This window comes from Micromonospora sp. CNZ280, assembly GCF_011759515.1.
Window position 1 is genome coordinate 1,021,792 of the sequence record NZ_JAAOYP010000003.1, and the last position, 57,671, is coordinate 1,079,462.

At 69.4% G+C, this 57,671-nt stretch carries 48 protein-coding genes and 2 pseudogenes (2 of these 50 only partly in view); 18 read left to right on the plus strand and 32 right to left on the minus strand.

From position 1 onward, the window contains the following. Positions 1-637, plus strand: partial view of an ABC transporter permease gene (locus FHX32_RS26545; protein ID WP_167188781.1) — the 3' portion only. Its footprint begins 221 nt before the window's first position; 637 of the gene's 858 nt are visible here — the last part of the coding sequence; its start codon lies beyond the left edge, outside the window; it ends in the stop codon at positions 635-637. Positions 638-695: 58 nt separating this feature from the next. Here the strand turns inward: FHX32_RS26545 and FHX32_RS26550 are convergent, their stop codons facing one another. From FHX32_RS26550 to FHX32_RS26565, 4 genes are all read right to left on the minus strand, one after another. Beyond that, positions 696-2,009 carry a hypothetical protein gene (locus FHX32_RS26550; protein WP_167188785.1) on the minus strand — a complete coding sequence of 438 codons (1,314 nt, stop codon included), beginning with the start codon at positions 2,007-2,009 and terminating at the stop codon, positions 696-698. Next, positions 2,006-2,530: a SigE family RNA polymerase sigma factor gene (locus FHX32_RS26555; RefSeq protein WP_167188789.1), complete on the minus strand. Its 525-nt coding sequence runs from the start codon at positions 2,528-2,530 to the stop codon at positions 2,006-2,008. The genes FHX32_RS26550 and FHX32_RS26555 overlap by 4 nt, the downstream gene beginning before the upstream one ends. An 86-nt stretch (positions 2,531-2,616) precedes the next feature. Further along, a complete protein-coding gene (locus FHX32_RS26560; RefSeq protein WP_167188792.1) occupies positions 2,617-5,898 on the minus strand; it encodes an AAA family ATPase in 3,282 nt (1,093 codons plus the stop codon). Between the two features lie 103 nt (positions 5,899-6,001). Then, positions 6,002-6,697, minus strand: coding sequence for a hypothetical protein (locus tag FHX32_RS26565; protein ID WP_167188795.1), 696 nt, complete (start codon positions 6,695-6,697; stop codon positions 6,002-6,004). A gap of 169 nt (positions 6,698-6,866) precedes the next feature. Between FHX32_RS26565 and FHX32_RS26570 the strand changes: the two genes are divergently transcribed. Beyond that, entirely contained in the window at positions 6,867-7,088 is a 222-nt protein-coding gene (locus tag FHX32_RS26570; RefSeq protein WP_146228144.1) for a hypothetical protein, read from the plus strand. Positions 7,089-7,131: 43 nt separating this feature from the next. Further along, the gene (locus FHX32_RS26575; protein WP_167189284.1) at positions 7,132-7,446 is read left to right on the plus strand and encodes a GYD domain-containing protein; all 315 of its coding nucleotides are present in this window, start codon (positions 7,132-7,134) and stop codon (positions 7,444-7,446) included. Between the two features lie 63 nt (positions 7,447-7,509). Here FHX32_RS26575 and FHX32_RS26580 read toward each other — a convergent pair whose 3' ends face one another. The 10 genes from FHX32_RS26580 to FHX32_RS26625 all read right to left on the minus strand — a co-directional run bounded on the left by FHX32_RS26580 (position 7,510) and on the right by FHX32_RS26625 (position 21,388). Further along, positions 7,510-7,797 (minus strand): acyl-CoA-like ligand-binding transcription factor, encoded by a 288-nt coding sequence (locus FHX32_RS26580; protein ID WP_167189286.1) that lies wholly within the window; start codon positions 7,795-7,797, stop codon positions 7,510-7,512. 126 nt (positions 7,798-7,923) lie between these two features. Then, positions 7,924-8,442 (minus strand): hypothetical protein, encoded by a 519-nt coding sequence (locus tag FHX32_RS26585; RefSeq protein ID WP_167188798.1) that lies wholly within the window; start codon positions 8,440-8,442, stop codon positions 7,924-7,926. A 209-nt stretch (positions 8,443-8,651) separates the two neighbouring features. Next, positions 8,652-17,060, minus strand: a complete 8,409-nt coding sequence (locus FHX32_RS26590; protein ID WP_167188801.1) for a DNRLRE domain-containing protein — start codon at positions 17,058-17,060, stop codon at positions 8,652-8,654. Between the two features lie 403 nt (positions 17,061-17,463). Continuing rightward, complete coding sequence (locus FHX32_RS26595; protein ID WP_167188804.1) at positions 17,464-18,105, minus strand: hypothetical protein; 642 nt, start codon at positions 18,103-18,105, stop codon at positions 17,464-17,466. 192 nt (positions 18,106-18,297) lie between these two features. After that, positions 18,298-19,062, minus strand: a complete 765-nt coding sequence (locus FHX32_RS26600) for a DUF427 domain-containing protein (RefSeq protein WP_167188807.1) — start codon at positions 19,060-19,062, stop codon at positions 18,298-18,300. A gap of 57 nt (positions 19,063-19,119) precedes the next feature. Beyond that, the gene (locus FHX32_RS26605; RefSeq protein ID WP_167188810.1) at positions 19,120-19,383 is read right to left on the minus strand and encodes a hypothetical protein; all 264 of its coding nucleotides are present in this window, start codon (positions 19,381-19,383) and stop codon (positions 19,120-19,122) included. Then, positions 19,380-19,625 carry a DivIVA domain-containing protein gene (locus tag FHX32_RS26610; protein ID WP_167188812.1) on the minus strand — a complete coding sequence of 82 codons (246 nt, stop codon included), beginning with the start codon at positions 19,623-19,625 and terminating at the stop codon, positions 19,380-19,382. Before FHX32_RS26610 ends, FHX32_RS26605 begins: the two co-directional genes overlap by 4 nt. Continuing rightward, positions 19,622-19,876, minus strand: a complete 255-nt coding sequence (locus tag FHX32_RS26615; RefSeq protein ID WP_167188815.1) for a hypothetical protein — start codon at positions 19,874-19,876, stop codon at positions 19,622-19,624. The genes FHX32_RS26610 and FHX32_RS26615 overlap by 4 nt, the downstream gene beginning before the upstream one ends. A gap of 177 nt (positions 19,877-20,053) precedes the next feature. Further along, positions 20,054-20,851, minus strand: coding sequence for a hypothetical protein (locus FHX32_RS26620; RefSeq protein ID WP_167188818.1), 798 nt, complete (start codon positions 20,849-20,851; stop codon positions 20,054-20,056). 63 nt (positions 20,852-20,914) lie between these two features. Then, complete coding sequence (locus FHX32_RS26625; protein WP_167188821.1) at positions 20,915-21,388, minus strand: hypothetical protein; 474 nt, start codon at positions 21,386-21,388, stop codon at positions 20,915-20,917. Between the two features lie 198 nt (positions 21,389-21,586). On the opposite strand from FHX32_RS26625, the gene FHX32_RS35440 reads away from it, so the two are divergent. Next, positions 21,587-23,029, plus strand: a complete 1,443-nt coding sequence (locus tag FHX32_RS35440) for a helix-turn-helix domain-containing protein (RefSeq protein WP_486481329.1) — start codon at positions 21,587-21,589, stop codon at positions 23,027-23,029. Then, positions 23,026-23,598: a GNAT family N-acetyltransferase gene (locus FHX32_RS26635; RefSeq protein WP_167188824.1), complete on the plus strand. Its 573-nt coding sequence runs from the start codon at positions 23,026-23,028 to the stop codon at positions 23,596-23,598. The genes FHX32_RS35440 and FHX32_RS26635 overlap by 4 nt, the downstream gene beginning before the upstream one ends. Here FHX32_RS26635 and FHX32_RS26640 read toward each other — a convergent pair. The 4 genes from FHX32_RS26640 to FHX32_RS26655 form a co-directional block, all read right to left on the minus strand. After that, a complete protein-coding gene (locus FHX32_RS26640) occupies positions 23,595-24,002 on the minus strand; it encodes a GIY-YIG nuclease family protein (RefSeq protein ID WP_167188828.1) in 408 nt (135 codons plus the stop codon). The two genes, FHX32_RS26635 and FHX32_RS26640, sit on opposite strands and share 4 nt — an antisense overlap. Positions 24,003-24,011: 9 nt before the next feature. Further along, the gene (locus FHX32_RS26645) at positions 24,012-24,263 is read right to left on the minus strand and encodes a hypothetical protein (protein ID WP_167188831.1); all 252 of its coding nucleotides are present in this window, start codon (positions 24,261-24,263) and stop codon (positions 24,012-24,014) included. After that, positions 24,260-24,523, minus strand: a complete 264-nt coding sequence (locus tag FHX32_RS26650; RefSeq protein WP_167189289.1) for a DivIVA domain-containing protein — start codon at positions 24,521-24,523, stop codon at positions 24,260-24,262. The genes FHX32_RS26645 and FHX32_RS26650 overlap by 4 nt, the downstream gene beginning before the upstream one ends. 158 nt (positions 24,524-24,681) lie before the next feature. Then, positions 24,682-25,475, minus strand: a protein-coding gene (locus FHX32_RS26655) for an IS5 family transposase (RefSeq protein WP_167189292.1) whose coding sequence is annotated in 2 segments (ribosomal slippage) — positions 24,682-25,139 and positions 25,139-25,475 — 795 coding nt in all. Because the reading frame shifts where the segments join, the coding sequence is not laid out codon by codon here. A 326-nt stretch (positions 25,476-25,801) separates the two neighbouring features. Between FHX32_RS26655 and FHX32_RS26660 the strand changes: the two genes are divergently transcribed. The 4 genes from FHX32_RS26660 to FHX32_RS26675 all read left to right on the plus strand — a co-directional run bounded on the left by FHX32_RS26660 (position 25,802) and on the right by FHX32_RS26675 (position 28,806). Next, the gene (locus FHX32_RS26660) at positions 25,802-26,041 is read left to right on the plus strand and encodes a GntR family transcriptional regulator (protein ID WP_167188834.1); all 240 of its coding nucleotides are present in this window, start codon (positions 25,802-25,804) and stop codon (positions 26,039-26,041) included. Between the two features lie 228 nt (positions 26,042-26,269). After that, a complete protein-coding gene (locus FHX32_RS26665) occupies positions 26,270-26,500 on the plus strand; it encodes a hypothetical protein (protein ID WP_167188837.1) in 231 nt (76 codons plus the stop codon). A gap of 67 nt (positions 26,501-26,567) precedes the next feature. Next, complete coding sequence (locus tag FHX32_RS26670) at positions 26,568-27,101, plus strand: very short patch repair endonuclease (protein ID WP_167189295.1); 534 nt, start codon at positions 26,568-26,570, stop codon at positions 27,099-27,101. Between the two features lie 388 nt (positions 27,102-27,489). Then, on the plus strand, positions 27,490-28,806 hold the full coding sequence (locus tag FHX32_RS26675; protein ID WP_486481330.1) for an ATP-binding protein: 1,317 nt from the start codon (positions 27,490-27,492) through the stop codon (positions 28,804-28,806). Here the strand turns inward: FHX32_RS26675 and dcm are convergent. The 11 genes from dcm to FHX32_RS26730 form a co-directional block, all read right to left on the minus strand. Next, positions 28,796-30,754: a DNA cytosine methyltransferase gene (gene dcm, locus FHX32_RS26680; protein ID WP_167188840.1), complete on the minus strand. Its 1,959-nt coding sequence runs from the start codon at positions 30,752-30,754 to the stop codon at positions 28,796-28,798. The genes FHX32_RS26675 and dcm overlap by 11 nt on opposite strands. Positions 30,755-31,151: 397 nt before the next feature. Further along, positions 31,152-33,224 carry an AIPR family protein gene (locus FHX32_RS26685; RefSeq protein WP_167188842.1) on the minus strand — a complete coding sequence of 691 codons (2,073 nt, stop codon included), beginning with the start codon at positions 33,222-33,224 and terminating at the stop codon, positions 31,152-31,154. 10 nt (positions 33,225-33,234) lie between these two features. Further along, positions 33,235-34,194 (minus strand): PD-(D/E)XK motif protein, encoded by a 960-nt coding sequence (locus FHX32_RS26690; protein ID WP_167188846.1) that lies wholly within the window; start codon positions 34,192-34,194, stop codon positions 33,235-33,237. Further along, positions 34,187-36,895 (minus strand): Z1 domain-containing protein, encoded by a 2,709-nt coding sequence (locus FHX32_RS26695; protein WP_167188849.1) that lies wholly within the window; start codon positions 36,893-36,895, stop codon positions 34,187-34,189. Before FHX32_RS26695 ends, FHX32_RS26690 begins: the two co-directional genes overlap by 8 nt. Further along, a complete protein-coding gene (locus FHX32_RS26700; RefSeq protein ID WP_167188852.1) occupies positions 36,892-38,355 on the minus strand; it encodes an ATP-binding protein in 1,464 nt (487 codons plus the stop codon). The genes FHX32_RS26695 and FHX32_RS26700 overlap by 4 nt, the downstream gene beginning before the upstream one ends. After that, positions 38,352-38,567 carry a hypothetical protein gene (locus FHX32_RS26705; RefSeq protein WP_167188855.1) on the minus strand — a complete coding sequence of 72 codons (216 nt, stop codon included), beginning with the start codon at positions 38,565-38,567 and terminating at the stop codon, positions 38,352-38,354. The genes FHX32_RS26700 and FHX32_RS26705 overlap by 4 nt, the downstream gene beginning before the upstream one ends. Before the next feature lie 68 nt (positions 38,568-38,635). After that, positions 38,636-40,009 carry an AAA domain-containing protein gene (locus FHX32_RS26710; protein ID WP_167188858.1) on the minus strand — a complete coding sequence of 458 codons (1,374 nt, stop codon included), beginning with the start codon at positions 40,007-40,009 and terminating at the stop codon, positions 38,636-38,638. Then, positions 40,002-40,694 carry a hypothetical protein gene (locus FHX32_RS26715; protein WP_167188862.1) on the minus strand — a complete coding sequence of 231 codons (693 nt, stop codon included), beginning with the start codon at positions 40,692-40,694 and terminating at the stop codon, positions 40,002-40,004. The genes FHX32_RS26710 and FHX32_RS26715 overlap by 8 nt, the downstream gene beginning before the upstream one ends. Further along, on the minus strand, positions 40,691-42,205 hold the full coding sequence (locus FHX32_RS26720; protein ID WP_167188865.1) for a hypothetical protein: 1,515 nt from the start codon (positions 42,203-42,205) through the stop codon (positions 40,691-40,693). The genes FHX32_RS26715 and FHX32_RS26720 overlap by 4 nt, the downstream gene beginning before the upstream one ends. Then, complete coding sequence (locus tag FHX32_RS26725; RefSeq protein WP_167188868.1) at positions 42,202-43,332, minus strand: hypothetical protein; 1,131 nt, start codon at positions 43,330-43,332, stop codon at positions 42,202-42,204. Before FHX32_RS26725 ends, FHX32_RS26720 begins: the two co-directional genes overlap by 4 nt. After that, complete coding sequence (locus FHX32_RS26730; protein WP_167188871.1) at positions 43,329-44,129, minus strand: hypothetical protein; 801 nt, start codon at positions 44,127-44,129, stop codon at positions 43,329-43,331. The genes FHX32_RS26725 and FHX32_RS26730 overlap by 4 nt, the downstream gene beginning before the upstream one ends. Positions 44,130-44,232: 103 nt before the next feature. On the opposite strand from FHX32_RS26730, the gene FHX32_RS26735 reads away from it, so the two are divergent. From FHX32_RS26735 to FHX32_RS26760, 6 genes are all read left to right on the plus strand, one after another. Next, positions 44,233-46,695, plus strand: coding sequence for an AAA family ATPase (locus FHX32_RS26735; protein ID WP_167188874.1), 2,463 nt, complete (start codon positions 44,233-44,235; stop codon positions 46,693-46,695). Beyond that, positions 46,692-47,084 (plus strand): hypothetical protein, encoded by a 393-nt coding sequence (locus FHX32_RS26740; protein ID WP_167188877.1) that lies wholly within the window; start codon positions 46,692-46,694, stop codon positions 47,082-47,084. The genes FHX32_RS26735 and FHX32_RS26740 overlap by 4 nt, the downstream gene beginning before the upstream one ends. 322 nt (positions 47,085-47,406) lie before the next feature. After that, positions 47,407-48,804 carry an nSTAND1 domain-containing NTPase gene (locus FHX32_RS26745; RefSeq protein ID WP_167188880.1) on the plus strand — a complete coding sequence of 466 codons (1,398 nt, stop codon included), beginning with the start codon at positions 47,407-47,409 and terminating at the stop codon, positions 48,802-48,804. Position 48,805: 1 nt separating this feature from the next. Beyond that, positions 48,806-50,044, plus strand: coding sequence for an AAA family ATPase (locus tag FHX32_RS26750; RefSeq protein WP_167188883.1), 1,239 nt, complete (start codon positions 48,806-48,808; stop codon positions 50,042-50,044). A 476-nt stretch (positions 50,045-50,520) separates the two neighbouring features. Then, a complete protein-coding gene (locus FHX32_RS26755) occupies positions 50,521-51,366 on the plus strand; it encodes an IS5 family transposase (protein WP_109901909.1) in 846 nt (281 codons plus the stop codon). Between the two features lie 36 nt (positions 51,367-51,402). Further along, positions 51,403-52,851 (plus strand): NF041680 family putative transposase, encoded by a 1,449-nt coding sequence (locus FHX32_RS26760; protein WP_167188886.1) that lies wholly within the window; start codon positions 51,403-51,405, stop codon positions 52,849-52,851. Positions 52,852-53,027: 176 nt separating this feature from the next. Here FHX32_RS26760 and FHX32_RS26765 read toward each other — a convergent pair whose 3' ends face one another. Beyond that, positions 53,028-54,218: an IS110 family RNA-guided transposase gene (locus tag FHX32_RS26765; RefSeq protein ID WP_167188889.1), complete on the minus strand. Its 1,191-nt coding sequence runs from the start codon at positions 54,216-54,218 to the stop codon at positions 53,028-53,030. 235 nt (positions 54,219-54,453) lie between these two features. Here FHX32_RS26765 and FHX32_RS26770 point away from each other — a divergent pair. After that, a pseudogene (locus FHX32_RS26770) lies at positions 54,454-55,062 on the plus strand (DUF3427 domain-containing protein); the annotation flags it as partial. 14 nt (positions 55,063-55,076) lie between these two features. Here the strand turns inward: FHX32_RS26770 and FHX32_RS26775 are convergent. Together FHX32_RS26775 and FHX32_RS26780 are read right to left on the minus strand one after the other, a co-directional pair. Beyond that, the gene (locus FHX32_RS26775; protein ID WP_167188892.1) at positions 55,077-55,376 is read right to left on the minus strand and encodes a helix-turn-helix domain-containing protein; all 300 of its coding nucleotides are present in this window, start codon (positions 55,374-55,376) and stop codon (positions 55,077-55,079) included. Positions 55,377-55,496: 120 nt separating this feature from the next. Continuing rightward, positions 55,497-56,678 carry an aminoglycoside phosphotransferase family protein gene (locus FHX32_RS26780; RefSeq protein ID WP_167188895.1) on the minus strand — a complete coding sequence of 394 codons (1,182 nt, stop codon included), beginning with the start codon at positions 56,676-56,678 and terminating at the stop codon, positions 55,497-55,499. A gap of 211 nt (positions 56,679-56,889) precedes the next feature. Between FHX32_RS26780 and FHX32_RS35445 the strand changes: the two are divergent. Both FHX32_RS35445 and FHX32_RS26785 read left to right on the plus strand, forming a co-directional pair. Continuing rightward, positions 56,890-57,087, plus strand: a pseudogene (locus tag FHX32_RS35445) (AfsR/SARP family transcriptional regulator); the annotation flags it as partial. Between the two features lie 300 nt (positions 57,088-57,387). After that, a protein-coding gene (locus FHX32_RS26785; RefSeq protein WP_486481352.1) for an ATP-binding protein crosses the window boundary here: on the plus strand, positions 57,388-57,671 show its 5' end (the start). Its footprint extends 2,257 nt past the window's final position; only the first 284 of its 2,541 coding nucleotides appear in the window; the start codon lies at positions 57,388-57,390; its stop codon lies beyond the right edge, outside the window.

The following is a 57,671-nucleotide window of genomic DNA, read 5'->3' on the forward strand; positions in this document are numbered from 1 at the left end:
CACCTACCTGTTCGGTGGCGCGCTCGCCGACAGCCCGCGGGACTACCTGCAGTTCTTCCTGCCCGGCATCATGGTGACCAGCGTCGTGATGATCACCATGTACACCGGGGTCGGGCTGAACACCGACATCGAGAAGGGCGTCTTCGACCGGTTCCGGACGCTGCCGGTCTGGCGGCCGGCCGCCCTGGTCGGCATGATCTTCGGCGACGTGCTGCGCTACGTGCTGGCCGCCGTGGTGATCCTCGGGGTCGGGCTGGCGCTGGGCTTCCGCCCCGACGGCGGGCTGCTCGGCGTGCTGGGCGGCATCGGCCTGCTGGTGGTCTTCTCGTTCGCGTTCTCCTGGGTGTGGACGTTCTTCGGGCTGATCCTGCGCAGCGAGAAGTCGGTGATGGGGGTCAGCATGATGGTGCTGTTCCCGCTGACCTTCCTGAGCAACGTCTTCGTCGAGCCGGCCACCATGCCGGGCTGGCTGCAGGCGTTCGTCAAGGTCAACCCGATCACGCAGTTGGTCGCCTCGGTGCGGGCGGTGATGTCGGGGACGTCGGACCCGTCGAGCACGATGTGGACGCTGATGTGGAGCGCCGCCTTCGTGGTGGTCTTCGGCACGCTCACCATGTACCGCTACAACCGCCGCTGATCCGCGGCACGAGCGACGGGCCCCGCCACGAGCGTGTGGTGGGGCCCGTCGCCGCTGGCTACGAACCGACCGGGACGGTGGCGGCCTGGCCGTCGTCGGCGGTGACGCGTACCTCGGTGGCGTTGGCGGGGAGCAGCGCCGCGTCCCGACCGGCGTCCTGCCACCGCCCGCCGCCGACCCGGTAGCTCAGCGCCGCGCCCTCGGCGGCGACGAGGATCCCCTGCCCGTCGGGCAGCCGCAGCCGCACCGGCAGCGGCGCCGCCGAGTCGATGAACCCGCTGGCCGCCGCCTGGAAGGGCGCGTCCCCGCGGGCGAGCAGTGCGATCGCCCGGGCAGGGTCGTCGTCGAACTGGATGGTCCGCAGCAGCAACCGCCGACCGTCGGGGGTCGCCCCGTGGACGACCAGCAGCGGTGCGTCACCGGATCGGTGGATGCCGCCGCGATCCTCATAGGCGGCGAGCGCCTCCCGCCACTGGGAGCCCTTGACGATCTCGGCGGGGTCGCCACCCCACACCTGTTCCGCGCGGGGCAACGTGTGGAAGACCCACCTCGGCTGCGGGTCGTCCGTCCCGCCGGGGAAGAGGATCTCGTCGGTGTTGGTGACGTCGACGGCGGTCGCCGTGCTGAACGGCACCCCGACCAGGGCGAAGGTCACCCGGTCGCGCTGCGGCGGCACCGGCAGCACGGCGGCCCCGTCCCGGAACATCACCCGCTGGAAGGTGCGCTCGACGCGACCGTCCGGGGCGTACCGGAACGTCGGGGAGAACTCCACCGGGTAGCCGGCGTCGAGCACGACCAGCACGTCCCGCCGCGCCCCGAGCAGCACGGCCGCCGAGTTGCCGGCCGTGCTGTCGTTCACGCCGCCCACCGTCATGACCCGCGGACCGCCGCCGGTGGGCTCGACGAACGCGGCATAGCCGATCAGTCGGTCGTCGCCCGGCTCGGGCGCCATCCGGGTGACGGTGGCCCGCTGGGCGACGTAGGCGGCGGGCCCGGCCGGGGTGTTTCCCGCCCAGACCACGTGCGGCTCGCTCCCGGCGGCGAACTCCGTGCCCTCGGTCCGCTGCCGCCACGCCACCCGGACCTGCCGCAGATACTCCTGGTCACCGGCCAGATCGCCGCGGGTGGGACCGTCGAACAGCGGCGACGCGACCTCGACCGCGACCTCGCTGGCCCCGTTGTCAGCGAGCCGGACCGCCCCGCCGACGGGCACCGCCACCAGGGCCGCGCACGCGGCGGCCAGCACGGCCCGGCGGCGCAGCAGGCGCCGACGCCCACCCCGCCGTACGTCGGCCAGCAGCGTCGGCGGGCCGGCGAGGTCGTCGGTCACCCGGTGCAGGACGTCCCGGACGTCACTCTCGTTGATGCTCATCGTGAACTCCTGGTGCCGGTGGGCTGGGGCAGGACGAGACTCGAACCGGCCAGCGCCTCCCGGAGGCGGGTCAGCCCGCGGGAGGCGTGGCTCTTCACCGCCCCCTCCGAGCAGCGCAGCGCCACGGCGACGTCGGCGACCGACAGGTCCTCCAGGTAGCGGAGCACGACGGCGGCGCGCTGCCGGGGCGGCAGGGTACGCAGTGCCGCGACCACCGCCTGGCGCAGCGCGATGTCGTCGGCGTGGTCCCGGGCGACCCCGTCGTTGTCGCCCAGCGCCTGCTCCGGCCGCCGGGCGCGCCACCGCCACCGGTTGATCGACCGGTTCACCAGCGCCCGCCGGGCGTACGCCTCCGGCGAGACCCGCACCCGGGGCCACCGCACGTACACCTGCTCCAGCACCTCCTGGAGCAGGTCCTCGGCCGCGTGCCGGTCACCGGTCAGCAGGTAGGCGACCCGCAGCAGGGCCACCGACCGGGTACGGACGAAGTCGTCGAACTCCGCGCCACGCGCGTCTCGCATCTGGCCTCCTGGTCTCGTCAGTCAGCAAGACACCGCGGCGGGTCGCGGGGTTTACCTGCGGCGGCCAGAGATCCCGTCGCCTGGGGTCAGAGGCGCCAGGGCAGTGGTTCGGGCGGGAGGTAGCGGCAGGTGCCGCCGGTGGAGACGGTCTCGCGCAGGTGGGCGGCGAGCGCCGGGTGCCGGTCGTCGAGCTTGCGCAGCACGTCCCGGATCCGGGCGGTCACCGTCTTGCGGGCCCGCTCGGCCTCGTCGCCGAGGCGGCGGCTGCGCCCGGCCAGCCCGGCGGCGGCCCGCAACTCGGCGAGCAACGCCGCCCGCTCGGCGTCGAGGGCGGCCAACTTTTCGTCGCCCCGCTCGGCGGCCCGGTCGATCTCGTCGTCGAGCCGGGCCAGGTGCCGCCGGTAGCGCGCCTTCGCCTCGTCGTCGAGGACCGGGTCGCCGCCCATCCGGCGGGCGGCGACCAGTTCCGGCCCGGCGGCCGGGTCGAGCAGCTCGACGGCGGGCACGTCAACGCCGGGCCGGCTCAGCAGCAGGTGCAGGTCGTGCAGGCCCTTGGCGTCGGGCAGGTGCACCACCGTGCCGGCGTAGCCGAGCTGCCAGACCGGGCCGTCGCGCCGGAACTCGTACGCCTCGACCGCCGGCAGCCCCACCGCGGACCCGGCCGCGTTCCCACCCGCGCCCGGAGCCCGGGTGGACGCGCCGGCCGGCGTGCCGAGCGAGCCGCCGGTCGCCACCGTGACCGGCACGCCGACCGAGCCGGCCACCTGGTGCATGCCGAGGGCGGCGGCGTCGCGGGCGACGGCGGCGCGCAGCTCGCCGGCGGCCGCCGCGTCGCCGGGGCGGTCGCGCCCGGCCAGCGCGTCGGCCAGCGCGGCGCGGGCCAGCACCGACCACGGCCGGGCGCCCATCCGGTCGGCGGCGTCGCGGGCCGCTTCGAACCCGGCGATGGCGTCGTCCCAGCGCTGCTGCGCGGCGTCGACCAGGGCCAGCCAGTGGTCCACCGGGCCGCTGAGGTCGCAGCCGAACAGGGCGGCCAGCCACTGCCCACGGTGCGGCGCCAGCGCCTCGCGCGCCTCGGCGCAGCGGCGCGGGTCGCCGGTCGCGGCGGCGACCCGCGCGCGCAGCCGCAGCCAGATCGGTGACACCGCCCGGGGGTACGTGGTGCCGGCGTCCTCGATGGCGGCGGTCAGCCGGAGCGCGGTCGCCGGGTCGCCGCGCTCGGCCGCGGTGATGGCCCGGACCAGGTGCAGGTACGGGTGGCGGCCCGGCTCCAGCCCGTCGAGCAGGGCGTCGGCCTCGTCGAACCGCCCCTGCAGCAGCAGCCACGACCAGCGGATGTGCTGGCCCATGAACGCGAAGTCGGCGTGCTCCCACTCGCTGAGGTCGCCCAGCTCGGCGAAGTGCTCCGCGGCCCGGGCGAAGTCGCCGCGGAACGCGGCGATGATCCCGCCGTCGATGTTGGCGGCGAACCGGTGCCGGGCGTCGCCCTCGCGGGCGCCGGTGACGAAAGCGGTGAGTTCGGCGTCGTAACGGGGGTCGCCGAGTTCCAGCAGGGCGACCCAGCGCAACGAGGTCGCCCAGAGCTCGGTCTCCCGGTCGCCGGTCCGGCGGGCCACCTCGCGGATCTCGGCGGTGATCGGTGCCCGGGTGGCGGCCGTGCCGGGCCCCCAGCTGGTGTCGTGCCGGGCCCACAGGCTGAAGGTGAGCGCCTCGTCGTCGTGGCCGAGCCGGGCACGTGACTCGGCGGCGGTGATCAGGTCGGCCACCAGCGTGCCGACCGGCAGGTCGTCGCCGGGCTCGCCGATCAGCCGCCGGTACGCCTCCCGCAGCAGCCCCTCCGGGTCGGGCGCCCGCTTGGTGCCGGCCAGGCGAGCGCGGTGGACGGTGAGCGCGACGCGGGCCAGCACCACCGGATCGTCGACCGTCAGGGCCAGCTCGGCGGCCTCGGCGAAGAGGCGCAAGGCCTGGACGCCGTCGCCGCCGTGGTGCTGCAACTCCCCCAGCTCGGTCATGATCTTCACGCGTTGGGCCGGGTCGGTGGCGACCTCCAGCGCCCGGCGGAGGTGGGTGAGCGCCTCGTCCACGGCGAGCCGGCGGCCGGCGTCCCGGCCCGCGGCGACCAGCAACTCGGCCGCCCGGAACGGGTCGAGCCGGTCGCCGGCGAGGTGGGCGTGCCGGGCCAGGTCGGCCGGGATCAGCCGGTCGGCGAGCGCCGCCGAGCCGTCGACCGCCCGGACCACGGCGGCGTGCCGGGCCCGCCGGTCGTCGTCGGCCAGGCCGTCGTAGAGGGTCTCCCGGACCAGGTCGTGGGCGAAGGCGAACCGGCCGCCGCCCCGGGCCAGCACGAGCCGGGCGGTCACCGCCCGGTCGAGCAGCCGGTCGACCTGGGCTGCCGGGGTGCCGCCGCTGGCGGCCAGCACCTGCCGGTGGAACTCGCGACCCAGCACGGCGGCGACGGTGAGCACCTCGACCACCGGGGCCGGCAGTTGGGCCAGCCGCCGGCGCACCGCCTCCCGTACGCCGGGGGCGATGGTGCTCACCTGGCCGTCGGCGCGCCAGAGCCGGGCGGTCTGCTCGACGAAGAACGGGTTGCCGCCGGTGCGCCGGTGCACCTCGTCGATAAGGGCGGAATCGGGCTCGCGGCCCGCGGTGCGGCTCATCAGCGCGCCGACCTCGTCGCGGGACAGGCCGGTGAGGGTGACCGTGGTGGCCTTCGCCACCAGCGGCATCAGCAGCGGACGCAACGGATGGTCGGCGGCCTCCACCTCGGCGTCGCGGTAGGTGCCGATCAGCAGCAGCCGTTCGAACCAGGTGTGCTGGGCGGCGAACTGGAGCAGCCGCATCGAGGCCGGGTCGGCCCAGTGCAGGTCGTCGAGGACGACCACCACCGGCCGGCGCTGAGCGACCGCGACCAGCGCGGTGGTCACCGCGTCGTGCAGGTCGAACTCGTCCCGGTCGCCGCGCCCCTCGCTGGCCACCTCGGCCAGCGCGGTACCGCCCGCCCGGTCGACCGCATCACGGATCGCGCGGTCGCTGGTCTCGCCGAGCAGCGGAGCCAGGCCGGGCTCGGCCGCCTCCCGGGCCGCCGCCCAGTCGTCGGTTGAGCGGCGCAGGCCACGCAGCACCTGCACCCAGGGCCAGTAGCCGGGTGCGCTGTCGGAATCCCAGCAGGCGGCGCCGAGCACCAGCGCGCCGCGCTGGCGCGCCTCCTTCGCCGCGGCGGTGACCAGCGTCGTCTTGCCGATGCCGGGCTCACCGGCGACCAGCACGAGACCGCCGTGGCTGGCGGCCGCCCGGTCGACCTCGGCGCGCAGCAGACCCGCGGGATGCTCCCGCCCGATGACGACCTCGCCGAACCGCGGCTCCATGACGCCCCGACGGTAGCCGAACCGTCGGACATCCCGCCGCTCCCCGACCGCGCCGCACCTTGACCGGCAACCGGTCGACCGGCACCGGCGCGCTCCGGCTCGGCTACGCGCGTACCGCCGGCTGACCGACCGGTGCGGGGGCGGCGGCCGGCTCCGACCGCTCGGCCACCGCGGCGCCGATCGCGGCGAGGACCGCGCAGCCGGCCGCCAGCAGATACGCCGGCGCCGGCAGCCACGCCGCCGGCGTCATCCGCCCGCCCACCGCCTGCCCGGCCAGGATCGCGACGTTGACCAGGTGGAACGCCGTGAAGGCGAGCAGCAGCGCCACCACGAACCCGTGGTACACGTGGCGCAACCCGACCGCCAGCGTGCCGGCGGCGGCCAGCAGCACCACCGCCAGCGCGACGGTCAGCAGCGCGAACAGCCGGTAGCGAGCCACCTCGGCCGGCTCCCAGTAGTCCTCCACGCCGGTGAGCAGACCGGCCGCCGACGCCGCGGTCAGCGCGGCGGCCAGGACGACCACCACCACCGCGACGACCCGCGCCCACCGCCGCCGCACCGCCACGGTGAACGCGAGCAGCAACCCGACGTACGCCGGCAGCGGCGCCAGTTCGAGGAAGTACTGGGTCGACGGGTTCGGCGTGCCGGGCAGCTCGGGCTCGACGTAGGTCAGGTCGAGGCCGATGATCATCTCTCCGCGATCGCCGCGGAACCACGGCAGCAGGAACATCCCGAACGCCACGAGGGCGAACAGCACCAGACCCAGCCGACCGGCACGGCGCACACTGATCCCCGTCACGGTAGTGACAGTAGTGAAGCACGGCGGATCGCGTGGACCCGTCAGGAGTGGACAGGCCCGCACTCCTCACGGCCCTGATTGCGGCGGTAATCCTGATCCGCTGTGTTGATCGTGGTCGGCGGGGCCCCGGTGGATGCGTAGCGGGCGGCGTACCGGGTACGCGCCGCCCATGGGTAGCCACAAGGAGAACAAGCACGATCCGGGCGGCGAGTCGGCGCGCGGGCGGCGGCATCCGGGCAGCGGCGCGCGGGGCCACCAGGGCTCGCCGGTGGAGCACTCGCCGAAGGCCCGGCACCTGCGCACCGCCACCGGGTCGGCCGGCAGCGAACGCGACCAGGGGCGCGCCAAGGTCGAGGGCGCCGACCGGGTCCAGCGGCAGGGCACCGGCTGAGCCCCGGGCGGCCAATTCGCAGGGAGGTGATGGCGGCGTGGCCATGTTCCTACTGAAGTCGACCTACACGATCGACGGGATAAAAGGGCTGACCACCGACGGCGGCACGAGACGCGTCGAGGTCGTCCGGAAGATGATCGAAGGCGCCGGCGGGCGGATGGAGTCGATGTACTTCGGATTCGGCGCGGACGACACCTACGTGGTGTGCGACCTGCCGGACCACAAGACCGCGGCGGCGCTGGCCATCGACATCCGCGCGGCGGGCGGCGTGGACACCCGGGTCACCCCGATCCTGACCGCCGACGAGATCGACGAGGCGACCCGGGAGCGACTCGAATACCAACCGCCCGGCCGGTGACGCGCCCCTCGGCCGCAGCCGGCACCCGGGGCACCGCACCTGCGACGGCGGCCACTTGGGCGCCTATCGCGAGGCGCCGGGAACGTCCAGTGCCGGGGCGATGACCGCGAAGGCGCGGTCGGTGAGGTCGGCCGGGTCTTCGGCGCCGTCGCTGTCGCTCCAGCGTTGCAGCACGGCGTCGAAGGCGCTCAGCGTCATCCCGACGGCCAACTGCGGGTACAGGTCCGCGTCCGGGTCGCGGCCCAGCCGGCCGCCGAGCTCCGCCGCCAGGTCCGCGCGCCACTGCGCCTGGCGCTCCAGGTAGCGGGCGAGCAGGGCGGGCGTACGCAGGATCAGCTGGACGACGCGCAGCGCCCGGCCCCCGTGGTCGGCGCAGGCGGGCCGAGACCGGCCGCCGCCTGTGGGATCTGTCGGAGGAGTTGACCGGCGTGCGGTACGCCTTCCCCACCACCGTCCGGTGGGCGGTCGTCCCGACGCTCAGCGCAGATCCCAGCTCAACCGGTCGCCGGCGGCTTCCCGCACCCGCTCGAGCCGGTCGGGGTCCTCCTCGACGATCGTCAGGATCTCGTAGGCGTAGCTCGACGATCCCACCGATCCGCCGGCGAAGACCTCCGCGTAGAGCAGCCAGAGGCCGGCTCCCGCCGCCGCGCGACATTCGCCGGGCAGGTCCCTACCCAGCAGCGCCAGCTCGGACGGCTGACTCTCGGCCGACACGATGAGCAGCAGGATCTCGAGGAACTTGAAGCGAGCCGGCGGCGACACCCTGTCCGCCAGTGCCGCCAGCGCCACGGAGACCACCGGAAGCGCGGGCTCCAGCAGCACCTCGGGGGTCATGACGTGCCCGTCGAGCACCTCGAAGCGGGCGTCGTCCTCGGTGCCGGCGCGGGCCAACGTCAACAGCTCCGCCGCGACGTGGGCCGCGCTTCCGCCGCAGCCGCACCGCAGAGCGTCCCAGTCGTTCCGTGCGATCTCGAGCTCAACGATCTCCGTCGACACTGCCTTCACGCCTCTCTTCGACACCGGTCGGCATCCTCGCACGACCCGACCGTCGACGGCGTGCCCTGCGCCGGGCCCGCAGCCGTCAGCGGTTCCGGTGGCGTTCACCGCCGCGGCGGCGGCCCCGCCGGTTGCCTTCCGACTCGATGTCGGAGGGACCGGGCAGGGCCGCCGCCGGGCGGACCCGCTACCGCTCGATACGTCGGATCTCAGTCTCCCCAGGATCCACCGGGGGCACCGCGGACCCCGGGCAGGAAGTTGGACCTCGGATAGTCGAGCTGGCACTTGACGCAGACTGGCATCGGCACGGCCTCCAACGCGCCCTGCGCGCTCCTCCGGACGGTGACGGCTCCGGTGAAGAGGACCTCACTCGGGTTCCCGCCCAGTGCCAACAGGGCGTTTCCTTCGGCGCAGTAGGCGCTGCACCCCGGCATCCCGCCCGAGGAGGCGAGGGCGGTCTGCCCGGTCCGGGTGTTCAGCGCGCCCACGTAGGTCCGGCTCGACGTGGCCGCCGTCCGGCTGAACAGCGCGAAGGCGGGAAGCCGGCGCTCCAACTGGGCGAGGCTCTCGGCCTGCGTCAGACCGGGCGACGGTGGCTGCACCTCGACCACCGGGGGCTTGTTACCCGCGGTGCCCCGGGTGGACGGGACGGTGGCCGGCCGGGCCGGGGCCGGAGCTGGAGCCGCCGCGGGCGGTGCCGGGGCCGAGGTGGGCTCCGGCGCTCCGGCGTGCGGCGCGGGCGTTCCCTGCGCGGGCGGGGCCGACGGGTTGCCGCCCTTACCGCGAATCTTGTTCCAGCCGCCCTTGATGCCCTTGCCGATGCCGGCCGTGGCCGCGCCGACGACGCCACCGATCAGCACGTTCTTGCCGAAGTCGCCCCAGTCCCAGGAGTGCTCGCCCTGGGCCACGTCGGTGCCGTAGCCGTAGGCCGCGCTCGCCGCCCCGGCCGCCGCCCCGGCGAGGATCACGCAGCCGACGCCGGTGGAGCAGACGGCGCCCACCGCGAGGGCCACCCCCACGCCGACCGCGACCTCGCCGAGGAACTGCAGCGGGTCTTCCTTGATGTGGTCGACCACGCCCGAGGCGAAGCTCTTCACCGAGTCGAAGAACCCGTGCCCGTCGAGTTCGACGTTGGAGATCGGGTTTCCGCCGGCGAAGGCGTACCGGCTGCCGCTGAACGGGTCGATCGCCAGGGTCAGGTCGTCGAGCGCCCCGTTGTACATGTCGCGGCTGAGGAAGCGGTTCAGGCCGGGGTCGTAGTTGCGGAACCCCATGTCGTACGTGCCGGACGCCTGGTCCCAGCGGTGACCGTTGAACCGGTACGCGTTGTACGGCTCGGCGTCCGGGTTCTGCGCGTCGGGCTTGTCGGCGCCGGTGAACTTGTTGTCGTCGTTGTCTCCGTAGGCGGTGTAGCCGTAGGTGGCCCGGGTGGTGCCGTCCTCGTGCTTGGTGATCGCCTCCACGTCACCCTTCGGGTGGTACGTGTAGTGGGAGATCTCCGTCGCGCCGTCGTCCTTCTTCTTCAGCTGGGTGAGCTTCTTCCCCCAGGCGGAGTACTCGTACGACTTGGTGACCTTGCCGGCGACCTCCTCGTACAGCACGTCACCCGAGGTGCCGAGGTAGGTGAAGGTGGTGGTCTTCTCGCCCGTCCCGCCGGCGTTGGTGGTCTGGGCGGCGGTGCGGTCGAACGGGTCGTAGACGTACCGGGTGGTCTTCGCGGCGCTCCCGGCCCCCGAGCGGAGCTCGGCGATCCGGTCGAACCCGTCGTAGCGGTACTTCTCGGTGACCTGCCCGCCGGTGGAGACGGTGTCCAGCCGGCCCAGCGGGTCGTAGTTGTACTTCGACGTCAGCCCACCCACGGCGGTGGAGGTCATCAGCCGGTTGCGGTCGTAGTTGTGGTTGGTGGTGACGTCCTTGACCGTCTGGGTGATGACGTTGCTGTTGGCGTCGTGGACGTACGACTCGACGGTCGGGTTGGCCCCGGTCTTGTCGACCCGGGCGATCCGGTCCTGCGGGTCGTAGGTGAAGGTGTAGGTGTTGTCGACGTACGCCGTGCTGTCATCGGCGTTCATCACCCGGGCCACGTCCCTGGCGGGATCACCGTTGGCCGTGTACTCCAGGGTGTGCTCGGCGACGACCGCTCCGCCGGCCCGCTTCTCCACCTGGTGCCGGATCGCGCCGTTCAGGTAGTAGTCGAAGTCGACGGTGTTTCCGTTCGGCTTGACCTGGTGCTCCACCTGACCCCGCGGGGTGTGGCGGTACGTGGTGACCCGCTTGTCGGCGGCCGACGCGGAGGCGGCGTTGGTCACCGTGCTCAACAGGTCCCGGACGTCGTACTCGAATTGCGACCAGGTGGCGTCGTGGGTGCGGGTCTCGACGTTGGCGTTCGGGTCGTACGTGAAGGCGGTGCGGTTCCGCACGCCGCCGTCGACCAGTTCCTCTACCGTGGACACCCGGTTCAGCCCGTCGTAGCTGGTGACGTAGCTGTCGACGCGGGCGTCCGGGCTCAGGTCGGTGACCTCGACCAGGTTGCCGTTCGGGTCGTACCGGTAGGTGAAGTTCTTCTTCTCGTTGTCGACGTCCGCGCTGTTGTCGCGGACCAGCTTGACCGCGTCGGCGACGACCGTGCCGTTCGCGTCGTCGGTCAGGGTGACCTTCTGGTTGGTGCCGGCCGCGCTGAACCCGTACCGGCCCACCTTCACCCAGGTGCCGGCCCCGGCGGTCTGGTCGACCCGCGTGGTGGCGGAGCCGCCGGCGTGGTCGACGGTGACCGGGGCGTCGGACGCGGCCCCCGAGACGGCCGGGTACCGGACGTAGACGTCGTAGTCGCCGTCCTGCGGGATGACGAGGTCCCAGGTGAAGGTCTCCGCCCCGGTGCCCGCGCCGTTGGTCCGGTAGTCGTACCCCTGGAAGGTGCCGGCGGTGGCCGCGGGCCAGGTGCCGGCGCTGCTGGTGTTGTTGAAGTCGGAGTTGTCCACCAGCACGGCCTGCTGGCCGACCGGAACGCCCTCGTCGCTGCGGGCCTTCAGGTTGCCGCTGGGGTAGAAGTCCCACCGCATCGTCCGGGACACCGACCCGCCCGCCGAGGTGAGCGTGTTCTCGGTCTGCTGCCCGAGCAGGTTGTAGTCGTAGGTGGTGACGATGTCCCACGGGTCGGTGGTCGACTTCGTCCAGCCGTTGTCCCAGTAGGTGTAGGTGGTGTCGTTGCGCACGGACTCACCGCTGGACGGCGGCGCGGACACCGTCGCCAGCCGGCCCACCGGGTCGTACTCGTAGATCGTCTTGTCCGGCTTGTTGTACCGGGAGTCGTTCGGGTCGTAGGCGGTCCACTGCTCCTTGACCCGGTTCAACTCGTCGTAGACGGTCTGGTAGGTGAAGTCGTCGGCGGTCGCCGTGGCGACGCCGCGGGGCGTGACCACCTTGGTGCGGTTGCCGACCTCGTCGTAGTGGTACTGCGTGGTGTTGTGGACGATGGTGCCGTTGTCATTCCGGTACGGCACCTTCTGCTCGATCACGTCGCCGCGCTCGTTGTAGCGGACGGTCGAGCGGTTGCCCTCCTGGTCGACCGTCGCGACCGCCAGGCCGTCCCGGTCGTACTCGGTCGACCTGGTGTGGCCGGCCGCGTCGGTGACGGTGGTGATCCGGTGGTCCAGGTCGTAGGCGCGCTTCTCGGTGAAGTCGTCCGGGTCCGCGGTGGCGTTCTTCCGCGGGTCCACCACCATCGTGATGTTGCCGACCTCGTCGTAGCTGGAGGTGATCTTGTCGCCGTTGGCGCTGGTCACCGTCACCAGCTGGTAGATCTCGTTGTAGGTGTTGGTGGTGGTGTAGTCCCCGGCGGTCGGGGTGAGGTTGCCCTTCGGCTCGGTGACCGTCAGCTGGTTGCCGACCGCGTCGTAGGTGTACGAGGTCTTCCGTTCCGGGTCGTCCGGCTCGTCCTTCGGGGCGAGGATGAACGTCACCCGGTCCGCCGCGTCGAACTCGGCCTCGCTTACCGTGCCGTTCGGCGCGAACGCCTTCAGGATGTTGTCGTTCGGGTCGTACTCCGGCGCCGGCGTGGTGATCACGTCGCCGGCGTCCTGGTCCTTGGGGACCGTGCGCTCCAGCGGCCGGCCGAAGACGTCGTACGTCTGGGTGGTCTTCGTGCCCAGCGCGTCGGTCACCTGGGTGACGCGCCCCCGCGCGTCGTAGCCGAACGTGGTGACGTTGCCCAGGTGGTCGGTGATGGTGCGCGGGTAGCCGTTCGGGTCGAACAGGTCGTGGTCGGTGGTGTGCCCGTTCGCGTCGGTCACCCGGGTCAGCTGACCGGCGCTGTCGTAGTCGTAGCTGGTCGTGTAGTCCACCGGGTCGGCCGTGGTGGTGCCCACCGGGTCGGTGACCGTGCGCAGGTTGCCCTTGATGTCGTAGTCGAAGCGCCAGGTGCGACCCTCCGGCGAGGACTTCTCGATCAGGTCGGCGACGTACCCGTTGAGGCTGGTCCGGTAGCTCAGCGTGGTGCCGGGCCAGCCGTTCTTGTTCGCCTCGGCGGTCCTGACCGTCAGCGGGTAGCCGGTCTTCGGGTCGTAGTCCCAGGTCTGGTAGCCGCCCTTGGCGTCGGTCAGCCGGGTGACGTTGTGGTCACCGTCCCACTGGACCGCGACACTCTGGTTCTTCGCGTTGGTGACCGACTCCGGCCGCCCGTACGCGTCCAGCACGAACCGGGTGTCGTGCTGGAGCGGGTCGGTGGCGGTGGCGTGGATCTTCCCGCCCTGCGGGCCGTCCGGGTCGACGTAGTCGAAGTGCGTGACCCCGTCGATCCGGTCGGTCAGGTCCTGCAGCTTCCACTTGTTCTGCGGGTCCACCGGGGCGGTGTAGTAGCTCAGGTGGGTGTCGTGGTTGCGCGGATCGGTGACCTTGATCAGCTTGACGTTCTTGTTGCCCTGGGTCGCGTCATACCGGAAACCGAACACCTTGGGCTGCTCGGAGCCGGCGCCGTCGACCATCTTGGCCATCAGGCCCTTGCCGGTATACGTGAAGGTGATCGTCCGGCCGGCGATGTCCGTCACCGACCTGACGTTGTCGATGATGAACGGGTTGGTCAGGTTGTCGGCGGCGACCTCCTGCCAGGTGTCGTCGTCGATGTAGCGGTAGCTGTCGCCCTTGTCGTAGTAGTCGAGGGTCAGCGTGCGCCGGCCGGTGGCGTCGGTGATGTACCGCAGGAACTTGGTCGGCTTGTTGTTGGACTTGCGCCGCTCGTAGACGAACGACATCGTGTTGCCGTTCTTGTCCACGATCGCCGACTGGAAGCCGTCCTCGTCGAAGAAGAACTGGGTCCGGTCCGGCTTGGTGAACACCCAGGCGCGGGTCGCGTCGCCGGAGCCGGTCTGCTGCAGGTACAGGTGCACGCCGCGCGGATGGGTGTAGTCACAGGTCGACGGGGTGCAGTCCTTGACGTCCCGGCCGTGGGTGTCGAGCACCCACACGTTGGTCGTGCCGTCACCGTCGGTCAGCCGGACCTGGCTCGGCCACTTCTGACCCGGCGGGTGGAACGAGAGTTGCGAGCCCAACCGTTGGATGGTGGAGGTCTGCAGCGACCAGCCGAAGCCCATCGACGACGCCGAGGTGTCCAGGCTGTTGTAGTTCATCCGGACGAACGTCTGCGGACCGCGCGACGGGTTGCTGAAGGCGTTGTACGACCAGACCGTGTTGCCCGCGTACAGGTTGGTCATCAGGGTGCCGCCACCGCCGGTGCTCTTGCCGGTGTAGGCGTAGAACTTCTCCAGGCCGAGCAGGTCGCTGGTGGGGTCCTCGACCCGGATCTGCTGTGGTAGCTGCGGCAGTTGGCTGGAGGCGGACTTCCAGTTGTTGGTGCTCGTGTCGTAGAGGTCCCAGGCCAACGTGTACGCCTCGGCCTTGTTGCCGACGCCGGACAGGGCGGGGGCCTTCACCTGCGCGTTGACGGTGACGGTCTGCCCGGCCGCGAGGTCCGCCGGGAGCGTGCTGAGCAGCTGGTTGTCAGGGGTGCTGGCGTCCGTCCCGTCCGGGTTCTTCCACCAGTAGCCCAGTCGGGTGGACGACGCCGGCCAGGTCTCGGAGGTGGTGTTGGTGACGGTCACCGGCACCGTCACGGTCTCGCCCGGGTTCAGCCGGGGCGGGGTGGCCGCCGCGTGGTACGTGACGGTGGTGTCGGTGTACCGGACGTGCAGCCGGGGCTGCACCGACGGCTCGGCGCCCTCGGCGGACACGAACGTGGCACCTTCACCGTTGCCCGGGCAGGCCTTGTTCGGCTCCTGGGTGACCCGCACCAGGATGCCGTGGTTGGTGGCGGGATTGGTCCGCCAGGCCTGCACCTGGGAGGTCAGGTCGAAGTTGACCCACACCGAGTTGAGGGTCGGGCCCAACCCGACCACCTGGATCGGCGCGGACACCGCGTCCCCGCCGGCGTAGGTCCACCGGGTGCTGGCGGTGGCGTTCAGCCAGGTGGCGGTGGCCTCGTCCCACGGGCGGGTCACCGCGTGCGTGGCGAAGTAGGCGGCGTTGCCGTTGTGCAGGGTGCGCCACAGGCGCCCCTCGGCCTGGGTGATCCGCGCGGTCGCCGGGATCTGGGAGATGTCCCACTTCAGCAGCGCCCGGGTGATGCCGGCGCCGCCGGGCACGTACCCGACACCCACCATCGGCCGGCCGTTGAGCAGGTCGTGCGGCTGGGTGTACTGGCAGGCGGTCAGCGTCGTGTCCGCCACGGTGGGCAGCATCGCGTCGACGTAGCCGGCCGGCGGCGTCTGCACCGCCACCGCCCGGGAGGTCGACCGCTGCCCGTCCTTGCGGACCACGACCACCCGGTAGTACAGCGTGGTGTCCGGGGTCGCGGTGCTGTCGGCGTACGACGTGGTGCCGGCGGGCACGGGCGCGACCAGGGTCGCCGCGGCGGGCGCGAAGTCGGCGGTGCCGCCCCGGTGCACCTGGTACTCGACCAGGTCGTCGCCGGACGCGGTGGACGGGTCCACGTACTCCGCCCAGGAGAGCTCGGCACCGGTTGCGCGAACCGTCTGCACGTCGGCCAGGGTCACCGCCGGCAACCCGAAGGTGAGGGTGAGCTTCGGCGCGGTCCGGGTGGTGTAGGTCGGCCACGCACCGGCTGGTGCCACCGGGAACTCGCCGGCCCAGAAGATCGGCCCGCCGGCGACCTGCGCCTCGTTGGCGGCCTTGAGCATGAACCCGTGGTTCGGCCGGGTCCCGGCCACCCATTCCCGGACCATGCCGGTCACCGGGAAACTGGTCCACGAGTTGGTCTGGCTCGACTGGTAGGTGGCGGTGCCGGCCAGGTCCCCCATCGCGGCGTTGATCGAGTTCCAGGTCACCGTGGACGGCGTCCACGCCTGGGTGACCGCGCGGGCCTCCAGCCCGACCGGGGTGCTGGCGCTGGTGCCGGCCAGCACTGTGTTGTCCCAGTAGAGGGAGAGGTCCGCCGCGTCGACCGGAGTCCCGGCCGGGACCACCCCGGTCAGGTCGAACGCCAGCAGGCTGCGGACCTTGCCCCACTGGTCGACGCCGACGCCGAGCCGCGGGTCGCCCTCGTAGTTGCTGGTGGCCCCGTACGAGACGATCATCGCGTCCCGGGCGGTGGTGACGTCCGGCTGCACGCTGATCGTCGGGTCCAGCACGACCGGGTACCGCCGCTCCTCGGCCGCCAGCCAACCCTGATCCGGCTTGAGGCTGATCGTGCTGGTCGCGCCGGACCCGGTGGTGGTCATCGCCACCTTGTCCGAGTGGGCGTGCCCGTGCGGGGACGCGGCGTCCGACCTGGCGTCGATCATGAAGGGCTTCGGGAAGGTGAAGACCGGCGAGCCGGTGGCCTGCTTGCCGGTGGCGAAGAAGCCGATTGATCCGTCCGGCAGCGTCTGCGTGGTCAGCCCCGCGGTGCGCAGGGCGAAGTCGTAGGACGGCGCGGCGGCCGGCGCCTTCGACAGGACGATGGACTCCTTCACCCCGGTGGGGGTGACGTCGTAGACGAGGTCCGCGCCGTCCCACATCCCGGCGTACGTCACGGTGGAGCCCTGGACGGTCGGGCTGACCCGCCGGGCCGGCCCGGCCACCCCGATGGTCAGCCAGCGGTCGCCGAGCTGGACCTTGAGCAGCGCGTCGGACCGGTCACCGAACCGGGTGGCGAAGCCGGTCCCGTCGTTGCCGTAGACGTATCCGGCGTCCCGGACCGGCGCGACGCGGGTGTCGATGTCCCGCCACGCCCCTGAGTGATCCCGGTAGCGCACCGGCACGCTGGCGAGCTCGGTCTGCAACCGCCCGTCATCGAGCTGGTAGACCGTCCGCGTCGCGGTGCGCTCTCTGGTGATCTCCTTGACCCGTTTGCCCGGCGGCTTGGGCTTCTCCTGGGCCACCAGGGCCGCTCGCCCCGGCGGCGCCCAGTTGGGGCCGGCCCGCAGCTCGCCCTGGCGGTCCTCCGGACCGCTGCCGGTGAGCACGTCCTTCAGCCCGTTGAGGCGGGAGGCCAGCCAGGAGACGGGATTGCCGGTGCCGCCGGGCGGCCCGACCACCGACGACGCCGGCAACAGGGACAGCACCAGCAGGCAGGCCAGCACGGCGGCGATGCCACGGCGGGACCGGCTGGCGCCGCGTCGCCGCCGCACGGTCCGGATCAGCGAGTTCCACAGAGTACGAACGGATTCCGACAGCGACGAGCGCATTGATCAACCCCCGATGACCAAGCTGGGCAAACGCTGCGATCGTACGGGGCTACATCGATAGATGTAAATACTTGAGTATGACAATGTGTTGCAGGCAACTTGCGTCCTGCAACGGCAGGACGCACCCGGCGGGCCTTCGCAGGGCAACGGCGCCGGTACGCACAGCAATCTCGTCAAGGTGAGCGTCGGCTCGGCCGGTTCCGTTACGCCGACCGACCGGGCTGACCGGCGGAACTAGCCGCCCCGAGCGGAGGCGGGCGCCCAGGCTGCCGGCCCGCCCCGCGACCGGACGGCCGGTGGGCGCACCTGGCCCCCACCGGCCGACTCCCCGGCTACCCGATCACGGTCAGGCGGTCGCGCAGATGGCGTACCCGGTGTTCGTCCAGTTGCCGGCGAACGCGTCCTCCTCATACGCGCCGGAGAAGACCGAGGTCGGTGCGGTGGCCGGGCCCCCGTTGGGGCGGAAGTCGTCCACGACCGCCTCGCCGGTGACGCCGGTCAGCTCGTAGCCGGCGCCGGTGAGCACCTTGCCGGCCGGGCAGGTCGCGGTGACGCTGCGGAAGTCGGTGGAATTGCTGGCACTGGTCGCCGACACCCGCACCAGGCCGGCGACCGGGTTGGCGCAGATCGCGTACGCGGTGACCGACCAGTTGCCGGCGAACGCCTCCGCCTCGTACGCCCCGACCGTGACAGCGGTCGGCGCGGTGGCCGCGCCGCCGTTTGGTCGGAAGTCGTCGACGACCGCTTCACCGGTCGCCCCGGTGATCTCGTAGCCCGCGCCGGTCAGCACCTTGCCGGCCGGGCAGGTGGCGGTGACGCTGCGGAAGTCGGTGGAATTGCTGGCGCTGGTCGTGGAGACGTGGACCAGGCCGGGGACCGCGGCGGATGCCGGGGCGGCCGGGACGACCACCGCCGCGGCCACGGCGACGCCGGCGATGAGGCTGAGCGCGCGGGGCCCGAACCGGCGGGAGGCTCGCTGAGCTGACATGTGACTCTCCTGTCTGTCACGCTCCGCGGCGCTGCCCGGTCGGGCCGACCACTGCGGAGTTTTGTCGATGACGCGCTCACGCTAAGTAGTCAGCCGATCAGGCATTATCTCCAAACCGACTACGTCAAGTAGTCGGCTGAGTGCCGTGCGTCTTTGCGGCGAGCCGCCGCCACCGGTACGGCGCGGCGCGGGTCAGGAGAAGTGGGTCTTCGGCCGGCTGATCCGCTCGCCGTCGACGATCAGGTCGACCTTCTCGTTGTAGAAGGCGACCAGGCCGGCGATCGGCAGCAGCGCCCCGGTGGGGAAGGTGTACGACCAGGCCAGGTTCGGGTGGACGGTGTCGCCGACGCGGACGGACCAGTAGTCGCTGGTCCGGCCCTTGTACGGGCAGGCGGTCCGCGTCTGCGACGGGACCAGGTGGCTGAAGTCCACGTCGGTGCGGTTCAGGTAGTAGCGGGTCGGCAGGCCCGTCTCGAACACCAGCACCGGCGCGGCCGACTCGGCCAGCACGACCCCGTCCAGCTCCACCCGCACGCGGCGGCTGGACCGCAGCGCGTCGACCCGGGCGTACGGGTTGCGGGGGTGCACGAAGACCTCCTCGTCCTCCTCGAACCAGCTGTCCATCGCCGCCCAGTCGAACCGGATCGTGTCGGCGAGCGTCGGCAGCGCGTCGTCGCCGTACCAGCGCGCGCACGAATGACGGATCGTCTCGCCCACCCGCAGCCCGTGCAGCCGCGCCGCGCCGCGGGACGACTCCTCCGTGCGCTGCTCATCGACCAGCAGGCCGCGATCCACGTCGACGGCCGGGATGTAGTACTGCGGGTAGAACGGCCACTCCCACACGTACCGCGCCAGCGTCGTGTCCAGCACCTGCTCCCCGGCGAGGAAGGCGCGGATCCGGCGCGGCACCGGCTCGACGTGGTCGACCGGGACGTTCGCCTTCGGATAACCCGGCACGTGTCCTCCTGCACTGCCGCTGACGGTCGGGCACTGGTTCAACGATCAGCGCGGCGGCTACGAATCGACGGCGTCCTCGGTGGTTGCGCAGGGGCCGTCGTGGGCGTCGCGACGCCGGCAGCGGCGGGGCCCGTCGACCCTGGCGTCACACCAGATCCGGGTACGCAGAAACTGACGGTCCTCTTCGCTGAGGGTGGTCTCACCGAAGTCGACGGCGGTGACGTGGCCCAGCGAGTCGCGCAGCGCGACCGCCAGCTCGATCGTGGCGTCGAGGCTGGTCAGGGTGGTGGGCAGGTGGATGACCCAACGGGGTGCGGTCACGTTGGCCACCTGCTCATGGCGTGGCAGCCGTGGTGGCGGGACTGCCATTGCCGCAGCGCCTGGCGGATGCGCTCGGCCTCGGTGTTGGCGGTGGCCAGGTCGCGGTGCAGGCGGTCGAGTTCGTCGGCGAGTTGGTTCAGGTAGGCGTGGACCTGGGCGGGGTCGAGGCCGCGCAAGCGGGTGTCGAAGGCGGCGGCGCGGACGTGGTGCGGCAGCAGGCGCTCGCCGGTCATGTAGATCATCGGTGCGGTGCCTCCTGCTCGGCGATCAGCGCCTGGACCTGCCGGTCGGTGAGGCCACGCTGATCGAGGACCCGCTGGCCCCAGCGGTGCAGCCGGCACGGGTGCGGTGCGCGGTCGTTGCGGCAGCGCGGGCCGTCCGGCCACTGCTCGGCGGCGTGTACGGTCAGCGCCTTGACGGCGAAGCCGACGTCCTCGGCGGTCACGTACGGCGGCAGCGGCAACTCGCCGAGCACCTCGTCGATCGAATCCATGTCCCTCCCTCGCATTGGTAGGGCACCGGGGCGGGCGGGGACGGCGCTCGTCGTTCGGGTCGACGCCGCCGGAGCCCAGCACCCGCCCCGGGCCTCCATCGCAGGGTTGTAGATCAGTGCGGCAGGCCGTATGACGTGCGCGAACTAGGTGATATGCACGGTCCGTATGTGGGCCGTCTACCGACTGCTCTCCCGGTGGGTCCGCCAGTGACGCGCGGCGTTCAGGAGCGGTCCGTGGTGGGGACCGGGCGCCACCTGCTGTTTGCGCTCCCAGAGGCCTACCAGCCCGTCAGCGAAGGCGTTCACCGCCTCGTCGGGTGCCTGCGCCCACGCAGGGACCTGCCGGGCCCACGCCTCGGCGGCGGCCGGTTCGTGGCCGACACGAATGAGGCGTACCAACATGAAGGCGGTGTCGATCCACGCCGCGCCGCGCGCCGGGCTGGACCAGTCGACGAGCCGCAGCCGGTCGCCGAGGAGGAAGTTCCGCGGCGTCATATCGGTGTGCAGGAGCGTGTCGCCGTCGACCAGTTCGGGGGCGATGAGGTCCCGCCAACGGTCGGCGAACCGCTGCACAGGGATGGGCGGAGCCGGGGTCAGTTGACAGCTCAGTGCGCTCAGCAGCTGTGCCACCGGGAGCAGGTCGGGCGATCCGGGGGCCAGATCGGGGTGGCGGCCGGCGGCGTACTCGAACCCGAGGAGCAGCCAGCCCTCCTCCTCGATCGTCCAGCGAAGGCGGGGCACCACCTCGGGCAGGTGTGGATTGACGCGGGCCTCGTTGCGGAAGAGCCAGGCGCTCGGGCTGTCGGTCTCGCCGCCCTTGCAGAAGATACGGCAAGTGTCGGTGTCCAGGACTGCCGCGAGGTCGCAGGACGCGCCGGTTGGGATCGAGTACGCGGCGTGGACGGTGCCGGTGAGGTGTTCGACCTGCCGGCGTACCACGTCGGGAAGCTCGTGCCAGTGGTGGCGGCGCGGCATGCGGTGGCCTCCCGACGGCGAGCGGTCCCGGGCAGTGTATGCCCGGGACCGCTGGTGGGTTGCCTATCGAGTCGGGCTGTCGGTGCAGCCGGCGTGGCACTGAGTGCACTTCGAGTTGCAGTCGGCGGCCGGGCCACCCCAGAGCTCGTGGTCGAGGGCCAAGCCGGCGGCGGTGATGGCGGCGACCGTCCGGGAGATCGGCGCGCCGATCGGCTCGGGCGCGGAGGGGCGTGGCTCGTCCGGAGCAGGCTCGGGCTGGTGGTGGATGAACCGGCCGGCAATACGCTGACAGAAGTCAGCGTACTCGAGGGTGTGCAGGATGAAGGTGTGCCAGCCAATGTCCACGAGGTCGCTCGGGCCGAGCGGTTCGGTGGCGGTGGCGCAGGCGGCGAGGAAGGCGAGGGCCTGGTCCATGATCCGGGCCGGTAGGTCCTGCGCCAGCTCGGGATGGTCGCGGGCGATGCGGGCGGTCAGTTGGGCGAACAGTTCGTCGGAGACGAGCGCCCGGCCGGTGTTGATCCGGTCGATGGTGAGCATCCTGCTCCTTCCGTCAGCGGTACGGCGGCTTGTCGCCGGCCCCGCTTCGAGGCTGCGAAGGACCGCCGGCTGCCCGCATGACGCGGCGAGAATTGTCGATATACGCGGGACGCATACCGCGAGCCCGCGGAACGGTTTGAATGGTTAGGCTCAACAGAGCGCAATGGACACAGCCGCCCGCGAACGGCGAGGTTGCCGGTGACACCTGCGAACTGCCCCCGCTGCGGGGGACGCATCGCCCGCGACAACGACAGCGGACGCTGCACGCCCTGCCAGGCCGCCGAGCGCGACCGGCTGAGCGCGCCGCCCGTCGTGCCTGCATCGTTCTGGGAGCACGAGCCGGTACGGCTCGCGCTGGCGGAACGGCATCTCGGGCGGGTGATCAAGGCGTACCGACACCACCCCTACCACGGACGGAATGCGCTACCGCAGACCGTCGTGGCGGGATGGCTGGGAATCACGCAGGCGCAGCTCAGCCGCGTCGAAAACGGCCCACCGCTGGTGCACCTGGACCGGCTGGCGCACTGGGCGCTGCGGCTAGGAATACCGCCGCCTGTGCTCTGGTTCGCGCTCCCCGGTCGACCCCCTGCGGCGGTCGCCGGAGTCGTCGAGACGACACGCAAGGCTCTTGAAGAAGGTGGCACCACGAACCGCCGACAGTTTCACGCGCTTGCCGCCTTGGCTGGCCTTCAGGCGACCGGCCGCCTCGACATACTTGCGCCGCCGACCGGTGCCCCAGCGAGCATCGGCATGGAGCAGGTGCAATACGCCTCAGCCCTTGTCGAGGAGTTCCGCAAGGCGGATGCAGCAATGGGCGCCGAAGCCCTGTGCGATATCGCGATCCACGTGCACGACCAGTTGTCGACCTGGGCGGCCAAGGCGTCCTACGGCCGGTCGGTAGGCGATGCGCTTCAGAGCGCTCTAGCGGATCTCGCAATCCAAGCAGCTTGGCTCGCCATCGACGCGGACCGCCGGGCGGAGGCACAGCCCTACCTGAACGAAGCCATCGCCCGCGCCCGCATCGCGGACGACTCCCGCGTTGAGGTACGAGCGCTCGCCTGTATGTCGTTGCTCCTGCGGGAAGAACGGCCCAGCGAAGCAGTTCACTGCGCCGAGGCAGCACTGCGCGCATCTGCTGGATGGGCAACGCCCAGACTGAGCACGCTGCTACACCTGCGAGCCGCGTACGCTCACGCAACGCTCGGAGACGCACCCAGCTTCGAGCGCGAGATGACGAGAGCCCGGCGGGCCTCCGACGGTGGCAAGCACGAGGACGACCTGCCATTCATCTCGTTCGTGACGCCCCAGGAGGTCACCGGCATTCAAGGGCTTTCTTACCTTGCCCTTGACCGAGCGGACCGGGCCGCTAACTGCTTCCGATCGATTACGACTGCGCCTGCTGACGCACATCGACGGAACCAGCTGTACTACACGGTCCAGCTCGCCCGCGCGGCGAGCCGACAGCGCGACTTTGAGGGTGCGGCGCAGGCCGGACTGAAGGCTCTACCGGAGGTGGGACGGGTGCGATCGGGACGAGTGACGCGGCTGCTCACCGAGGTACGATCCGCTCTCGCAGGCGCCGGCCGTTCGCTGCCGCAGGCCCGCGCGTTTGTCGACGCCTACGACGGAACGCTGGCGTGACCCAAGAGAACCTGCGGCTGCAGCACTACACCGCAGCGGAAGGTCATGAGCTGGTGGATCAGCTCGTAGACGTGTACCTGGACGCCCACGCCAATGGCGGCCCGCTCTACACCACCGAGCGCTACCGACGGCAGCTCGCCGCGCACATGCCAAGGCCTGGCTGGGAGCTGGTGGCGGCGACAGCCGACGACGAGCTGGTGGGATACATCTACGGGTTCCCGCTGGCGCCGGACACCCGGTGGTGGGATGGCATCCAGGAGCCGGTCCCGGCCGGGTTCACCGAGGAGACCGGCCGCCGCACCTTCGCCGTCAGCGAGTTGCTGGTGCGGCGCGCATGGCAGCGACGAGGCATAGCCCGGGCCCTGCATGACGAGCTGATGAGCAGCCGGACCGAGGAACGAGCCACGCTACTCGTACGCCCCGACAACACCATCGCGCGTCGCGCCTACGAATCGTGGGGATGGCAGTGCGTCGCACGGCTCAAGCCAGCATGGGAGGGCGCCCCGATGTTCATGGTTCTCGTTAGCGAGCTCTCGGCCAAGCGCCCGAATGCCGTGCGCCGTCCCTAACCTGCTGCGGCGCTGGGGCGACGCGGCTTCGGCACTTGCCGGTTGAAGCGGGGCTTGAGGGCCAGGACCAGGGCTTCCTTCGTACCCTCCGGGTTGTCGGTCTCCGGCCAGCGGACCTCGCAGCGACCCAGCCAGCCGGCAATGTCCTTCGCTGTTGCCACGGGGCCCTGCTTGTCGAGGAGCTGGCCGACCTGCTCGTGCAGCACCGACGACCCCCGGTTGCCGGTGAGGTGTTGCCGGAGGCGGTTGCGCAGGTTCCCGGTCCGGCCGACGTAGATGACCGTGCCGCCGTCGAGGACCACGTGCACGCCGGGCGCGCGAGGAGCGTCGGTGGCAGCCTCCATCGTGCACCGCCGTGCAGCCGTGAAACCGGCCAGCAGATCGCCGATCAAGGGGTCGGGCATCCCCGGAGGCTACTCCCCCGCGGCCCCGCACGGCCCGTCGTGGTCGTCGCGGCGCCGGCACCGGCCGCCGCCGTCGAGCCTGGCGTCGCACCAGATCCGGGTACGCAGGAACTGGCGGTCCTCCTCGCTGAGCGTGGTCTCACCGAAATCGATGACGGTGACGTGGGCGAGTGAGTCGCGCAGTGCCGTGGCGAGGCTGATCGCGCCATCGAGGCTGGTCAGCGTGGTGGGCAGGTGGATGACCCAGCGGGGTACGGTCATCGCAGCCACCGGCTGTTCGGTGAACCGGGAGCGGTGTGACGGCAGCCGGTGTGGCGGGACTGCCACTGCCGCAGCGCCTGGCGGATGCGTTCCGCCTCAGTGTTCGCGGTGGTCAGCTCGCGGTGCAGGCGGTCGAGTTCGTCGGCTACCCGGTTGAGGTAGTCGTGCACCTGGTGCGGGTCGAGACCGCGCCAGCGGGTGTCGAAGGCGGCGGCTCGGACGTGGTGCGGGTACAGGCGCTCCCCGGTCACGTAGATCATTGCTGCGGCCTCCATGTCCCTCCCATGCTCTGCTTGACGTGGCACCGAGGCGGGCGGGGACGGTCGGTACGACCGCGCGTCCGTACCGACCGGAGCCCAGCACCCGCCCCGGGCCTGCCTGCTTCCCGCCGCTGCCCCCGTGAGCCGGCTAAGAGGTCCTAACAAAGTCGTACGACGTGTCGGTACGTGATGATGCAGGTGGCGAGGGTGAGGAAGGCTTCGTGGATGTCGTCGCGGCGTTCCCATCGGATGCGTAGTCGTTTCATGCCGTGGTACCAGGCGATCGTGCGCTCAGCTACCCACCGGACCACTCCCAGACCCGAGCCGTGCGGTTGACCTCGACGGGCGATGCGCGGGCGAATGCCCTTGGCCCGTACCGCCCGGCGGTACTTGTCGTGGTCGTAGGCGCGGTCGGCGAACAGCTGGTCGGGGCGCCGACGCGGTCGGCCACGACGGCTTCGTACCGGTGGGATCTTGTCGATCAGCGGGAGCAGTTGGGTGACGTCGTGGCGGTTGCCGCCGGTCAGCGACACGGCCAAGGGGATGCCGGCGCCCTCGGTCAGGACGTGGTGCGTCGAGCCCGGGCGGGCGCGGTCGACCGGGCTCGGGCCGCTTTTGGGCCACGTCGGGCGGCCCGCACGTGGGAGGAGTCGATCACGGCGCGGGACCAGTCGAGCTTGCCGGCTGCCTGGAGTTCGGCCAGCAGCAGCTCGTGCAGCCGCTGCCACACCCCGGCCCGGTTCCACTCCTCCAGCCGCCGCCAGCAGGTCATTCCGGACCCGAACCCCAGTTGTTGGGGCAGGAACTCCCACTGGATGCCGGTGTGCAGCACGAACAAGATCTCGCACAGCACCTGCCGGTCCGGGATCCGCTTGCGTCCCGGGTGCAGTGGATTGCGCTCAGGTTTGGGCAGCAGCGGCTCGATGCGCTGCCACAGCCCGTCCGGCACGATCCACGGCGGCTGCTCGCCACGCCTCACGGCACGGCATCGTAGATCACCCTCTACAAGGGATGAAAGACCCGGAGATCATTTTGTTAGGACCTCTAAGCGCAGCGTGCGGCCGAAGGTTTGTGGCGTCGGAGCAGCGTGCTGGCCAGCGCAGACTCGGGCTATCCGGCTGCATGGGCGCTGCTCCGACGAAGGAGCCACCGCAGTGCCTAGCTGGGGCGTTTCCTCGTCTTCGTACCTTACCGTCATTATCGGTAAAGTCAACGATGCCCTTGAAGTTCTCCCGACTGCCGTGATCAGATGTGTGGGCCTAGCTGGGAGTACTTCGCATGCCCGCACCACGAAAGTTCGAGCCGCACTACCGACGGATCATCGCCGACATCAGAGGGCGTATCGCCTCCGGCGAGTGGCCACCCGGCTACAAGCTGCCGTCCACCAAGGCACTCGCCGACATGTACGAGGTCGGCAGCCAGACGACCGTCCGCCAAGCCATCACGATCCTCATCGAGACAGGCGAGCTGTACGGCCATCAAGGGCTCGGCGTCTTCGTGGCCGAACGAGACAGCTAGTGGAAGGCTCCGACAGCATCGAAGGTGCTCTCGGTACCGGCCTCAACGAGGTGATCGACGTTCGGGGGCGGCGTACCAGGTCACCCTGCGGACGAGCTGCACCAGCGGCGGGAGGCGGCATGGCACAGCGGGCACCCCTTCCAGATGGGTCACGCCCGACCACCCGCTCGCGGAGGTCGCGTTCGCCGCTGGCCGTCGTTGTAGAGCGAAGCACGGAGTTGCCGCTTCGTGAAGCTGTCCGATGCCGGTGCGAAAGTGAGCTGCAATTATGCTGTCGCCTTCGACGGGATCCCGGCAGCCGTCGTGGACGCAGGCACCGCGCCCGTGACAGCCACGCCGGAGCCCGGCGAGAGCGACGGCGGCGATGCGCACACGACGCATGCGAGGTGCGAGATTGTCGATGGCTGGTGGCGGCACGAGACTTTTCACCACCGTCGGGCGACGGGGCACGATCTCTGACGAAGTCGAGGTGGTGACGCGGCGAGGTGAAAGCCGCCGGTGCGGATCTAGTCAGGCTGGGGGTGTGATGACGAACCACGGCGATGGTGGTTCCCCGGCGCCGGGTGGCGCTTCGGGAAGCCCCTGGGTGGCTACGACCGGGGGAAGCCACCTGCGGGGCCGCCGCACACGGGACACCGCACCCGAGGTCGCGTTGCGCCGCGCCGTGCACGCTCTCGGCCTTCGATATCGCTTGGGGCGAACCCTGTTCAACCGGTGCCGGCCGGACCTCGCGTTTCCGAGCCCGCGCGTCGCGGTGTTCGTCGACGGGTGCTTCTGGCACGGATGTCCGCAGCACGGGCCATCCCGGTTTCGGGGTCCCAACGCAGACAGGTGGGCGGCGAAGATCGAGACGAACAGGCAGCGTGACCAGCGGGTAGACAACGAGTTGGTCGGAGCCGGCTGGCGAGTGGTCAGGGTGTGGGAGTGCGAGGTGCGCCGAGAGGCAGGTGAGGCGGCACGCCGGGTTGCTGATGTGGTGCGTGACTCGTCATGTGCGGACACCCTTCCTGCGGGTTCGGTCGCCCGCCGTTCACCCGGCCGGCGTTCCGCCCCTGACTAACCCCCTGCCGCCGCCCGTGAGCCGGGAAGTGCACCGCTGCAGCGCGGCGAGCCGGTTAGGGCCGTCGCGAGGTACGTCAGACTTGGTCGTTCGACCCATCGCGCCGGTCGTACCCCCGTCCTAGGGTCTGCGGCGTGCGCCCCGGTCCCCCTACGGCCCGCTTCTGTCCTTGGTCCGCCGCCCGGTTGGACCCGCCGTTACGCGTCGAATGGGCTGTGGCCAATCCATGGCCCCGGAGGCTGGTCCGAGCCCGGATGGCTGGCGGCCGCACGTACGACTGCCCGGTCACGGGTTGGTTGCCGTCGAACTGGTGTGCGTCCGACTGTGTGGCTGGCGGGAGAGTATGACATCCTGGTCCCCGTCATCGTTTTCGACCGGAGGAGGCGTCGTGAGCGCTCGGAACCTGTACAGCGTGGCGCCATCTGCTGCGCGGTTGACCGACTCGTTGCGCGACATCGGTTACGACTTTCCGACCGCCGTGGCCGACGTGGTAGACAACAGTGTCGCCGCGGGCGCGAATCGCGTCGAGATCGACATCGTGTTTGACGGTTCCGACTCGTGGGTGATGATCGCCGACGACGGCGAGGGTATGAGCGCCAACGGCCTGTTGGAGGCGCTGCGCTACGGCAGCCGGCGCGACTACGGTCGCGGCGACCTCGGCCGGTACGGGCTGGGGTTGAAGACCGCATCTCTGTCGCAGTGCCGGTCCCTGACGGTGGTCAGTCGCAGGAGGGCGGCCACGGCCCGCATCGTGTCGCGGATGATCGATCTCGATCTCATCGCCGAGGTGGATGACTGGGTCGTCGCCGAACCGGCGAACGACGAGCAGGTCGTCAAGGCCCGCGAGACGGTGGCGGACACGGGGGGCACCGTGGTGCTCTGGCGCGGACTCGACCGGGTTCTGCCCGAACGTAAGCCGGAGGGTGGTTGGGCGCGTCGCCGGTTGGAAGCAATGGCGAGCAGGACGGCTGACCACCTGGGTACGGTTTTCCACCGCTTCCTCGAGGGCGAGGTCGGCGGTGGCCTCGTGATCACGGTCAACGGCGAGAAGGTTCGGCCGTGGAACCCGTTCGCCCCAGACGAGCCAGCACGGGAGGTGCTGCCTCCGCTCCGTTTCGAGGTGACCGTCGGCGAGGCCACCGGCACGGTGTCATTGCAGCGGTACGTCCTGCCGTCCCGCGACCAGTTCACGTCGCAGGCGGAGTTCGAGCGGCTCTCGGGCCCGCTGAACTGGAACCGTCAGCAAGGCCTGTACGTCTACCGTGCCCAGCGGCTGGTCCAGTGGGGCGGATGGAACGGAATGCGGGGCATCGACGAACACACGAAGCTCGCGCGGGCGGCGCTGGACTTCGACACGGATCTTGATGTGGTGTTCAACATCAACGTGGCGAAGATCAGGGTGGCGATGCCGCCGCAGTTGCGTCAGCTGCTCGAACGCCCGGTGCACGAGCTGTGTATGCGGGCGGACGACGCCTACCGCAAGAACTCGCGCGGTGCCTCCGAGGGCCCGAGGGTAGCCTCTGAGCAATTGGCCGCCCTGTCTCGCAGCGAGGCGTCTGGGGCGACGCCGCCCATGCCGGTTGTCGGCTTGGCGCTACGAGCCGCTGCTATGCGCGCGGGTGAGTACGCGGCCCTGCAACGCATCGGAGAGAGGTTGCGGGCCGAAGCCCCTGACGTCGCCGCCGCGCTCGGCTTCAGGGACTGACCACCGGCTGCCGTTCGGTCCGACTCCCCCGTTTGGCTGCCTCGCTGCATGCCTTGTTGAGCGGGCAGCGTGGGCAGGCAGGGTCGGTGGGGCGGCAGACGGAGGTGGCAAGCTCGATCAGGCCGAGGTGTGCACGCCGCGCGTCGGTGTCATCGCCGATCATTCGGGCGACGGCCAGACGCCCTGCGGTCATCCTGTGGCTGCGTTCGACGTGCTCGCCGGTGAAGCGGGCGGCGACGCGGTGAGTGCCCTTGGTGATGAGCACGGGTTCCTCCGCGTTGTCCTCGTCGCTGGTTGGGATCGCGAGGACGGCGAGGTCGATCACCGAGGCGTCGACCCCGCGGAGGCTGTGGATCTTGCCGTCGTCGAGCAGGTCCGGTTGCGACGTAAGGGTGCGCGCCAGTTCGAGCAGCCGCTCGGCGCGGTGCTCGCGGTTGATCCACCGCCCGATCTCAACGAGTTCGTCGCCGGCGTCGACGGTGTCCTGCGGCTGCTCCCATCGTTCGAGCAGCGACCAGAGGATTCGGACCTGCTCGGGTGCTGCCCGGTCGAGGAGCATCTCCGCCGAGATGACCTGCCACCGCGTCCGGGCGCGCAGCCACGGCAGGGCCGGCTCGCCGAGGTCGTCGAACCAGGTGGCGAGGGCCTGGGCTATGTCGCGGCTGCGGTACGGAGTTGGCCTCAGGGCGTCCAGCGCTGCCATCACGGCGCGCCCGAGCTGAGTGCCGAGCGCCGGGGGTACGGCGTTGCCGATCTGACGGAACGCGGCCGACGGTGGACCGGCGAAGCGGAACCAGTCGGGGAAGGTCTGCAGCCGCGCGGCCTCACGCACGGTCAGTGTGCGGTCCTGTCGGGGATGGATGTACCAGTAGCCGTCCTTGGCGATGTGCGCGGTGATGGTGCGGGAGTAGGTGTTCTCACTCAGGCGCTTGTACTTGTCGTCGAAGATGTCGTCCCGATAGCGCTTGACGTCCTGCGGTAGGTCCGAGTACCGGGTGCCGGCGTCCATCATGTCGAAGGCTCGCTGGTCGTCCTCGCGTACGGGTCGGGTGATGTGGTCGAAGACCTTGCCCGCGTCCGCCGGTGCAACACCCTGACGCATCTGCCTCTGGAAGGCAGACGCGGGGCCGGCGTAGTCTGACCAGCCGTCGGCGCCACCCTCGGGCCTCCAACCGCCTTCGACCTCGGGTAGGTCGCTGATCGCGTTCCACACCGACACCCGGTCCGGTACCTCCTGCGGCCAGTCGAAGGCGACTCCGTCGCGCAGTGCGACCAGGATCAACCGTTGGCGGAACTGGGGCACGCCGTAGCGAAGGGTGTCCACGACCCGTTCCTCGACCGCGTAACCGATCGACTCCAGCTCGTGCACCATGGTGCGGAGAATGAACATCTCCCGATCGAGTGCCATGTCGGGGACGTTTTCCATGATCACGGCGGCGGGTCTGGCCAGCTGGATGACCTCCAGGAACGAGCGCCAGAGGTCCCGGCGTTCGTCGTGCGCCGGACGAAGGCCGTGGCGGACCTGGTGACGGATGAGTGAGCGGCCCGCCCGGGAAAACGGTTGGCACGGTGGGCCGCCGGCCAGCAGCTCGATTCCCGCCTCCTTGACCAGGGCTGCGATCCGCCTGACGTTGGCAGACTCTCCAAGGTCGCAGTCGAGGGTCAGGCCCGGGTAGTGGTGTCGGTGTGTCTCGACGGACTCGGGGTCGCGGTCGGCCGACAGGACCACACGGAACCCGGCCTCGGTGAGACCGAGACTCAGGCCACCGGCACCGCTGAACAGGTCCGCCGCCAGCCGCTCACCCCGCTCACGGCAAGCTGCGGCGAAACGGAGGAACTCGTCGTCGTCCCCGCACGCCTGGGGGTGTGGCGCAAGACGGACGAACGGGCCGCGCACGAGCTTGACGCCGTAGCCTGCCCGACGTCGGTCGACGGTGTCGTCCGTCACCTGTGTTACCTCCCCGATCGATCAAACGCCCTGCGCAGGTTACCTCTTTGGCCCGACGCCGTACGTCGGCTGCCCGGCGTTGCCGCGACGGCTTGGCCGACGGGTTCGATGAGACTCGTTGGGCTAGACGGTATGAGCGGCCCGCTTGACCGGGCCGGGGCCTCACTCGCAAGTTGACGTGCATTGCCGGCGAGGGTGGGCCTCGCTGGTAGTGCCGACATTTGCGGGAGGCCTCGGTGTCCGTTGAGCGTACGGGTGTCGGGCGTACGTATCCTCAAATGAGCTTCGATCCCTGAAGCAGTTGTGGCCTGCTCGTCATGGATTATCGGACCCGACCTGAACATGTCCGTGTGAGCACAGTCGGTCGGGCCCCGAGCGAAGAGTCATGCCGTGACGATCAGTGGTCGAGCTCAAAGCCGTTCTCCTCTGCGGTCCTGAGTAAGCCGAGCAACACAGCGCTCTGCTTCTCGGATGGGATCCCTCTCTTCCGCCCGGTCGCGATGTCCAGGATGCCGAGGTGGCTGGGTGACGCAAGACGCCGCGCCACGACGAACCGCCGCACCGACTCCCAGGTGGGCGCGCCCATCTGGAGCACCCTGGTCTGAGCCATGATCCCGGAATCGATCTTCTGAACCGCGACCGCGTCGGCCCGGCGTTGGGCCACCCGCTCGCGAGATTCCAAGGTTGCCAGGAAAGCTTCTGGTACGTCCACGGACGCCTTCCGGACCAACTCCCAGCACGCTTCCCGCTTGGCCCATTCCGTCACGTTCACGATGGGACGGCGCTCATCGGTAAGTAGATCGAAGACCTGCTTCGCCACAACGAGACTGGTCTCCTCAACCGCAGGTGACACTGCCTGCCGCGCCCAGATAAGGTCGAAGTCGAACGACTTACCCGGCGCGTGGGTCTCGACGATCACCGCTAACTTGGACATCGTGTATGTGACGATGTTCGCGAGGTAGCCGCTCTGGTACCAGCTCGCCTTCGCGACCAGTGCGCGGATGCGGTGGTAGAGAAGCGCTTTCGCCACGAGGTGCTTGAAGTAGACCTCGTTGAAGCTCGCCTCCGAGGTCTCCCACTGGGCTGCCACCTGATCGGCGAAGGCTAGGAAGTTACGCTGGGCGCCGGCGCTCACCAGATGGGGCTTCTTCGCCCAAGACACCTCGTACTTCGCCGCGTCGGTCTTGGTGATGACCTGCGCCCGAGGGAACAGGGCAACGAACTTCTTGGCGTCAGCGACGCTGAGCTTGCGTTGCTCGTTGGCGTACTGGCCCCGGGTGCGCTCGTAAAACCACTTAGTCTGGAAGTTCACACCGGGCTGTGCCGGCGCGAGAATCCGGCGCGACAGGTCCTCCAGCCTCACGTGGAAGGGGCTGTTGGAGAAGAAGTCCGCCTCACTGACCTTGTTCTGGCTATTCGCGTAACGGGAGATGCGCGGGACCATCTCGACCGCTTGTTCGGGCTGCACCACCACAAGCTTCGTCTGTACGAAGACATCCTCGAAGTGCGGGATATCCTTGTTGTCGCGGCGGACGTAGAACAGCGTCGCGGTCGTCTGTCCGCCGTTGACGATCTGGAGGTCGCGGATAGTCTTGATCGATCTTCCGTCGGCCGTCCACTCCAGGTCGGTAGCCGTCGCTGTGATGCCGTTGTTGTAGGCGAGGAACCGTGCCGGCTCCGACAGCACTGTCGAGCGTATTCCCTTGTTCACCTTGCCGGCCGTGCTCAGGTAGGAGCGAACGTTGCCCTCCAAGAGCCGGCTTCCGTACCGCCCGTAGAGGTCCGCCAGCACGCGGGCAGGGATAGCGGTGAGGTATGTCTTGACGTCGGAGGCCGTCTCGGAGGTCCGCAGAGCCTCGAGCCCGCTCGGGAGCCACTCCGAGAGGTCAATCTCCAGCTCCTCGCGGCCCTGACTGGACTCATGTACCTGGAGCAGCCGGCGCAGGTCCCAGATGTGGTAGTCGATCCTGATTCCGTCACGTTCTGAGCTGTTGAACGCCTTCGCGCGCCCGCTCATCTCCATGTTGGTGATGAGGTACATCCGGTAGCGGGTTACATTGCGGCCACGCATGCGGAGGTCCTCGGCGAGCTGGTACTCGGGCCCGCTCTCCTCGCGTCCCTCCTGAAAGACGCCGCGGACGGCCTCGTCGAGATAGTTGGTGAGCGACTGAAACGCCCTGCGGGCGTCGGCAGTGGACAGGGTCAGCGGCTCGTCGGAGTCCGCGAAGACTGACACCGCGAGAGCGACCGACCCGTCCTGGTCAGTCAGGTCGAAACCGTTCACCGCGACCGCTCGTTTCCGCTCCCCGGTGCCGACGAAGTGCAGAACGGTGAGCTGCTCGACCTCCTCGGCTTCCGCCAAGCGATCGGACACCTCGGCAAGGAACGCCGTCGATCGGTAGTCGTTCTCGACCTCAGCCCGCGTGTCCACGGTGTTCATGAGGTCCTTGTAAAAGTCCGCGATGTCCATCGATGCCTCCTTACTCCGCGGTTCTGCGCCAGCGGTCGGTGATGAAGTCCTTGATCGCGCTGATCCCGATGTCGTAGGTGGCGCCCACGACTGCCTCCGGGATGGCGGAGCGCCGGATGGCCGGGAAGTCAGGCGCCACGTTGTACTGGGTGCATTCCGTGGCGACGAACCAGTGGTCGGCGTAGCGGCGGTCGGCAGAGTCGACCTGGAGCGCATCGAGGGCGTTGTCGAAGGCGAGCGCGGCGTCCGGGTTCGCAACCAGGTCCGCGCGGATCCCATCGACCAGCATCGGGAGGTTGACGGCGTCAGCGGTTCCTGCATCGACCTCGACCAGCGTCACCGTCACCAGGATGATCCCGTCCGCGTCGAGTTGCTCGGGTGAGGAGATCCGGATGCTCTTCCCGTCGGTCCGCCGGGACTTGACCTCGTACCTCGGGCCTAGGGGGAAGACATAGTCCTGAGGACTGCCGTGCGGACCCCGCCAGGCCAGCGCGACCTTGGCTACCTCCGCTCGCCGCCCTAGGACGTGGACGCCGAACCACAGCTCGGCGATGAGGCCTCGCAGGGCATCTTCACTGAGCGGGGGTCGGGGCCCACGAGCGAACATCCGCTTCCACTCGGCGACGACCTTGAGCAGCGTCGCCACGCCCTGCGACTCGGTGGCCGCATCGGCGGTGCGGGACACCAGGTCGGTGGAGAACTGGAGGTAGGGCTCGAGGAAACGGCGATCGGTCAGTGACAGCGCCAGTGTCCACTTGTGGTCGCCAGTCCGCTGCCGTCGCTCCACCTCGATGATCCCGGATAGATCGGGGAGCGGCGGTTTGTCCTTGACGATGACGAAGATCATCGGATCATCGTGGTCGTTGACGCCGACGATGAATCGGAGGGGGTGGGAGGAATCGACCTCGAATTTCCCGGAACCTGGTGACGCTATGATCTCCCGCCAGCGCAGGACGAAGGTGTCAGTCATCGACCTCATCCGCGGTCTCGGACTCGTCGATCTCGATGAACCACTTCCGCTGCGCGACCGTGTTGATGACGTACTCGACGTCGCCCCGTGAGTCCTTGGGGTCACCGGCCCTGCCGGGTATGGCCAGCTTCACGGCGACGATGATCTGGTTGACATCAACTCCCTGCGGAAGCTTGTCGTCGTCGTTTGGCAGCAGCGGGTACAGCAGCATGGCTGGCCGGGGTAGACGGCTGTAGAAGATCGTTTCCGGAGGATTCTTGCCTTTGCCATCGGCAGGTGCGTCGGCGACGGCGGCCTCGACGTCATCTTTAGACAGGAGCACGGTGACGTCGGTGGAGCCTGCGAGTCGGCTACTCGCGCCGCTTACGCGCAGCTCCTTGTCCGCCCCCCTGTCCATTTTTCGCAGCGGGGGGCGGAACTTCTCCCCAGCGAACTCCTCCGGGGCCTGCTCCCCGCTGCCGTTGACCACTACGACGTCCCAGGTCTGGAACTCAGGTGCGGTCGCATGCCTGGCGAATGAGCTGAGCGCCGACGCGGAGAAGATCGCGTCCGACGGGTGTGCCTGGTACTGGCTGAGGAAGTCGGCGATGATGCGCTTCGGCACGCCGGTCCATCGCGGCCAGCGACCCGTCACGTTCCGGGTGGCGGTGCTCGCGGCGATCGCGTCGCCGAGCCGCTGGAACGCCGACCAGTTATCGGAGATCACCTTCTTGTCAGGGGACAGCTTGGTGGTCTCGATGCGTTTACCGGCGAGAGAGATGGTCTTGCTTCGGGTCTCGGCGGCCTTCATCTTGTTCTTGGCGGTGATCAGCAGCGCGCCAGGGTGCTTCTTGACCGCAATGCCAAAATCCTCCGGAGTGAGCTTCTGGCGGAGCATCAGCCGAAGATCGCGGCGGAGTTCCTCCACCGAGTCCGCGACGTGCCGGTAGTCGGAGGCGGATGCCTTATCGATCCAAACTCGGCAGATGTCCTTGTAGCCGTCGCGGTAGCCGAACCAGCGCGCCATCTGCATCAACGTGTCGGAGGCCACGACCCGGCGGTAGAAGTAGCTCACTGTCAGGCCCTGGAGTGTCAGCCCTCGGCTGAGCACGTCACCGCCGACGGCAATCATCCGCTGCGGCCGGTCCCAGTGCTCGTCCTCCTCGCCTAGGGCGCGATCCTTGTCCGAATTAAACAGCTGAACGCGGATGTCCGCCGCCGCGGCCGCGAGTACGTCCAAGACCTCCTCCCACGTCTCTGTGATGTCCGGGTACCGCCGCTCGAAGGTCTCCTTGACGATGTCGAGGGTCCTGTTCGGGTGGCCCATGCGGTACTGGGCTGCGTGGGCCTCGATCTCGTTACGCAGCGTGGAGACCTCGTCCTGCACCGCGTCGAATACCTGGCTCTGCACGCGCTTAAAACGGGAGACGTTCACGAGCATCGAGCGTGGCGCGCGCTGGCCTCGCAGGTCGCGGACCGCGTTGGCGACGAAGAAGGTTCGGATCGCCTCGCGGAGGGACTCGGGTACCTCTCCGATGTTCCAGTGCACCCTGTGCCCGAGGGGGGTGAACTCCTCGGCGTCGTCCAGCTCGACGAGCATCGCGTCGGAGGGCTCCTCAAGGGATCCGAAGGTGGCCTGCGAGCCCACGTAGTTGGACGGTGACTCGAGGCCGTAGATGTAGTGGCGCGGGAACAGATCGTTCTCGACCTCGTGGTCGATGAAGATGTTCGCGAACGGGGTCGCGGTAAACGCGACGTAGGAGCTTCGCGAGAACAGGTCGAGGATGCCACGAATGCCGCTGTTGATGGTCGTCGGGTTGTGGTCCTCTCGGGTGTTGACCGAGGCGTAGTCGGACTCGTCGTCGAGGAGCAGCAGGGGAAGGGGCAGCTTGCCGCCGACCTTGCGCTGCCGGCCCAGCCATTCGGTGAGCGCTTCCAGCACCGCCTTGTTCTTCTTAACCACGAAGACGTAGGGCTCGGCTGAGTCGGTGCCGACCGTGATGTTGGATGCGGCGAGGCTGCTGGTCCGGAAGTCCTGGATTACCGTCGTCATGCCTTGGGCGTTCGCGAGCCGCGAGTCCAGTGCCCCGACGCCGATGTAACGGGTCTGGGCGGGGATGCCGGGCCGGGCGACACTGAGGCTGGTGTCGCGACCGATGAGGCCCTCATCGACGCGCTCCTGGGTCTGCTGGCGCAGCGATTCCGTGTTCCCCGCCAAGACGATGATCAGTCGGTAGCCGGCATCGACCGCCTTGTTGAAGAGCGCGAGGTACGTAGAGGTCTTACCGGACTGAACCTCACCGATGACGAGGCCCCGACGGGCCCACGGACCCGCGGCAGTGGGGTCGCCGGCGAAGTCAAGGATCTCGTCGGTGAGGTCGTCCATCTTGTCGATGACTCGCGGCGGCCGTCCGTCGTTCAACATCCACTGCTTGAAGTTGAGCCATCGCGACCAGTCCATCTGCCGCTTTTTGTCCTGGAGCCATGGCTTGAAGTCCTCGCCGACGATGGCGACGCCCTGCTCGACGTCGATGCTGAGCCGCTCCGTCAGGCGTCGGACCAGTGCGGCGACATCCTCGTCGGTGGCGTCGGGCGCGGCCGCTCGGCGGTACTGCTCCACCATCTCGGTAAGGTGTGCCTCCGAGTGGGTCCTGCCAGCGAGCAATGCGCCGACGACCTTCTCCAAGGCCGCAATCTGCTCCTGCCTGTTTCCGTTGATCAAGATGCGGCCCTTCTCAACAGTGCTTCAGGGTTTTTGGAGAGTGTGAACGGTTCGACATACCGCAGTCGGGCGACGAAGTCGTCCGCGGACTCACCGGTTTGGCTGAACACGGACCACAGGGTGGCCGCGTAGTCGAGGAGCTCCCCCTCGTCCGAATGCTGGGGCGCGTGGACGTTGTCACCGCCCAGGCGGTTGTAGGCGTCCTCGACGGGAAAGGACGACTCGATGTTCCTCAACAGCTCACTCAGCAGCCGACGTGCGCCGTTGTCCAGTTGCTCGTCGAGAGCGGCGAGCAGCGGGTGCTCGCGGTTGAGCTCATATCGGAACGAGCCGCGTTCGTCGATGAGGTTCCACGTCCTGACGACCCTGTCCGAAGCCGCCGCGGGGCGGCCCCGGTACAGCTGAGCGCGCTGGCTCGGGTGGACGATTCGGTCCACCAAGCGCTTGAGCTGGTCTCTGATCTCCGTCGGCGGGACGGCCGCGGACTTCTTGATGTCAAGAGACCACAGGTGGTCGAGGGTGTTCGGGATGTCGACGCGGACGCGCGCCAGTTTGCCGAGGTCGTCCTTCGGCACCAGGCGGAACCACGTTCCCCAGATGACTAGGCGCCTGGCCCGGTAGATGTAGAAGCCCTGGCTGTCGCGCAGCCGGCCGGCGATCTGCGCGGTCTCCTTTTCGGCCTGCGTAAGCTTCGAGATGTAGGGCAGGGTGAACGGCTGCACGTCGATCCGTGCGCCGGCGACGTCAAGGCACTCGGCCGGCCCCCTCTGGGTGGCCCGGTGGGCCGTGAGGAAAGGGTCGACCACCTTCAGCCGGACGCCGTTCAGCTCCATCGTGACCTTGGGCTTGCCGTCCTCGCCCGAGAGGAAGCGATGGAAGACGAGTGAGAGGTGCGCCCGGGCGGAAAGCATCTGCTCGTTGAAGGCCTTGGCGAAGATCGTCTGGCTGGCGGAGGGGAGACGGTCGAGGCGCCGCCAGACGACCAAGGTCCCGCTCGGGTTCGCTTTGAATTCGCCGTAGCGGGGGAGGGTTGAGGCCTCCGCCTCGGAGAGGGTGAGCAGTGCCCAGCGCCTCGATCGGGTGAGGTAGTCGAGGTCCCAGCGCAGCGCCGTCACCACACCGTCCCGTTTGGTGACCACCGTGAGCTCACGGCATTGGGAGAGTGACGCGGTCTTAAGTCCTAAACCGAAGCGACCAAGGTCGTCGGGCCGCCTGCTCCTAGCGGCGCTCGTGCCCGCCAGACACATCGCAGAGCGAGCCTCGTCGGCGTTCATGCCGGTCCCGTCGTCGACCATGGCGAGGTAGGGCTCGGCCTCCGCGCTGAAGAAAAGCTCGACACGGTTCGCCTGCGCGGTGATCGAGTTGTCGATCAGGTCGGCGACTGCCGCCTCGAGGGAGTAGCCGACGGCTCTAAGCGACTCCATCAGCTGAGGCTCCGGAGGGAGTTCCTCCTCGTTCACACTTCTCCCCCGGTGGCGCACTGATACCCAACGGCCGAGCGATGGTCGTCGACGACAGCGAAATAGCTGGGCCAATCGTCAACTTTCGGCAACACAGCCCTTAGCGGCGGCGAAGTGGTCGATGTTACTTCGACCTTTGCGTCGGTGGTGGTCTCGAATAGCGGTACGCACTCAATGCCGCCATCTGTTCGCCACTCGATGGGGTAGGTCACGAATCGGCTCCTTCCGGTCCAATCGGTCGGACAACATGGACCTCGCACCCCCGTGATCGCGAGCAACGTCACACACCGCTGTACCTGCCGAGATGCGCCATCACAGCCTGGTTCGCCTCCCAACCATCGGGAAACTTGACTGGAACATTGAGGTGCACTGGCTCGGCTGACGGATGGGCGTCCAGCAGCTCCGCGATCCCCGCCCGGGCTACCACGATGCACGCCTGCCGGTGCCGGGACGTGAGCACGCACAACCGCCCCGACTCCAAATGGAACGCGGTCGCGTCCCGCCGCCCCGACAGCGGGTGCAGCACGATCGTCACGTCGTACTCGCGGCCTTGGAGCCGGTTGGCGGTGTCGACGGTGACGCCCGCTTCGGCCGAGCCGAGGTGGGCGCGGATGGCGGCGGCCTGGTCGCGGTGGGCGGTGCCGATGGCGATCCGGTCTCCGGTGACGGGCGCGCCGCCGGGCTCGCGTTCGGAGACGGCGACGGCTCCGCGTTCCAGCAGCCGGCGGGCCAGGGCGGCGCACGCGGCGGCGGCCTCCGCGTCGGTACGCAGCGTGTGCCGGGCGGGCAGCTCGTACAGCGCCCAGCCGGTCGCCGCCGCCGTCTCCAGCACCGCGTCGACCGGGCCGCGCCCGAACGCCGCCGTGGTGTACGACAGCGACCGGTCGCCCGGCGCCGACCCGGCCTGGAATCCGGTGTACGGGTAGAACGCCTCGGCGATCACCGGCGCGGCCGACGGCGGCAGCCGCCACGACACCGGCAGCCGGTGTACCGGCAGGTCCGGGTTGTGCCGCAGCAGCGCGGCCACCGCGGACTGCATCGGATCCCAGCTCAAGCCCACCCACCGCTCGGTCTCGACGGTGGAGAACGGGTCGAGCTGGCCGGGGTCGCCCACGAAGAGCGCCCGCTCGAACCGGCCGGCCACGCGAAGCAGCGCGTCCGAACGCATCTGGTACGCCTCGTCGACGATCGCCCAGGGCCAGCAGCCCTCCGACACCATCGACCACTTGGCGGCCGTACCGATGATGATGGACGGGCCGCCGAGATCGGCGACCTTGGCGGCGACCCGGACGGTCGCGTACCGCCTGATGCGCTCGGTGGCGCTGTAGTCGTTCGCCGAGAGCCGGCCGATGTGCAGGTCCGGCGCCTGCTGGGCGAGCCGGTCGATCAGGTCGTCGACCTGCTCGTTGGTCTGCGCGATGACGATCAGCGGCTCGCCGGCGCGGGCCAGCTCGATGGCGGCGCGGACGACCAGGGTCGACTTGCCGGCGCCGGGCGGCGAGTCGACCACGACGCCGCGATGCTCGCCGGAGTGCAGGTCGGCCAGCACCGCCGTGACCACCCGCTCCGCCTCGTCCGCCGCCGACCACGCCGCGCCTGCGCCGTCGGCGCTGCCGACGAGACGAGCCGGCGTCGGGACCAGGAGATCAGCCATTGGTCGCCTCCCAGAGCCCAACCTGGCCGTCCTCCGTCACCAGGAAGACGTCGATCCGCATGTGCCGAAGGGTGCCGGCCGTCTCCGCCAGCAGCGACCGGTAGCGCGGGGCGTCCGGGAAGGCCATCGCGACCCGGTCGCCGCTGTGCTTCTCGCGTAGCCGCAGCACCTTCACCAATGCGTCGGCGTACCAGTGTTTCGCCTGGAGCGTCGGTGGCGTCGGCTTCACCTCGCCGGCACGGCGCGGGTCGGCGTACGTCTTCGACGGGTAGCCCTTGACCTCGACGTGGAGGCGCTGCTCAGCTCGCTCCGCGACGACGTCGGTGCCTTGTTGCTTGGTCGCGGTGTTCGCCACCTGGAGCAGCTGCCAGCCCTGCTCCTCAAGCCACCGGCACAGCACGGCCTGGACGTTGCCCTCCCAGTCCCAGCTGCGTTCCGCGTTCGGCACGGGGCGCGGCAGCACCACCGGGCGAGGCGGCGCCGCCTCCTGGCCGCGGAGCCGATTGACGATGATCCCGCTGCTGCGGTCCCTCGTCAGGACTCCGAGCGACTCCATCTGCCGGCACCGCTGGTTGATCTGCTGGTGCAGCTTGCCGGTGGCGATCGCCAGCTCCCCGTCGGTCATTCCGCCCGGCCGTGCGCGGAGCCGGGCGATGATCTCCTCTTTCAGAGTCGGCTGGCTCACGACCACTCCTCCTGGGCGTCCTCGGCGTTCGGGGCGCCGTCGTCGAACAGCGCGGGCGGGCCACCATGGGTCCACGGCGTCTCTTCCCGCGTCGGGAAGGCGCCGGCCGGGAAGAAGGAGTCGGTGAGGGTGGTGTAACAGAGCCGCTCCCCCGCCTCCGGCACGCTGCCCGGCGGCGGAGTCAGCGACGACCCCATCCCACCGGTCAGTTCCAGCACCACCTCGCTCGTCCCGTCGTCGCTGCGGGCGACCGAAATGACCTTGGCCTTCTGGTTGCTCGGCCTGTCGGGCGAGTACAGCGTCGTGCCCGGGGTGACCAGCACCGGGTCGGGCGTGGTCACCGTGACCCAGGGGCGCAGGACGCGGCGCTTGCCGCTGCTGTCCACCCGCGTCGGGTTGGCGGCCATCACCTCGCCGACGAACGCCTCCCCGGTGAGCCGGTAGTCGGCCATCACCATCGGGTCGTCGTAGGCGCGCTGCACGTCGTACGAGGCTTGTGCCCGTTCCAGCCGGTGCAGCCGCTGCGCGGCGGCCACTGCCCCGTCGCGGCGGGGCTGCGGAAGGCCGCCGTCGTCCAGGTATGAGCAGAAGTTGGTGTAGGCGTCCCGGTCCTCGGCCCAGCGGGCGGCGATCCGCGATCCGGCCGGCAGCTCATGCAGCAGCGCGACGGCCTGCCACATCAGCCGCCAGGTCGGCTCGAGCTGCTCGCGCAGAATCGCCTCCAGCTCGGCGCGCCGCCGGTCGACCAGCGAGTCGGCGGCGACCGCCCGGTCGTACGCGGCCATCGCCGGCGCGAGGACCTCGTTGTCGAAGCTCGGGTCCGTGGCCGGACCGGCCGGCGGCGAGGTGACCGGATCCTCCGCGAGAGCGGCCGCCTCCGGGCCGGTCATCCCGGCCGGCGGGACGATCCACGCCATGAGCGCAGCGAGCTGGGCGTCCTCCATCGGGCTCTGGCCAGTGGCCCAGTGCAGGCCGAGCGCCTCGGTCATCGCCAGCAGCGCCGACGATCCCGGGTGCTCGGCCCGGTCGGCGAACCAGGTGAGCCAGCGGCCGAGCAGCGGCACCGACGGGTGTACCGGGTAGTCGCCGTCGGTGCGCCGGAACCGGGTGGAGCGGCCGAAGAGCCGGGTGAACGCGACGCCGCCGGGGTTCGGCACGAGCAGCTGGGGCGCGTCCGTGTACCGGACACGGATGTCCTTGCCCCGGTTCGCCGACACCGCCTCCACGTCACCGCGGAAGCTCTCGACGTACGGCAGGACGACGGTGGCCAGCGAAGCGGCGAAGGCGAAGCGCTGGTCGCGGTTCCGTGGCTGCGGCACGATCAGCAGCGTCGGGCTGCCCGGGTCGTCGCCGACCATCGCGGCGAGCGGCGCGTTGGCCTCGCCGGCCATGGTGAGCGGGATGAAGACCAGCGGCCGGTCGGCGACGTGCAGGTGCCGGACCAGGGTGATCCGCTGCGCGCGTTCGGTGACGACGGCTTCGGCGCGGGCGAGGCTGGTGAGCGTACTCATCCGGCCACCCCACTGAGCAGCTCGGCCCGCAGCCGGGCGGCGGCGCGCAACAGCTCCGCGGCCTCCTGCTGGTCCTCGGCGGGCGCCCGCTCGTCGCGGGCGATGGCCAGCGCCGTCTCCACCCGATCGATGCCGCCCAGTTCCTCGCGCACCGACTTGCCGAGGGCGGCGGTGCAGCCGCGGGCTTCGTGCCGGCAGAAGTACGCCAGCTCGCAGGCGGCCAGGCATTCGGGCGAGTACCGCGCCTCGACCTCGTGCAGCGCGGCGATCAGCGACTGCGGGGAGCGGGTGGGTACGCCCGTGTCGTCGGCCGCCAGGTCGAAGCTGAGCGTGGCCGGCAGCTCCGCCAGCAGCGCGTCGATCCGGGTCATCCGGGACAGCTGCCGGCGCAGCACGGCGAGCTGCTTGCGGACGTCGACCAGGACCGCCATCGGCTGATTGGAGAAGTCGCGGGGGCAGACCAGCACGACGTCGTGCGAGACGATCTCCGGGTCGTGGCCAACCTCTTCGAGCAGCTTGCGCATGGCCAGCACGTACACGGCGGACTGGATCGCGGCGGCGGCCACCTTGCCGGGGTCGGCCTGGCCGTCGATGACGGCGAAGCTCTTGATCTCGACGACGTGGAATCGGCCGGCGTGCTGGAACGCGATCAGGTCCGGCTCGAGGTAGGCCTGCTGGCCGGCGACGTCGAGCCGCAGTAACGGGTGGTCGAAGAGGGTGCCGGCCCGGTCGGGTTCGGCGGCGGCGCGGGTGAGCAGGGTGCGGGCGCGGGCGTACCGGACGTCGTTGCCCTCCCGTCCGGCCACCGACTCCAGGTCGTCGTAGGCGACCTCCTGGATCTCCAGGTCGAGCAGCTCGCGCAGCAGCCGCAGCAGCTCGGCGCAGCCGTTGGCCTTGACCTGCGCCTCAAAAGCGTTGCCCCGGGTGATGGCGAACCGGGACTGGCCGAACCGGGCCGGGTAGTCGATGTACGCGGCGAGGCGCTGCTTGTCGACGCCGGCGCAGTCCAGCACGGCGCGGCGGGCGCAGCCCGGGTTGCTGGTGAGGGCTGCGATGGTGCGGGCGTTGTGCCGGGCCGGGGCGACGCCGCCGCGGATGGTGGCCAGGCGCTGGGCGAGGTCGGTCATGCCAGCCCCCGGATGACGCGCAGGCGGCTGCCGTAGAGCTGCTCCGCCTCGTCCAGCCGGCGGGCGCGGTCGGCCGCCGCGGCGCGGTCGGCCCGGTCGGCGTCGGCGTGCACGGCCAGCTCGGCCTGGGCGGCCTTGATGACGATCGCCGGGTCGACGGCCTCGTAACCGTCGACGGCGCCGGGGATGCTGGCGGCGAACCGACGGAGCAGGCGGGCCACCGTGAGGGTCTGCTCCGGCATGCGCACAGCCTGTTCCGCGACCTTGATGGTGGCTGTCAGAAAGTCGACACGAGGGCTCAGCGGCCCGACGATGCGGCGCTCCAGCGGCCAGGTCGAGACGGCGAGCAGGCCGCGAGCCGGCGCGAGGTGCTCGGCGGTCAGGGCAGAGCAGAGATAGTACGGCCGGGAGCGCGGGGCGGTGCGGAACGAGCGCTCCTCGTCGCGGCGCAAGTGGGTCAGCTTGCCGGCGGCGAGACCGGGGCCGGCGGTGCCGAAGAAGGCGTTGTGCACCTCGGCGATCAGCTTCGGGGCGGCCGGGGCGGCGAGCAGGGTGAGGGCGTGGTGGACCTGGTCGCGCATCGACACCAGGGGCGACTCGACACGTGCGGGCTGGCTGTCGTCGGCCTCCGCACCGTCGGCGAGCTCGGTGATGGCCCGCTCCCAGTCCCGTTCGGCGGCCCGCAGTTCGGCGCGCAGCGCCTTGACGCGAGCCGCGTCGCGCGCAACCACCGCTCGTCGGACCGCCGCCCGCAGGTCGTCTATCCGACCTTCGAGGTCTTCTATGGACTCCGCCACGACGAGCATGCTACAAGTTCCAGTGTTTCCCAGCAATCCCCCGTAACCAGGATTGTTGATAAGCGGAACACTACTTACGGTGACGCCTGGAAGGGAGACCCGGATGGGCTGGGACCAGTCTCTACTCGACCAGGTTTTCGACCGGTTGGCCGAAGACGACGTGTCCGATGAGGTGGTCGACCTCGTGCTCGCGGCCTACGTCGGCGACGAGGCGCTCAACGGCGTCCTCGCCGGCGAGCCCGTCGATCTGCCGGAGCGGGACCCGACCCAGCGGCCCCGGCCGCAGCCGCTCTACCTGGAGTCCATCACCGTCGCGGGCTTCCGCGGCGTCGGTCCACAGCAGAGCGTCCGGCTGCAGCCGCACGCCGGCCTCACACTCGTCGTCGGCCGCAACGGATCCGGCAAGTCGAGCTTTGCCGAGGCCGTCGAGCTCGCCCTTACCGGCGACAGCGCCCGCTGGGCTGACCGCAACAGCGTCTTCAAGGACGGCTGGCGCAACCTCCACCACGGGTCGCCCTGCGAGATCGAGGTTCAGGTCCGCGCCGAGGGGGCCAGCAAACCCATTCGGGTACGCCGGACCTGGCGCGACGAGCACACCGACGCGGGCCATGGCATCGGCAGCGTCCTGGCCGCCGACGGGCAGCGCTACACCGGGACGGCGGAGCTGGGGTGGCGCAAGCCGCTCGACGCGTACCGGCCGTTCCTCACCGCGAGCGACCTCGGCCGGCTCATCACCTCCAAGCCCAGCGGCCTCTTTGACGCGCTGGCGCCGATCCTCGGCATGGACCCGCTCGTCGAGGCCGATGGGCGGCTGATGCGGGTCCGTCGGGACCTGAACGAGCAGATCAGCGCAGTGAAGACGGCCCGCGCCGCCCTGCGTGACACGCTGAGCGCCGTCGACGACCAGCGGGCGCAGGCCGCGGCCGCGCTCCTGGGCAAGCGGACCGTCGACCTCGACGCTCTCGATCAGTTGCTCGCCGACGCTGGCAGCGACACCGCCGATCCGGTGGCGGTCGCGGCCCGGCGCCTGGTCGCCGTCGCTCTCCCCGACGCCGGGTACGCCGCCGAAGTGGCCGACGAACTCGCCGCCGCCACGGCACAGGTCGACGGCCTCGCCACCACCCGTGCCGGCACCGCCGAGCAGGCGGCACAGTTGCTGCGGATCGCGGTCGCCTTCCACGACGACCACGGCGACGGCAACTGCCCGGTGTGTGGGGCCGCGGCGCTCGACGGTGTTTGGCGCGCTCGCGCCGACGAGACTCTGGCCCAGTTGCAGCGCGATACCGTGGCGGTCGAGGAAGCGCATCGGCGGCTGCGGGAGGCGCAGGCCCGGGCCGTACGGCTGCTCGACCTGGACCGGCGGATCAGCGTCCACGACCTGGAGGCGATGGCCGGCGTGCTCGACCAGCCGGAGACGGTGAAGCGCTACCGGGCCAAGGTCGACGATCTCTGCGCCGACGCGGCGTCGCTTCCTCCCGACCAACTCGCGGCGCGCCTGCGGACCGCCTACCCGCCGCTCGTCGAGGCGTTCACCGAGCTGCAGGAGCTGACGGACGCGTGGCTGCGGCAGCGGCACGACGCCTGGCGCGAGCATGCCGTCGCGTTGCAGGGCTGGCTCAGCCAGGCGCGGGCCGGTGTCGAGAATGACGCGAAGCTAAAGATCGTTAACGCCGCCCGCGATTGGCTTCGGACCGCGATGGCCGCGCTGCGCGACCAGCGGTTCGAGCCGTTCGCTCAGCGCTCGCAGCAGATCTGGGAGGAACTGCGCCAGGAGAGCAACGTCGAGCTGAGCGGGATGCGGCTCGACGGCACCAACACCCGCCGCAAGATCTCCTTCCCGGCCAAAGTCGACGGCACCGACACCTCCGCGATGGCCGTCATGAGCCAGGGCGAGCTGCAGGCCCTCGGCCTGTCGGTGTTCCTCCCCCGCGCCTGCGCCGACGACAGCCCGTTCCGGTTCGTCATCATCGACGACCCGGTGCAGAGCATGGACCCCTCGAAGGTCGACGGCCTGGCACAGGTGCTCGCTGGCCTCGCGGAGACCCGACAGGTCGTGGTCTTCACCCACGACAACCGGCTGCCCGAGGCGGTACGTCGGCTGCGAATCGAGGCCACGATCTGGGCGGTCACCCGCCGCGACGGGTCCGTGGTGGAGATCCGGAAGAACAGCGACCCGGTCGAGCGGTACCTCGCCGACGCCACCGCGATCCTCAGGGCCGAGGAACTGGCCGACAACGCGCGCTACCCGCTGGTGTCCGGCTTCTGCCGCTCGGCTCTCGAAGCGGCCTGCCATGAGCGGATCCGGCGGGAGCGCATCGCGCGGGGTGAGCGGCACGGCGACGTCGAGGAACTCATCGAGAAGGCGCTGACGCTCAACCAGGTGACCGCGCTCGCCCTGTTCGGGGACATGCACCAGGGCGGCAAGGTGTTCAACCGCCTCAACCAGCACGGCCGCTGGGCCGGCGACGCGTTCCGGGCCTGCAGGGAAGGCGTTCACGGGCCCGGGAAGTTCGACCTTGAGGTGCTCGTCCGCGACAGCCGACGACTTGCCCAGGAGCTGCGATGACTACTGCCGCCTCGCCGCAAGACTGCCTTGCCGCTGCTGACAAACTGCTGACCAGCGTCGTACGCGGTAACCGTGGCGCGTGGCCGCGTGCCTGTGCCTGGCTGCTCCGGCTCGCCCTTGAGGCAGCGATGGACGACTACTGGCGGCGGTCCCTCCGGGAGGTCGCCTCGATCCAGGCGCGGTCGCCGCAGTTCCTGATTCTTCATCACTACGCCGGGCGGCAGATCGCTGCGCAAGCTAGCTACGCGTGGTGGGCGCTGTCCCGAGCCGGCCACCACCGCAGCTACGAGCTGGGGCTCACCGCAGGTGAGCTCAACTGGCTGCGTGGTTTGGTCGCAGAGGTGGTAGACGGCCTTGCCACCCATCGGGTGGAGAGGACGGAAGCCTGACGACGGCCATTGATTGGGAACGCTGGGTTGATTTACCAGCACATGGACTATTCAAGAATCTCACCACCAGGTAACCTAAGCAATCCGAGTAGATCATGTACTGGATTGAGAAGCCCCCAGGGAGCTCGCCTTGAGGACACCTCGAACTCCGAACCAACAGAAGCTTGCTACATATTTGGAACGCTTCCAGCAAGAAACTCGCTACGGACGGGACCTGCTTGAACTATTCGGGCGCAGCGAGGCAAGCGTCTGGCGGGCAGTCCCTGACGGATCGACGTCTAGATGGTGGCTGAACATCACCCTTCCGCCTCGCGTTGCCTCCATGTTCGACTTCGAGCTTGAGATACAGTGCGTCTACACCGAATACTCTAAGGTTGAGCCCCGCCTACTATCCCTCATTCAAAATAAGCTTCGCTCGGATGCGAGGGTTGAGGCTGGGATTGCGATTGTCGCCAGCTACGACCCCGGCGTGGCTCAAATGGCAAGCAGGCGGCGAGGAGAGTTCGGTGTGGTAGACGTCCACCTTCCCACGTTAACCTCTGATCGTCGAGATCTTCGCCAACGGCTCGCGACTGTGGTTACTTCTGTAGATCACTATGATCTGACCTACCCAGTTCGCGAACCAAGTGGATTCTTTGGGCGGCGGAGAGAACTAGATGAACTGACGCAAAGCCTTGATAGAGGTCAGTCCGTGGGAATATTCGGACTGCGCAAAGCAGGAAAGACTTCCCTCCTAAACTACGTTCGACGCATTCGCGAGGAAAGTAGTCGCTTGGTCGTCAATCTCGACATCAGTGAGATCTCTGCGGCAGACGACCTTCGGCGCAAGTTGGTTCAACGCGCATTCCATGCCTTTGAACGGTGGTCGAAGGCGGAAGTCGGCGATGGAAGAGAAGCCCCAATCCGTCAGCTTAAGCTTCGGCTCGTCACTCGGGAAGGAAACCCACGTGGCGACATCGAGAACCTGCGGATGTATTGGACGGAAGATCTGGCGCGAATCGCAAGAGCGCGAGGTCAAAGGCTTGAGCTGTTCGTAGATGAGATCGACCAAGCCTTCCCCGAAAGATCAAATTTCGGCGAAGAAGAAGCCCGCCAGATGGTCATCGCACTAACCCAGCTGAGAGGACTCATTCAGCAGGAGGACGACGCGCCGGGGGTCGTCCTCCTCTGCGCCGGCGTTGATCCCGCATTATTCGAGCGCGCAAGGATCGGACGACGAGACAATCTACTATACAAGTTAGTGAGATTGGTCTACCTTGCTCCTATGACGAACGAGGACATGGCCGATATGGTCAGAAGCCTCGGTCGCCGTATGGGACTACGCTATTCAGATCACCGCGTTATCCAGAGGTTGTTCGATGAGTATGGTGGTCACCCACTACTCACTCGAAAGGCTTGTTCCATTGCCGTCAGAGATCGCGATCCAGAACAAATACCGTGGCATGTCCCCCTCACAGCGATTGAGAACGCCATTAAATCAACCGGAGATGGTTCGCCCAGCGAGCAGGCTCTGGACGTCTTCGAATCCTTTGCGGAATGGTTTCCCGACGAGGCTGCCGTACTCAGCATGCTCTGGTCTAAGGATCCGACCGAGCAACAATATGCGCGGGAGATCATAGAAGACGACCCCGGATCAGTTGCGCACGCCGCACCGTATGGGCTCGCCGACGAACATCTGCGGCCGCGCATTAAGGCCATTCGGGCGACACTAGGGAGGTAGTATGCTCCTGCCTAGTCAACGGGATTGGTTAACACAATGTCTTGAGTACCTTCTGGATGGCGAGCTACTGATCGTGCGCGGCCTGCCACGAACCGGGAAGACCTTCCTCGTCGAGGCCATCCTACGAGAACTTCCCGATACAGCCGTCATTGTGCGGGGACGCCAATTCACGGAAGAGAACCAGATTCGTGAGATGGAACGCCTCATCGCTGAAATTGAAGGGCGAGTCGCACAGCATGGTCTTGCTCAAATAGTTTTTGACGATTACTCGGCCGCCCTGCGTCTATCCCGCGGTGGACGGCTACAAGCACGCCTATATTCGATGCTGGTGGACTCGGAACACTCTCGTGACGTAGGAGCTTTGCTGCTGTCGCGCTGGAAGCAGCCGATCCATCTCAAGCGACGAGGTAGTCCGCTTGTAAGTAGGGCTCGCTTCCTTTGCCTCCCAACGATTAGTCAGTGCGACTTGGATGAGACACGCATGCGGGCAACACTCGATGATGTGTGCCGATGGATCGGCCCCCTCGCAAGTTACTATGCGCGCGCAAATGGAGCCTCTCTTGCGCGGCTTGCGTCATCCATAGAACAAGGCTTGAGAACTGACGTCAGACACCTTGTCAAGGACATGCCTGCAGAAGCGCTCGAGTTCCTGGCGGGGGCTAGAGCCTATTCGGCCCTGAGCGGTGAAGCCCAAGAATCGCTTATACCGTTCTTGTTTCAAGACGGGGAGGAAGTCATATTGACGCAAGCTGCAAATAGGGCAGGGCTGCTGGGGGCGGTGGAAGAGGTCGCGCCCGGTTGGCCGTCGGACCTCCGCGCTAGCGCTCGGCGCTTCATCGAACTTGCGTCCGGCTGGGAAGATGTGCTCTGGTGTGACAGGTATCTATACCAGAACCCCGAGATGCTTGTCGCCTTCCTGATTCAAGTGCGGACAATGACGGCCAAGACAATTAAGCTGCTGGCAGCGCCACCTCTCTCGGGTACCGGTCGATCAATCTCCGACTTGCGAAATGCACTCGAAAGAGTCACGAACGTTGAGGCACGTATCATGAATCGCCTAGACTATCGGGCGTTACACGATCGCCATCTCCTCTCCCTTGACAACTTCGGCGGATTTGTTCTTCCTACATGTCGAGTAGTATTCGCTGTCGATGCTCCAGGAAGCGCCGTTGCAGCTCCGGTCAATAGATTCGGCATAGACTACAAGGACTACTGGCGAAGAGCGCAGCGTTTGAATTGACGGAACTCGGTGCTTGTTAGGACGGCGCGGAAGGCCGTGGACTGGTTAACTTCAAGCGTGACTGATCTTGGCCCAGGCATCTACGAGCACTTCATCGCCCAAGAGCTCCGTTGAGCGGCTTCAGCCCTCTCGACCCTGCGCTGCTTCGGCACGCCAAGCTCGATCCTGCTGACGCGGCCGATGCCCTCGCCCGCCACATCGCCAGCCTTGCCCACCGTGCCGTGCACGCTGTCCCTAGCGGCGACGACTAACTTGATCTTTAACCTTGGGGTGGTTCGCATCGGCCCCGACTGATCATTGGTACAGCCCTTGGGTGATCATTCTTCTTGTCTAGGGAAGAAGATCCACAACCAAGGGCTGTCCATGATGAGTGTGCCTGAGAAAGTGTTGTGATACCTCGGTGTGATCTTTGATGGCTGTGTCGGTAAAGATCACGTCCGTGTCGTTGTGTCTGTAAGCCGGGGTACGAGTCCTCACTGAGCGATCCGCAGTGGGCAGTGATCAAGCCGCTGCTGCCGCGGCGGGATCCACGCCGGGGTGGGCGGCCGCTGGGTTATCCGCGTCGGCTGGTGATCGACACGATTCTGTATGTGCTGCGTACCGGTTGTGCCTGGCGGCATGTCCCGCATGACCTGGCGCCGTGGGATGTGGCCTACCGGTGGTTTCGCTGCTGGAGCGCTGATGGCACGTGGGATCGAGTCCACGACCAGTTGCGAGACGCGGTGCGGGTGGCCGAGGGCCGTGACCCGCAGCCGTCGGCGGCGGTGCTGGACTCGCAGACCGCGCACAGTCACCAAGGCGGGGAGGCGATCGGTTACGACGCCGCCAAACGCACTCGGGGCCGTAAGCGGCATCTGCTCGTCGACACGGCAGGGCTGCTGCTCAAGGCCGTAGTGCACGCCGCGTCTGTGCAGGAGCGTGCCGGGGCCAAGCTGGTGCTGGCAGGCGTCACGGACACGTTCCCGCTGCTGGGCCTGGTCTGGGCGGACGCCGGCTACGTCAACCGCGTCGACGCGAGCCTGCTGGACTGGGCCCGCACCCACGCCGGCATCGAGTTGCAGATCGTGGCCCGCAACGCCGACGTGAAAGGCTTCCAGGTGCTACCCCGTAGGTGGGTGGTGGAACGAACTTTCTCCTGGTTGGGACGGTGCAGACGGTTGGCCCGCGACTACGAGCGCAAGCCCGCGCACGCCGAAGCGATGATCAAGGTGGCGATGATCCGGTTGATGGCCGCGCGCCTGGCCGGTGAGGACGTCGAGCCGCAAGGCCCGATCGAGGCCGAGGCAGCCCGACGCCTCGACGACGAACTCAACCAGAAGTAGCTACCCGGTTACCCAACACTTTCTGAGGGTCGGCCGGTGGGTGTAGCCGGGGACCTTGCCGCGTTCCGGCGGGAGCTGTACCGGTGTCTGACGCGCCGTGGTGATGCACTGTTCGAGTTGGCCGATGCGGTGTTGTGCGCGGACGGGCCGGTGCGGTCGTTGCCGGCGTTGTCGCTGGTGGCTGAGCACCGTCGTGGGCACGGCGCGTTGTACGACGCGCTGGCCGCGGGCCGGTTGGACGTGCAGCGGCTACGCAGGGCGGTGGCGTCGGTGTCGCTGCCGCGGGCGGCGGACGGGCGGATCGTCCTCGCGGTGGACGTGACGTGCTGGCTGCGGCCGGAGGCGCACACCGCGCCGCAGCGGATCCTGTGTCATACCTACGGCCGCGGCAAGGACCAACACATCGGGATCCCGGGCTGGCCGTACGCGTTCGTGGTGGCGTTGGAGACCGGCCGCAGTTCGTGGACCGCGCCGTTGGACGCCGTGCGCCTGCACCCGGGCGCGGACCTGGCCGCAGTCACCGCCGGGCAGCTGCGTGAGGTGGTAGACAGGCTGGTCGAGGCCGGGCACTGGCAGCCCGGCGATCCGCAGATCTGGGTCGTGATGGACGCCGGCTACGACGCGGCGCGGCTGGCCTGGCTGCTGCGGGACCTGCCGGTGCGGGTCCTGGCGCGGATGCGGTCGGACCGGGTGCTGCGCCGGCCCGCACCACCACCGCTGCCCGGACGGCGGGGCCGGCCGCCACGCCACGGCAGCGAGTTCATCTTTGGTGACCCGGCCAGTTGGGGCGAGCCGGACGTGGCCACGGTGACCGACACCCGCCTCTACGGCACGGCCACCGCCCGCGCCTGGCACCGGCTGCATCCGAAGCTGACCCGCCGCGCGGCCTGGGCCGACTGCCCTGAGCTGCCGATCCTGGAAGGCACCGTGATCCGTCTCGACGTCGAACGACTCCCCAGCGGCGCAACAGCCAAACCCGTATGGCTGTGGTGGTCGCACGACCCGAACCACGACACCCGCCCGGACGCGGCGACGGTCGATCTGCTGTGGCAGGTCTTCCTGCGCCGCTTCGACATCGAGCACACATTCCGGCTGTTCAAACAGACCCTCGGCTGGACCGTGCCGAAGCTGCGGGACCCGCACGCCGCCGACCGGTGGACCTGGCTGATCATCGCCGCTCACACCCAGCTGCGGCTGGCCCGTCCCCTCGCCGCCGACCTGCGCCGCCCCTGGGAACGGCCAGCCCCACCCGAAAGGCTCACCCCAGCCAGGGTCCGCCGCGGATTTCGGCACCTCCGGGCGACAACCGCCTGTCCCGCAAGCGCGCCGAAACCCACACGACCAGGACCCGGACGCCCACCAGGCCGGGCCAACCGCCAACCCACCCGCCGCTACGACGTCCACACCGCCACCAGCAACGAACCCGGGAAACCGACGTCCAGAAAGAAGACATCCACCCACCCCAGACCCCGCCGCACAGGTTAAAGATCAAGTTAGGCCGGACGACCGAGAGCTGGGACGCGCCATCGGAAGGATCTTGCATATCGACGACCTGGACCGACTCGACCTGCTGGCCCGGGTGGCCGCCGGCGAGCGGCCGGATGCCAGGCGGCTGTGGGACATGCTGCACTTTGACCTGGGGGGTGTCCCTATGGGTTTTGTCAAGCAGCAGCGGGCCTTGGCTGGTAGGGGCTCTTGTCGCGGAGCATGGCGAACAGGACGTCGCAGCGGCGGCGGGCGAGGCAGATCAGGGCGGCGTTGTGTTTCTTGCCTTGGGCGCGTTTGCGGTCGTAGTAGGCGCGGCTGACCGGGTCGGCGAGGGCGGCGAACGCGGCGAGGAAGAAGGCGCGTTTGAGCTGTTTGTTGCCGCCGCGGGCGGGGTGTTCGCCGCGGATTGAGCTGCCGGAGCGGCGGGTGACCGGGGCCAGGCCGGCGTAGGCGGCCAGGTGTCCTGGGGTGGCGAACGAGCTGCCGTCGCCGACTTCGAGCAGGATCCGGGCGGCGGTCCTGACGCCGATGCCGGGCATCGAGGTCAGGACCTCGGCAAGAGGGTGCGCATCGAGCATCCTGTCCACCTCGTCGGCGACCTGGTCACGTTGCTGGAGCACGTCGCGCAGGCTGTCGGCCAGCCGGGGCAGGTTCGTCTCGGCTGCGGCGGTGCCGGGAACGATCACGGTCTGCTCGTCCAGGGCGGCCATGACGCGTTCGACGAGGCGCTCGCCCATTCGGGGCGCATTCTTGTTCGCTATCGAGGTGAGCTTGCGGCGGCCGGCCTTGCGTAGCCCGGCAGGGCCGCCGCAGCGTGACAGCAGCTCGAGCACGGCCTTGTGCTGGATGTTCTTGCCTAGCGCCCGTTCCAGGGCGGGGTGGATCTGGGTGAGCAGGCCGCGGATGCGGTTGGTCAGCCGGGTGGCCTCGCCGGCCAGGTCGTCGTCGAAGCCGACGAGGACTTCCAGCTCGGCGAGGGCTTCGTCGCCCACGTCGACGCGGCGTAGCGTGTGCGGCAGCGTCCGGGCGGCATCAGCGATCACGTAGGCGTCACGGGCGTCGGTCTTCGCACTACCGGGGTGCAGGTCGGCGATGCGGCGCATCGCCAGTCCGGGCAGGTAGGCCACCTGATGACCGCAGGCCCGGGCGACCGCGACCGGCAGGGCGCCGATAGAGGCGGGCTGGTCGACCACCACGAGGACCCGGCCGTGACGGGCGAGTTTGTCGAACACCTGCCGCAGCTTGGCCTCGGTGTTGACCAACGTCGCGTCGTGCAGCCGCTTGCCGTCCCGGTTCAGCGCGACGGCGTGGTGGCCGTCCTTGCCGACGTCGAGACCGAGAAACACCTGGTAATCGCCGTGCATCGCATCGCCTCCCCGCGACGTCGCCGTGCTCGGCCGCCAGTCTGGCGTCGACTGCCGGCACCCACGTTACGAAGAGACCAACCCCTCAAGGGACGGCCGTGTCCCTATCAGCGGTCCGCCGACGCCACCCGACCCGGCGACAACACCCCCCGGATCATCCGTACGACAGGGGCAGTAAGTCATACCGGGCCGGGCGACCGAGGGTCCCCGGCTGGGGACGATCAAAAAGGTAACGGGGCCGAAGGCGCCGCTCGTCGAGCGCGAGGAGCGGTTGGCGCGCCTCTGGGCTGAGCCGGCCCGCTGCGCGGAGCTGCGCCAGGTCGTGGAAGTACTAAGCGACCGCATTCACCGAGTCACGGAGGAGCCGGAGTCGGCTCGGGTGCCGCTCCGGGTACACGCCCGCTACAGCCGCAGCGAAGCCTGCGCAGCATTCGGTTACGACAAGCCAATGCGCGGCGAGGGGGTGAAGTGGCTCAAGGAGGAGCAGGCAGACCTCTTCTTCGTGACTCTGAAGAAGTCTGAGAGGCACTACTCCCCTACCACTATGTACGCCGACCGGGCCATCACCGACCAGCTGTTCCAGTGGGAGTCACAGAGCACCACTTCGTCTGCGTCCCCTACCGGGCAGCGCTACATCCACCACGCGGAGCGCCGATCGACAGTGCACCTCTTCGTTCGGGAGACCAAAATCAAGGACGGGGACCTCGGCGCACCCGCCTATCTCTACGCCGGCACCATGACCTACCGCGAGCACACCGGCGACCGGCCCATGCGGATCATCTGGCAGCTGCACCGCCCGCTCCCCGCCGACATGTACGCCGCCGCCCGCACCATCGCCGCGTGAGCCGGACCAGACGTTCAGGCAGCGTCAACTCTTGGTGCGAATCTGACGTCCAGCTTCATGTTGAGGGCTCGCGCGAGGCGCTCCAGGACTGGCAGCGTCGGCACCGTTCCACCGGCCTCGAATCGGGCCACCGCGGACTGCGTCATGCCGGCGGCTTGAGCTAGCTGGCTCTGGCTCCAGCCGTTGTTCTCCCGCAGGTGACGCACCTGTTGACCCAGCTCGAAGGCGATGCGGGTGGCCTCGTACGCGTCGGCTCCCCCTGGGTCGGCCAGCCGGCGGTCGCGTAGGTCATTCCAACGACGCGATTCGCTCATCGCTCCGCCTCCCTGCCATAGCGCCGATGCTATGCCCTTGCGGGATCACCTCACCGCCTCGTGCCGCGCGTGTCGAGCTGCGACCAGGCTTCATCAGAACCCTTAGAGAATGAGCAGAGTTCAGCCGAGCACTGACGCCTGCTCGACTGCCTGTTTCAGGCAGGTAGCCACGTCCGTCGCGTGGTAGACCCGCTCGCTGGCCTCGATCCCGGCGAGGAACATCGCGTACACCGCGGCCAGCCGCAGCGCCGCCACCGGCCGCAACAGCTCCACGGCCCGCTCCGGCGCACACCCCGGCACGCTCTCCCGCCACCGCGCACACCACTCCGCCAGCACAAGAGCGGCAGCCGAAGCCTCCAACCCCTCGCTCAGCCGCAGCACGTCGAACGCCGGATGCCCGACGAACGCGTCCCCCCAGTCGATCACCACCCGCTGGTTGCCGCACACCCGCACGTTGCCCGGGTGCAGGTCCCCGTGCACCAGCGTCTCCGGCAGCCCGCACCGCCGCACCTCGTCCAGCCGCCCCTCCAGCCCCGCCAGCAGAGACTCCACCGACGAGGTGTCGTGGGAAGCGAGCCGGGCGCGGATCCACGAAGCCAACCCCGAGCCGCGCAGATCCGGCACGCCCGCCGCCACCAGCTCCGCCACGTCCGGCACCGACCGCACCTGCACCGGGTGGTAGTCGGCGGCCATCGCCAGCCGCTCCTCGATCGGCGCCCCGTACCGGTCCTCGCCGGGCACGTGCTCCAGCAGCATCCGCCCCTCGCCGTCGTCGGCCAGCAGCGTCGAGGTGCGTCCCGGCACCGCCCGGCCGAGCCAGCGCAGCACCGCTGCCTCGTGCCGGAAGAACACCGGCACCTGCTTCAGCCAGGCCGTCCCACCCGCGCCGTCGAGCCGCCAGATCGCCGACAGGTTCCAAGTGCGCTGCTGGGTGACGGTCTCCACCGGCCGGCCGAGCCGCCGCAGTTGCGCCGTCGCCCAGGCCAGGCTGCGCTCCGGTCCGCCGGGTTCGGCGTACGCGGCGCGCAGCGGGTCCGCCGCCAGGTCCACCTCCGCCGGCCGCAGCGGCGTGGTGGGCGGGTCGCTCACCTGTCCGAGGTACGTCACCGCGCCGCCGATGGTGCCGCTGTCGTCCCCGCCGAGCAGGCGGAGCACCTGTACGTCGACGCCGTACCGCTCGCGGGCCGCCTCGACGACCGGGGCGATGTCCTGCCACCAGGGAGTGGGCACCTCGAAGGGCGGCAGGGCGCCCAGCGGCGCGCCGGCGGCGTCGAGCAGGACGAGGGTCACGGTGCGGCTCACGCCGGGACGCTACCGCCGGACCACCGCCGCCGCGAGCGCATAATCCGCCACCAGCCGCCCGCGCGTTACGCGTCGCCGGCTCACCGACCGGCATCCGAGACACCCGTCGCGGTGTACGCCTCGTCACCCGAAGGGCCACTACGGTAGTCGATACGCCACAAGGGAGGGTGGGTCCTGGGTGTTGCGCATCAGCGTGCTCGGCCCGGTGCAGGTGACGCGCGGCGATCGACCCGTCCGGCTGGGGCCGAAGTTGGTGGAGCTGCTGGCGATCCTCCTGGTCGAGGCGGGCTCGGCGGTGCCGGCGTCCCGGGTCGTTCAGCTGCTGTGGGACGCGACACCGCCGGCCGGTGCCCGGGCCACCCTCCGCAGCCACGTCTCCCACCTCCGCCGAGCCCTGGAAGCAAACCCGGCCGAGCACCACCCGCTGCGAGCGGAACGGGATCCGCGCCCCGCGCTGGAAGCGGAGAGCGGCGAGCACCACCCGCCGAAAGCGAAACCCGGCGAGCCCTCCGCCCAGGAAACGGCGCTCGACGAACCCTCCGTGCCGAGAGCGGCACTCCGCGAGCCCTCCGCGCCGGAAGCGGCGCTCGGCGAGCGGTCTGCGCGGAAGGCGGAGCGTGGTCCGCGCCTGACAGAAGCGGACCGGAGGGCGTGCCGCGCGTTGAAGACCGGATCTGGCGTGGCACCTGCGTCGGGCCCGGCAGCGGGTATGCCGATCATCAGGACCGTCGGCTCCGGGGCAGGCTCCGCCTACTGCCTCGACCTTCCACCCGACACGCTCGACGCGGACCGCTTCGAGCGCTGGTCCGCCGACGGCCGCCGGCTGGTGGCTGCCGGCGAGAGCGCGCTGACCGAGCGCGGGGTGGCGTTGCTGCACGACGCGCTGGCGTTGTGGCGTGGCCCGGCCTTCGCCGACCTGGCCGACCGCCCGTTCGTCCGGCCGCGGGCCGCGCAGCTGGCGGCGGGACGCCGGGCGGCGCGGCGCGGCTACGC

Bases quoted from the DNA above. Each gene is read 5' to 3' on its own strand.
- FHX32_RS26550 (WP_167188785.1), bottom strand. From the start codon at position 2,009: ATGAGCATCAACGAGAGTGACGTCCGGGACGTCCTGCACCGGGTGACC.
- FHX32_RS26555 (WP_167188789.1), bottom strand. From the start codon at position 2,530: ATGCGAGACGCGCGTGGCGCGGAGTTCGACGACTTCGTCCGTACCCGG.
- FHX32_RS26560 (WP_167188792.1), bottom strand. From the start codon at position 5,898: ATGGAGCCGCGGTTCGGCGAGGTCGTCATCGGGCGGGAGCATCCCGCG.
- FHX32_RS26570 (WP_146228144.1), top strand. From the start codon at position 6,867: ATGGGTAGCCACAAGGAGAACAAGCACGATCCGGGCGGCGAGTCGGCG.
- FHX32_RS26575 (WP_167189284.1), top strand. From the start codon at position 7,132: ATGTTCCTACTGAAGTCGACCTACACGATCGACGGGATAAAAGGGCTG.
- FHX32_RS26595 (WP_167188804.1), bottom strand. From the start codon at position 18,105: ATGTCAGCTCAGCGAGCCTCCCGCCGGTTCGGGCCCCGCGCGCTCAGC.
- FHX32_RS26610 (WP_167188812.1), bottom strand. From the start codon at position 19,625: ATGATCTACATGACCGGCGAGCGCCTGCTGCCGCACCACGTCCGCGCC.
- FHX32_RS26615 (WP_167188815.1), bottom strand. From the start codon at position 19,876: ATGGATTCGATCGACGAGGTGCTCGGCGAGTTGCCGCTGCCGCCGTAC.
- FHX32_RS26620 (WP_167188818.1), bottom strand. From the start codon at position 20,851: ATGCCGCGCCGCCACCACTGGCACGAGCTTCCCGACGTGGTACGCCGG.
- FHX32_RS26625 (WP_167188821.1), bottom strand. From the start codon at position 21,388: ATGCTCACCATCGACCGGATCAACACCGGCCGGGCGCTCGTCTCCGAC.
- FHX32_RS26640 (WP_167188828.1), bottom strand. From the start codon at position 24,002: ATGCCCGACCCCTTGATCGGCGATCTGCTGGCCGGTTTCACGGCTGCA.
- FHX32_RS26645 (WP_167188831.1), bottom strand. From the start codon at position 24,263: ATGACCGTACCCCGCTGGGTCATCCACCTGCCCACCACGCTGACCAGC.
- FHX32_RS26650 (WP_167189289.1), bottom strand. From the start codon at position 24,523: ATGATCTACGTGACCGGGGAGCGCCTGTACCCGCACCACGTCCGAGCC.
- FHX32_RS26660 (WP_167188834.1), top strand. From the start codon at position 25,802: ATGCCCGCACCACGAAAGTTCGAGCCGCACTACCGACGGATCATCGCC.
- FHX32_RS26670 (WP_167189295.1), top strand. From the start codon at position 26,568: ATGACGAACCACGGCGATGGTGGTTCCCCGGCGCCGGGTGGCGCTTCG.
- FHX32_RS26685 (WP_167188842.1), bottom strand. From the start codon at position 33,224: ATGGACATCGCGGACTTTTACAAGGACCTCATGAACACCGTGGACACG.
- FHX32_RS26690 (WP_167188846.1), bottom strand. From the start codon at position 34,194: ATGACTGACACCTTCGTCCTGCGCTGGCGGGAGATCATAGCGTCACCA.
- FHX32_RS26710 (WP_167188858.1), bottom strand. From the start codon at position 40,009: ATGGCTGATCTCCTGGTCCCGACGCCGGCTCGTCTCGTCGGCAGCGCC.
- FHX32_RS26720 (WP_167188865.1), bottom strand. From the start codon at position 42,205: ATGAGTACGCTCACCAGCCTCGCCCGCGCCGAAGCCGTCGTCACCGAA.
- FHX32_RS26725 (WP_167188868.1), bottom strand. From the start codon at position 43,332: ATGACCGACCTCGCCCAGCGCCTGGCCACCATCCGCGGCGGCGTCGCC.
- FHX32_RS26735 (WP_167188874.1), top strand. From the start codon at position 44,233: ATGGGCTGGGACCAGTCTCTACTCGACCAGGTTTTCGACCGGTTGGCC.
- FHX32_RS26740 (WP_167188877.1), top strand. From the start codon at position 46,692: ATGACTACTGCCGCCTCGCCGCAAGACTGCCTTGCCGCTGCTGACAAA.
- FHX32_RS26745 (WP_167188880.1), top strand. From the start codon at position 47,407: ATGTTCGACTTCGAGCTTGAGATACAGTGCGTCTACACCGAATACTCT.
- FHX32_RS26750 (WP_167188883.1), top strand. From the start codon at position 48,806: ATGCTCCTGCCTAGTCAACGGGATTGGTTAACACAATGTCTTGAGTAC.
- FHX32_RS26765 (WP_167188889.1), bottom strand. From the start codon at position 54,218: ATGCACGGCGATTACCAGGTGTTTCTCGGTCTCGACGTCGGCAAGGAC.
- FHX32_RS26775 (WP_167188892.1), bottom strand. From the start codon at position 55,376: ATGAGCGAATCGCGTCGTTGGAATGACCTACGCGACCGCCGGCTGGCC.